Below are 45,526 nucleotides of genomic sequence, written 5' to 3'. Positions count from 1 at the left end.
ACAGGTGCTACTGGGGCTACTGGGCCTCAGGGCGTTCAAGGTAACACAGGTGCTACGGGCGCTACCGGACCTCAAGGAGCTCAAGGTAACACAGGTGCTACTGGGGCTACTGGGGCTACTGGGCCTCAGGGCGTTCAAGGTAACACAGGTGCTACGGGCGCTACCGGACCTCAAGGGGCTCAAGGTAACACAGGCGCTACTGGTCCCCAAGGTGTTCAAGGACCAACTGGTGCTACCGGTGCTACTGGTATAGGAGCTACCGGACCTACTGGACCTTCTGGTGGACCTACCGGACCTACTGGGCCAACTGGACCTAGCTTCCCTGTAGCAACAATTGTTGTAACAAACAATATTCAGCAAACAGTACTGCAATTTAATAACTTTATTTTTAGTACTGCAATTAACGTAAACAATATTATCTTCAACGGCACAGATACAGTTACTGTTATCAACGGTGGTATTTATGTAATTAGCGTATCTATTTCTACAACTGCACCGGGATGTGCTCCACTTGGAGTAGGAATTTCAATTAATGGAGCAGTTGCAACTGATAACTTCTCTTCAAATTTAATAGGCGACTCACTTTCATTTACTACAATCGAAACATTAGCAGCTGGTGCAAGAATTTCCGTCCAATCTACTCTTAACGAGATTACGATCCCTGCGACAGGAAATACTAACATCCGCCTTACTGTTTTTAGAATCGCTTAAATTTCACTATATATTGTTTATGACAAATAAAAAAAGAGCGAGAAACTGAACTGCACCCCAATCGTTAGACACCGTCTAACAATTGGAGGTGCAGTTTTTCTATGGTTAAATTTACAGCTGATGAAAAAATACACATCGTTCAACGTTATCTGAACGGAAATGAAAGTTATCGAGAAATTAGTAAAGCGATTGGTATAAGGGACACCGTAATTTTGAATTGGGTAAACCAATATAAACAAAATGGTGTGGAAGCTTTTCTAAAACGGTATACAAATTACACGCAACAATTTAAACTAGACGTACTAAATTTTATGATTGAAAACGGTACATCCTTATTTGAAACGGCAGCTATTTTTAATATTCCTGCCCCTTCAATCAAAAAAAGGGGCGTCCATCCATGAAAAAAGAGTCAAATAAACAATTAAAACAAGCACCAGTTGAAGGTTCAGTCGAAGCACTTGAAGCACGTATTCAACAGCTTGAAATGGAAAATGAGTACTTAAAAAAGTTGAATGCCTTAGTTCAAAACAAGGAAAAATCACGAAACAGAACACAGCGCAAGTAGTCTATGAATTAAGGCATAAATATTCGGTGAAGGCACTTGTAGAGCTAGCTAACATTCCACGAAGTACGTATTATGATTTAGTAAAGAAAATGAATCGCCCGGATTTAAATGCCGATTTGAAAGCCGAAATTAAAGCGATTTATGAGAAAAATGCAGGTCGTTATGGCTACCGTCGCATTCGTGATGAGTTAACGAATCGTGGTCAGAAAGTGAATCACGAGAAGGTTCAGCGCATTATGAAAGAGCTTGGATTAAAATGTGTTGTGCGTATGAAAAAATATAAGTCTTATAAGGGGAAAGTCGGTAAAACTGCACCTAATATTTTAGCGCGCAGCTTTCATGCAGATGCTCCGAACAAAAAATGGGTAACAGACATCACAGAGTTTAAATTGTTTGGAGAGAAACTTTATTTATCACCTGTATTAGACTTGTATAATAGTGAGATTATTACCTATACAATCGGCTCTAAACCGACGTATTCATTTGTTTCAGAAATGTTAGAGACAACATTAGAACGTTTACCTGAAGATCACCAACTATTGATGCATTCCGATCAAGGGTGGCATTATCAAATGAAACAATATGTCCGGACACTTGAATCAAGGGGGATTGTGCAGAGTATGTCTCGAAAAGGAAACTGTTATGACAATGCAGTAATGGAGAATTTCTTCGGGATCATGAAGTCGGAATTCCTCTACATAAACGAGTTTGAAAGTGTAGATCATTTTAAAATAGAATTAGAAAAATATATAGATTATTATAATACAAAACGGATAAAGGCAAAATTAAAAATGAGCCCAGTGCAATACCGGGCTCATTTGGATCAAGCTGCCTAATGAAATAACCGTGTCTAACTTTTAGGGGTCACTTCAGAAACTCGCTCTTTTTTTGCTATGTACGATACTTTATGACTATTCTAATTCAATTGAAACATTTTTTTGTGGTACAAATGTAGAAATTGCATGTTTATAAATAAGCTGTTGCTTACCTTCTGTTTCCAGTAGGACTGTAAAATTATCAAATCCTTTAATTAGCCCACGAAGCTGAAAACCATTTAATAAGTACAGCGTAACAAACGTATTTTCTTTACGGAGTTGATTTAAAAACTGATCTTGAATATTGATTGATTGCTTCATGTCGAATCCTCCTCTTTTTCTCTACTTACTATTATTCGACTTTAGTTGTAGCTTTCCTTCTATGTATCGTAAAATTTCTGACGTTTTTTCACCGTCTGTAACATCAAACCATGTGACATCCATCTTATTACGGAACCACGTTAATTGACGCTTTGCATAACGACGTGAATTCGTCTTTAATTGTGATACCGCTTCTTCTAAAGAGACATGATTCTCAAAATAATCATATATCTCTTTATATCCAATCGCTTGAATAGATTGACAATCTCTTATCCCTCTATTATACAGCTCTTCTACTTCCTCTAATAAACCTTGTTCCATCATTATATCAACTCGTAAGTTAATGCGATCGTATAGCATTTCTCGCTCCATTGTCAAGCCAATTAATGAAACATCATATAACAACTCATTTTCTTGCTTTTCAAGTTGATCACTCATTTTTTCACCCGTTGCGTGAAAAATTTCTAATGCACGAATGACACGGCGTACATTATTTGCATGAATACGCTTAGCGCTTTCTGGATCTACTTCTTGTAACTTTTCATGTACATATTCCACACCGTGCTCTAAAGCTAACTTTTCCATTTTCTCTCGGTATACTATATCACCAGCATCATCAGTAAACTGATAATCAAATAGAACAGACTGTATATACAGGCCCGTCCCACCAACAATAATCGGTAATTTACCACGCTCTGTGATTTCTTTAATATGCTTACGAACACGTTCCTGAAATTCTGCAACAGAAAATGAGTCTTCCGGATTTTTTATATCGACCATATAATGCGGAATTCCATCCATCTCTTCTTTTGTCACCTTTGCAGTTCCAATATCCATCGTGCGATAAATCTGCATGGAATCACCACTTATAATTTCACCATTCAACGCTTTGGCAAGATCAATACTTAACTTCGTTTTCCCAACAGCAGTTGGTCCAATGATGACAGCAACTTTTTCACGTTGCACTTCTCCCATATTATTCAACTCTCTTTATGTAATGTACTCCATCTATTGATTATATCCAATCTTACCAATTTTAACGGCATGATTGCAAGTTCTTTCATTACGGTACATGAAATTATACGAAAAAAAGAACATAGTTTGTCCAATTCCGCATATACATAATAAAAACGGCCTAAAGGGGATGAGTTGACTATGAAACAATCCACCATCAATTTTTCATCTTTAACAAAAGACCTCATTTTAGCTACTGCCACAAAAGAACAAAATTGTTCAAAAGAAGAATTATATTTTGCTCTAAATTGTTTATTACGTTCTTTTCACTCTACTCTCCAAGAAACAACGTTACATCCAGAAAGTAAAAATACCGAGTATATGCAAAATCAATTTTGCAGTGCATATAAAATTATTACAGGTAAAACAATTTATCCATTTCAATAACCATTCTTTGAGATAACAGTATCCTATCACAAAACGAGAAAAAAGCGATTGCTTACATATTTTCAAGCAATCGCTTTTTATATTAATGCCAATACACTATTCTATAACTTTCACTTTTACAGATTTACGTCCCCAGCTGTTAGCACTACCATCTGAGCCAACTAGAACATCAATACGATTTCCTTTAATCGCACCGCCAGTATCTCCAGCAATCGCTTCTCCATATCCTTCTACCCATACTTTTGATCCAAGCGGAATTACTTTCGGATCAACAGCAATTACTTTCATATTGGGATTTGCTGTTAAGTCGTGCCCCATTGCCGTTAATACACGACCACCATACGAACCATTCTCACCCGGATCCGCTGTATATGCCGTCGCTTCCACTGTAATTTCACGACCACCAGCAGGCGCACTTGTTTCAGTAGATTTCGCAACTGGTTTTGCAGCCGGCTTTTCTTTTACTACAGGTTTACTCGATTCTACATCCTTAATAGAATCGTTACTCTTGACAGACTCTTTACTCTTAACTGCTGTATTATTTTTAACCGGCGTATTTGTTCTAGCCGGCGCTTCTTCTTGAGTTACAACTTCTTTCTTTTCGATTACAGGTGCCGTTCCTGTTAGAAATGGCACGTGAACATATCCGACTTTTCCATTGTAGTCGAATTGTAACCATTCATTTTGAACTTGATTCGTCGTTTCAATCACATCGCCTTTATTAAGTTTACCAAGAACTTCAGAATCAGTATTCGCTCCAGCACGAACATTTAATACGCCAGCCGTTACATAATATGTGCTCTTTGTAAACTCAGCACTTACAAACGCTTCCTTACCGTTCAACTTAATTTTTGTCCATCCATTTTCTGTATTTATAACATCTAGTGTATTCCCGCTTAACACTTTACCTACAAGCTTTGACTCTACATTTGGGTTTTCTCTAACATTTAATACGTCTGTTGTTACAATTGTTTCCGCTTTAGCAGAACCCGCAAAAATCCCAAGACCAAAAACTGCTGCTGTTGCTATACCTAATAATTTTTTCATGAATAGCCTCCATTTGCTTTGTTTTCGTATTCTCATTATAGCAACAGATTTTTAGGATTTTTAGAAATCACACAATTACAAAGCATTCGTAATATACGATTAATGAGTTGTAACATAAATTTCCATATTAACAAAATGCATTTCTAATACAATCTCCAATGTTTTTCATATATTTTCCACATATGAGCACAAGAACTTTTTCCAGAAAAAATTACAGTATTACTTTTTTGTTACAAAAAATTCACATTTCATTACATCTTTTACCAAAAAACATCAATATTCAATTGTTAACCTACTTTTTTGTAATAAAAAGAGAGCAACTAATAAAAGCTGCTCTCTTTTCATTTGTTATTGAACTTTCTTTTTCCAAACACCTAGCATAATAGCCGAGACAATCGTTCCAATTAATATAGAGAAAATATATAGTAACGGTTTATTTACTAATGCTATTACAAACAATCCACCATGCGGTGCTGGTAATGTAATTTGGAATAACATAGATAACGCACCTGCAATACTTGAACCAACAACACAACTTACAATTACTCGAACCGGATCTGCAGCTGCAAATGGAATCGCACCTTCTGTGATGAACGATGCTCCCATAATATAATTTGTTAAACCAGATTTACGTTCCGCCTCTGTAAACTTCGTTTTGAAGAATGTAGTTGCGAACGCAATCGCAAGTGGTGGTACCATACCACCAGCCATAACTGCTGAATGGACTCCAAAGTTCTGTGCTTCTATTGCAGCAATACCAAACGTAAATGCCGCTTTATTAATTGGACCACCCATATCAATTGCCATCATACCACCTAAAATAAGACCTAGTAATATAGCATTCGTACCGTTCAAACCATTTAACCATCCTGTTAACATTTCATTTAATGCTACTACAGGCGGAATTACTACTTTTTGCATTACAACTCCTGTAATCAATAATCCAAAGACTGGATATAACAAAACGGGTTTAATTCCTTCTAATTGTACTGGTAGTCCTGAAAATACTCTTTTCAATCCTAAAACAACATATCCAGCTAAGAAACCAGCAATTAATCCACCTAAAAATCCCGCATTCGCATTCGCCGCTAAAAATCCACCGACAACACCGGGCATAAAACCAGGACGATCAGCAATAGAACTTGCAATAAATCCTGCTAAAATTGGTACAAGGAATAAAAACGCACCTGTTTTTCCTCCTCCAATTGACATGAACAATTCAGCTAAAGGACCTTCCGCCTTTATACCACCAAACGAAAACGCTAGTGCTATTAAAATCCCACCACCAACAACGAATGGAAGCATATTACTTACACCGCTCATTAAATGCTTATAAATTCCTAATCCTTTTTCTCTCTCAATACTTTCTGACTTCCCGTCCTCTTTTACACCTTTAAAGATTGGTGCATCTTGTTTGACAGCTCGTGTAAGCAGATTTTCCGTTTTTCTAATCCCATCAGCAACCGGCACTTGAATAACATGTTTACCAGCAAAACGATTCATTTCTACTTGTTTATCTGCCGCAACAATAATAGCTGTTGCACGCTCAATATCCTCTTTCGTTAAACCGTTTTTAATACCTGTTGATCCGTTTGTTTCAACTTTAATCGCTATTCCTAATTCTGCTGCTTTTGCCTTTAAGCTATCCGCCGCCATATATGTGTGAGCGATTCCAGTTGGACAAGCTGTAACAGCTAGTACGTACGGTTCATTTCCTTCTGGCTTTGCTACTTCAATCTCTTCTCCTTCTTTTTCATTCTCTTTTTCATCAAATAGACGAAGAAGCTCACTTTCATCCTTCGCTTCTAATAGTTGTTTGCGAAATCCTTCATCCATTAATAATGTCGATAGACGAGACAACGTTTCTAAATGAGTGTTATTCGCTCCTTCACTTGCAGCAATCATAAAGAATAAATGTGCAGACTGCCCGTCAAGCGATTCATAATTGATACCGCTTACACTTCTGCCGAAACAAATCGATGGTTGTTTAACAGCCTTTGTCTTCGCATGAGGTATTGCAATACCTTCCCCTATTCCAGTCGTACTTTGGGACTCCCGCTTTAAAATAGCTTCTTTAAATTCCGTTTTACTATTTAAACGATTTGCCCCGTTTAATTTCTCAACTAATTCATCTATGACAGCTTCTTTATTTGAAGCTGTCAAATTCATAATGACTGTATCCCTTTTTAATAGTTCTGTAATTTTCATATGTTGCTTCCCCCTATCGCTGAGTTACAATTACTTGCGACAATAATTCTTCTACTTTTTCCCTCGTACATAAATCAGCTGAAAACGCTGTTGCACTCCCTGTTGCAACGCCATATTGAAATGCCTTTTCAATATCTTTTGTCTGTTCATATTTACCTACAAAACCTGCAACAAGAGAATCTCCGGCCCCAACTGAATTAATTACAACACCATTTGGAACAGTTGCTTCATATATACCTTCTGCCGTAAATAATAAAGCTCCCTCTCCTGCCATCGATACGATAACGTGCTTTACACCTTGTTCAATTAATTTTCTTCCATACGGTAAAATGTCCTCTACTGTTGAAAGCTCCACTCCAAACAACTCACCAAGTTCGTGATGGTTTGGCTTTATTAAAAATGGCTTATTTTTAATTACATGTTGCAGTGCGCTTCCACTTGCATCTACTACTACACGAATACCTTTTTCAGCTCCAAACGCAGCAATTGATTCGTAAAAGGTACTTGGAATAGAGACTGGTACACTCCCAGCAAGTACAACACAATCTCCAGGTTGCATACTCTCAATTTTTTTCATTAACTGTTCGAACTGCTCTTTTGTTACAATAGGACCTTGTCCATTTAATTCTGTTTCTTCTTCCCCTTTTATTTTCACATTAATACGAGTATCTTCATCTACTTGGACGAAGTTTGTTGTTACACCTTCATCATGTAATACATCTTTAATAAATTGACCAGTAAATCCACCAGTAAATCCAAGTGCTATATTTTTAACACCTAAACGCTGCAGAACACGAGAAACATTAATTCCTTTTCCTCCAGGAAACTTCATATCTTTCTCTGCTCGATTTATTGTTCCTAACTCAAAAGAAGGAACTTGCACTACATAATCAATAGATGGGTTTAAAGTAACTGTATAGATCATTGTTTATCAGCCTCAATTACATTGGTTTGTTTTTTATATTTTTCTAAATCAATTTCTAAATAGTTTGTAATGATATTTGCATCTTCAACATTTGCAATTTTCGCAAACGCAACTTCTGAAAACTTACTTTCATCAATTAAGAAATATCCTTCGTTTGCTAATGTTAGTGCCATTTGTTTTAAGAGCGCTTCTTCTGGATCTGGCGTTGTAAAACCAAGCTGTTCATGTACACCATTTGCACCTAAAAAGCACTTATCAAAACGATACTTCTGCATACTTTCCTGTGCCATAGCACCGATTAAAGCTTTTGTCCTGCTCTTCATCATCCCGCCTAGTAAATACGCACGAATATTATTTTCAACTAAAGCTTCAATATGCATAAGTCCATTCGTAACGACAGTAACATCTTTATTTATTAAAAATGGAATCATTTCAAATGTTGTACTTCCTGCATCTAAATAAATACAGTCACCTTGTTCAACAACGCTAGCCGCATAATTAGCAATTTGTTGTTTTATTTGAATGTTTTTGGATGATTTTTCAACCATCGTTGGCTCTTGCCCTTTTCCCGTTAAAATAGAGGCTCCGCCATGAACTCTTTTTAATAATCTTTGTTTTTCTAACTGCGCTAAATCACGACGAATTGTTGATTCAGAACTTTCTGTTCTTTCAACCAATTGCTGTATTTTTACAACTTTTTGTTCTTTTACAAGTTGCAATATCATTTGATGACGTTCAGGAGTTAACATTTTATTCACCTCTTCTTTGATTACAGTATAATGAAAACGATCACAAAAATCAACCATAAACAATCATAAATAATCACAAACACCCACAAACGGTTATAAACAGCAAAAAAATAAACCTATTCGATAAAACAATCGAATAGGTTTATTTTTAAAATTCACTTATAAAGAAGCTTTATATATACTTAGAACATCATCTTTATTTAATTTTTTAAAGTTACCGAATTCACCATAAGCCATCGCTTTATTAGCCATTACATTAATTTCATTTTTTCCAATACCGTAATCAGCTAATGTTGCTGGCGCTTCAATTGAAGTCCAAAATTGACGCAGTGCCTCAATTCCTTCTAACGCCACTTCTTTATCTGTTTTACCATCTGTTTCTATATCAAATACACGAATAGCGAACTGTTTAAAGCGACTTACATTTTCATCTATAACATGCTTCATCCAGTTCGGGAATAAAATAGCAAGGCCTCCTCCATGTGGTATATCATGCACAGCTGAAACTGCATGCTCAATATTATGAGTTGCCCAGTCACCTCTTACTCCCATCGCTAAAATACCATTTAACGCCATCGTTCCGCAATATAAAATCGTTTCCCTGTGCTCATAATTTTCTAAATCACTTAAAAGCTTAGGTGCTGTTTCAATGACTGTTCTTAAAACAGATTCACAATAACGATCTTGTAGTTCTGTATTTGTTCCATGATGGAAATATTGTTCTAAGACGTGTGACATAATATCTACCATACCGTAAATTGTTTGATCTCTCGGTACAGATGCAGTATGAACTGGATCTAAAATTGAAAACTGCGGGAATGTAACTGGGCTCCCCCATCCATACTTTTCATTCGTTTCCCAATTTGTAATTACTGAGCCTGCATTCATTTCAGAACCTGTCGCCGCGAGAGTAAGTACAGTACCAAATGGTAACGCCTCACTAGCAAATGCTTTTTTCGTTACAATATCCCATACATCTCCATCATATTTGCTACCAGCAGCAATCGCTTTCGTACAGTCGATTACACTTCCTCCACCAACTGCTAAAATAAATTCGACTCCATTATCTTTACAAATTTGAATCCCTTTCTTTACAGTTGATACACGAGGGTTCGGTTCAACACCCGTCAACTCAAATACTTCTGCATTTATATCTTTCAAAATAGAAATTACATTATCATAAATACCATTTCTTTTAATGCTGCCTCCCCCAAATACGAGAAGAACTTTTTTACCGAATTGTGGAATTTCAACTTTTAACTGTTCTAATTGACCTTTACCAAAAATAAGTTTCGTTGGATTACGAAATACAAAATTTTGCATATTTCTTTACCATCCCTTCTATATGAAAAGCAACTATACTTTTGTATAACATATTTTTTTCATTTCACAAAAATATTTGCTTAACAAAAAAGCCCCAGCCTAAAGGCTGAGACTTTTTATTGATAATAAGGTGAGATCATTAAGTAAACAATAACACCAGATAAACTTACATATAACCAAATTGGCATCGTCCAGCGTACAATTTTACGGTGACGTGTTAATTGATTCGTAAAACCAAATACAAGCGAAAACAGTGCAAGTGGTACAATAATTGCTGCAAGGATAATATGTGTAATTAAAATGATGAAATACACATATTTAATAAACCCTTCTCCACCAAAGTGCGTTGCTGGCGCTAAGTAATGATACGATAAATACGAAACACAAAATAGCAATGTTGTTGTAAATGCTGCGAGGATGAAACCACGATGCATTTTTACATTCTTTTTAATAATAGAAAATAATGCTGCTAATAAGAATACGAACGTGAAGCTATTAAAAATTGCATTTAACATTGGTAAAATTGTTACATCAAAATGTAATTCTCCTTCATAGCCAACAGGTCCAAAGAACAAAAATAAAATAATCGCATTTACAATTACAGAAAGCGTTATCACAATAGGAGCATAGCTTTTCTGATTTGTTGATTGATCCACCAAAATGGTCACTCCCTCTTCCTTCAAGTATGTATACGTAACCTCACTATTTTAACATATTATTCACAGTGTAAATGTGACAATAGTTTGACACAGTAAGACCAGGCAAAGAAAAAAATCCTTCTTAATAAAACTTCTTAAGAAGGATTTTATCGCTTTATTATTTAAATAGCAATGCGATTAGTTTTTGTGGAAAAACGTATCGCTATATGCTTGAAAAATTTCAGATACTTGATATCCCATTAATGAAATTGCTGTTAATGAAAAGAAACCAATCATAAGAAATCGAAACCACATATAAATCTCCTCCTTGTATTTAGCTTAAAAAACACTAGCTGCCTTACAAGTCATGTGGCACTCTTCATCATCACTTTCCTTCTTCTTTACAATTGCTGTTATAAATCGAATCATAAAGAATATAACAAAAGGAAATTGTTCGTAATTCACCTTGGCATAGTTCAGCAACGGCTCGCGCTGCATATCGAACGGGGATGAGAAGGAGTAGAACATACCTTGCTCTTCCATATATACAATTACAATTCTCATACAAAATACTATTCCTAGAAACGAAACGATATCTTGCCATTCTGTCGTATATAGCAGGTTATACAGCTCTAATACGTACTCTTCCATCATCATCCCCCCTTCCTTTTTTACCATTCTGCTCGCCTTCGTATAAAAAGTCAAGAAAAAAGTTTATATTCACTATGACAATAGTAATTACTTGTTTCTATGATTATATATGATTCTTTTATAGCAATGATTGGGTGTAACTCTCTTCGAAAACAAGAAAATTAGAATCGAACAGATTCCTCACTCTTACTTTTAGGATTCAAAACTGTTCTATTTTTATTTCTATTAAAAATAAAATAAGAAAGTATGATAAGAACAGTAACAAACGTCGTTAAAAGTGCTTGCGAACGTAAAGAATCAATTGCGAGCATCGTGACTAAAACTGCTATAATAGCGGCAATTGTAACATACGTTACATACGGAAAAAGCCACATTTTCACTTTCAAATTTTTTTGTTCTACTTTACCCATTTTTTTACGCATCTTTAAATGCGAAACTGCAATAACGAGATAAACTAGTAATGCAATCCCGCCAGATGCATTCACTAAAAACAAAAAGACTTTATCTGGAGAAATGTAACTAAAAACAACTCCAATATAAGCAAAGAACGTTCCAAATAAAACCGCTCGAACAGGAACACCACTACTGTTCAATTTTAAAAATGATTTTGGAGCATCTCCTCTTTCTGCCATTGAAAAAAGCATTCTTGAGTTTGTATATAAACCCGAATTTAAGCAAGAAAGTACAGCTGTTAAAACGATAAAATTCATAATTTGTGCTGCTGCTGGAATTCCTATATGTTCAAGTACAGCTACAAATGGACTTTTTAGTATGTTTGCTGAATTCCATGGTAGTAGTGTAACAACTACTGCTATAGATCCAATGAAAAATACAAGAATACGCCAAATCACACTGTTTGTTGCTGTTTTTACTGCTTTTACAGGTTCTGCAGATTCACCAGCCGCTACTGCTACAATCTCTGATCCCATAAATGAAAATATAACAACAGTAATTCCAAGCAGTACCGAACTTATACCGTTTGGCATAAATCCACCCTGTCCAACTAAATTCGAAGTTCCTGGTGCTTCTGTTCCTGGAACAAATCCTAAAATAACAGCAAGACCTAGGCAAAGAAATAAAACAATACTTATTACTTTAATAAAAGAAAACCAATATTCAAACTCTCCAAATGATTTCACCGAAAAAACGTTCGTCAGCGTTAATAAAATTGTTAAGATTAAACTTAATAACCAGAGCGGTATTTGTGGAATCCAATATTGGATAATACCAGCACCTGCTGTGGCTTCTATTGCAATAACAATTACCCAGAAAAACCAGTATAACCAGCCTATTGTATAACCCGCCCATGGACCAATTGCTTCTCTTGCATACGTTGCAAATGAACCACTTGTCGGATTAACGGCTGCCATTTCCCCTAGCATTCTCATGACGAAAATGACTAGAAGTCCTGCTAATGCATATGAAAAGATAGAACCTGGTCCTGCCGAATGCACAACTGCACCACTTCCAACAAACAAACCAGCCCCTATTACGCCGCCAATCGAGATCATTGTAATGTGACGTATTTGGAGGTCTTTCTTAAGATTTTTATCCAACTCGTGTACATCCCCTTCCAAACTAAATTTTGAAATTTATGTAAGAGTACTATGCGAAAGACTTTGTCCTATACTTTAAAATATATCAAAATATTCTGAATTTAACAATTGCAATTCAACCTCCTTCAAAAATTATTACATTAGGTTTAATAATTTCCCATACACAATTGTTGAGAAAATTATAGTCCTCTTACAAAAGATTGAATTTTCAGATATTATTATATAAACAAGATTATACATCTAGACAACTTTTTGTATAGGAGTGTTGATATGTTAAACAAGTTCAAATTTTTTTGTTGTATTTTAGTAATTTTTTTACTGCTACCGCTTTCCCCTTTCCAAGCACAAGCAGCAAACAATTTAGGTTCAAAATTACTCGTTGGATACTGGCATAACTTCGATAACGGTACTGGAATTATAAAATTAAGAGACGTTTCACCAAAATGGGATGTAATAAATGTATCTTTCGGTGAAACTGGTGGTGATCGTTCCACTGTTGAATTTTCCCCTGTTTATGGTACAGACGCAGAATTTAAATCTGATATTTCTTATTTAAAAAGTAAAGGAAAAAAAGTAGTCCTTTCGATAGGCGGGCAAAATGGTGTCGTTTTACTTCCTGATAGCGCTTCTAAACAACGATTTATCAACTCTATACAATCTCTTATTGACAAGTATGGTTTTGACGGATTTGATATTGACCTTGAATCAGGTATTTACTTAAACGGAAATGACACTAATTTTAAAAACCCAACAACTCCTCAAATCGTGAATCTTATATCAGCTATTCGGGCAATCTCAGATCATTATGGACCAGATTTTCTATTAAGCATGGCTCCTGAAACGGCATATGTTCAGGGCGGTTATAGCGCATATGGAAGCATATGGGGGGCATATTTACCAATTATTTACGGAGTGAAAGACAAACTAACATACATTCACGTTCAACACTACAATGCTGGCAGCGGCATTGGGATGGACGGCAATAACTATAATCAAGGTACAGCAGACTACGAAGTCGCGATGGCAGATATGCTCTTACATGGTTTTCCTGTAGGTGGTAACCCAAATAACATTTTCCCTGCTCTTCGTTCAGATCAAGTCATGATTGGGCTTCCTGCAGCTCCAGCGGCCGCTCCAAGCGGTGGATATATTTCTCCAACTGAAATGAAAAAAGCTTTAGACTATCTTATTAAAGGAGTTCCTTTCGGCGGAAAGTATAAACTTTCTAATCAAAGTGGCTATCCTGCATTTCGCGGTTTAATGTCTTGGTCTATTAATTGGGATGCAAAAAACAACTTTGAATTCTCTAATAATTATAGAACATATTTTGATGCTCTTCCCTTGCAAAAATAATAAAGTAAAACTATATTTGTCCCTCATCAATCGGACGTTTACTGGCAATTAATACAGGATAAAAACAACAATAGATCCCTTTATAGGTCCTATTGTTGTTTTTTGTTTATGAAAATTACTTTATCGAATCTAAAGTTTTAAGAAACTCTTCTCCATTTCATAAATAACTATTTATGAAACTTTACAGTAACTTCCCATCGACCAACACCGCACGTTCCTCGGAATCATATTGTTAAATATTCTATTCTAGTCACTATTTTTCTTCAATACAAATACTGAAAGTTCAGGTGCACTCCAAAATCTAACTGGCATCCTAGTAGTCCCAATGCCACGATTTACATATAAACATAACGGCTTACTCTTTCCTTCTACTTCATACATACCTTCAACGTAGCTCTCAGCTAGTTTGGTAGTAATTAACGGACCTACAAAAGGAATTTGGACTTGTCCCCCGTGACTATGTCCTGACATTTGAAAATCAACTGGGTAACGATTTATTTTGGCTACAACATCTGGCTCATGTACTAATAACATGTTGAAATCATTTTGTTTTAAATTTTTTAAAGTTGAATCTATTTGCGGCTTCCCTAATAGAAAATCATCCAAACCTGATATTGTAATATATTTGCCGTTTTCCACTTTAATTTTCTGCACTTCATTTACTAATACAGAAAAACCAGCTTTCTCCATATATTTTTTGTAAAATAAACTACCACCCCCGCCCCTATCATGATTCCCAAATACAGCATATTTCCCTAGCGGTGCATAAATTTTCCCCAGTATGCGTTGCGCTTCTTCTCTTTCCGCGATATAAGATCCAAACTTATCTATTAAATCTCCCGTAAAAACTACTATATCTGGATGTAACCCATTCATTTTCTCTACTAAGTTATCTAATTGTTTCAATGAAAATTCTGGTCCTAAATGTACATCTGAAAATTGTACAATTTTTTTATTATTAAATTCTTTAGGGAGGTTAGAAGCTTTTACTTCATTCCATGTGACCGTTATTAATTTTCTTTCTATTTCTGTTGCATAGTAATATATGCTCACTGAAATCATTACTATACTTATTAAGCCAGTAATGATAATTTTTTTAAAGTTTGATATCTTTTGTTCTTTCCTCACACGATGAGTATTCATGTTTTCACCTCTACAAGTACTTTAAAGCATTATTGTTACATTAATGTGACAACATGAACAATGTTAGTTATATACAATTTATCCCACTCACTTTGACAAATTTATACAGAAGGAATAACATATTTTTATAATACATAGATTTTTTAAAAAGTTTTCATTTATTCCATCATAATATTACGGAGGGGTTATTCATGTCTGTATATACACCAGAAGAAATTACAGAGCTTGCTGCTAATTCCGGAAGGAAAAAGGCTAATTTATCATTACTTCCTATGCTAATTCTTGGTTTTTTTGGCGGTGCTTTTATAGCATTAGGGTATTTACTCGATATTCATGTTATTGGAACAATGCCAAAATCTTGGGGATCATTTACTAGTTTTTTAGGTGCATCTGTATTCCCGATTGGTCTTATACTCGTTATTCTGGCAGGCGGTGAATTAGTAACTGGTAACATGATGACAGTTTCAATGGCTTGGCTGCAGAGAAAAATCACCTTACTTCGCTTCATACGTAATTTAATTATTGTTACGGTTAGCAACTTCATAGGCGCTATATTCGTTGCTTATTTTTTCGGTCATATCGTTGGACTAACAGAGGGAGCTTTTTTAACGAAAACAGTTTCTATTGCTCAAGCAAAACTACAAGATACACCATTGCAAGCATTCATTTCTGCAATCGGATGTAATTGGCTCGTTTGTTTAGCTGTTTGGCTCAGTATGGGAAGTAAAGAATTTATCGGAAAGATTATCGGTATTTGGTTCCCAGTTATGACTTTTGTTGGGATTGGATTTCAACACGTTGTAGCCAACATGTTTGTTATCCCAGCTGCAATTTTTGCTGGGCATTTAACTTGGGTTGAATATTTTCCAAACTTCATTTTTGTTTTCTTTGGAAATTTAGTAGGAGGTATGTTATTTGTAGCACTGCCTTACTTCATATCTTATAATAAGAAACTACCTTCCCATCAAGAGAAGACTGAAATAAAGAACAAATCTCTGTCCGCTTAAATGGAATGTCTATAAAGTGTCCTAAAAAATATTACAAATTTCATTTTTTTTGCGAATATATGTACGTACACTTGTTCTCGAATGTTTTATACGTTATAATAACAACTTAAATAGCATTATTTACATATGAGGTGAAAAACATGAATAAAACAGAATTAATTAAAAACGTAGCACAAAATGCTGAGATTTCTCAAAAAGAAGCTACTGTAGTCGTACAAACTGTAGTAGAATCAATCACTAACACTTTAGCTGCTGGTGAAAAAGTACAACTTATCGGATTCGGTACATTCGAAGTACGCGAAAGAGCTGCTCGTACAGGCCGTAACCCACAAACTGGTGAAGAAATGCAAATCGCAGCTTCTAAAGTACCTGCTTTCAAAGCTGGTAAAGAACTAAAAGAAGCTGTAAAATAATGAAAAAATATCCTTCTCATTTATGAGAAGGATATTTTTTTCATAACATAATTAATAAAATTCTGGCCATTATGCTGTTTCTTTTGTTCTTTTATGCAAGCAAAGCCTTTACTTTCAAAAAAAGGTTTTGCTGTAATACTCGCCTCTGTATATATCTCCCCATGCCCCAAGCTCACTGCTTCTTTTTCTAACTTCTGTAGTATATATGAAGCTATTCCTTTCCCCTGATAATCTTTATGTGTAAACAACCGATCTACATAATGCTCATCATTATAATCCCCAAATCCCACTATCACACCATTATTATCCGCTACATAGCTAATATTCTTTTCTAAAGACTGTAACCAACTTTCTCTATCTAGTCGCTCTGGCGCCCATGCCTGTAGCTGTAACTCGTTATAATCTCTTGCGTTCACTGTATGAACTGTCTCATAAAACAATTGTAATACTTGATCTAAATCTTCTTTCTCGAATGTTCTAATTATAATATCTTTTAACATATACGAATCTCCTTACCAAACTACCTCTTAACTTTTTTACTGTATACGATTCAATAATTCTTCTTTATTATATCGTTTTAATTTCTATACGAACAAAAAAACAATACTTATTCAAAGTATTGTTTTTTTAATTATATCCAATTACTTAATGTAGCTGTTTAAGATTTTAATTTCACTCTTTGTAATCGTAATGCATTTAATACAACGGATACAGAACTAAATGCCATCGCTGCTCCAGCAACCCAAGGTGCTAAGAAACCTAGTGCTGCAATTGGAATTCCTAACGCGTTATAAGCTAATGCCCAGAATAAATTTTGTTTAATATTTCTTATCGTCATTTTACTCATAAAGATCGCATCAGCAATACTATTTAAGTCACCGCGGATTAACGTTATATCCGCTGCTTCCATCGCTACATCCGTTCCCGTTCCAATTGCCATACCAATGTTCGCTGTAGCAAGAGCAGGAGCATCATTAATTCCATCTCCAACCATCGCTACTTTCTTACCACTTGCTTGCAGTTTTTTCACTTCTTCTGCTTTTCCTTCTGGCAATACTTCTGCAATTACGTGATCAATACCAACTTGCTTTGCAATCGCCTGAGCAGTTTGTGCATTATCTCCTGTAATCATAACAACGTCTAGACCCATTTTCTTAAGTCTTGCAATAGCTGATTTTGAAGTATTTTTTACAGTATCTGCAACGGCAACTATTCCAGCATACTCCTTATCAATTGCAATGAGCATTGCTGTTTTTCCTTCTCGCTCTAGCTCTTCCATCGATTTAGAAACTTCTTCAATATCAATATTGAATTTCTTCATTAATCGGCGTGTGCCAATTAATAATTGTTTTCCTTCTACAACAGATTCAATTCCGAATCCAGGAATAGCTTCAAATATTTCCGAATTTGGTAGATCAATTCCCTTTTCTTTAATTCCTTCTACAATCGCTTCTGCAAGTGGATGTTCAGAATTTCTTTCTGCTGCCCCTACTAATCTAAGCAGTTCATTTTCATTGAATCCATCTGCTACAATTACATCTGTTAATGTTGGTTTTCCATTTGTCACTGTACCCGTTTTATCTAAAATAACCGTATCTAATCGGTGCGTTGCTTCTAAATGCTCTCCGCCTTTAAATAAAATACCATACTCAGCTGATCTACCTGATCCAGCCATAATAGATGTCGGTGTCGCAAGACCTAATGCACACGGACATGCAATAACAAGTACTGCTATCATTTTCTCAAGTGCTCCGCCAAAATCACCAGGTGTAACAAATATCATCCACACCGCAAATGTAATAATAGCAATCACAACTACAACAGGTACGAAAATACCTGAAATTTGATCAGCTACCCTTTGAATAGGAGCTTTTGAACCTTGCGCCTCTTCTACTACTTTAATGATTTGAGCTAATGCAGTATCTCTGCCTACTTTAGTTGCTTTCACTTTTAAAAATCCATTTTTATTTATTGTAGAACCGATTACTACATCCCCAATTGACTTATCAACTGGAATACTTTCACCCGTTAACATCGATTCATCAATCGCTGATTTTCCTTCTACAATCTCACCATCTACTGGTATTTTTTCACCAGGCTTTACATAGACGATATCACCAGCTACTACTTCTTCAATTAAAATTTTTATTTCTGTTCCATCTCGCACAACTGTAGCTGTCTTCGCTTGTAAACCCATCAATTTTTTAATTGCTTCTGATGAGCGCCCTTTTGCTTTCGCTTCAAATAATTTACCTAAAATAATTAATGTAATAAGTACCGCACTCGTTTCAAAATATAAATCTGTCATATGTTCCGAAGAACCAATAGATTGAATACTTAAATATACACTATAGAAATAAGCGGCCGACGTTCCAAGCGCCACGAGAACATCCATGTTAGCACTTTTATTACGTAACGCTTTATAAGCTCCAACATAAAACTGTCCACCAATGATAAATTGAACAGGAGTTGCAAGTGCTAGTTGCACCCAAGGGTTCATTAACATATCTGGTAAATAAATAAACGACGTAAATGAGAAATGACTAACCATTGCCCACAATAATGGGAATGATAAAATAAACGAAATGATAAATTTCTTCTTTTGTCGCTCAATTTCTTGTAATCGATGATCAGTTGATGCATCTTGTTCATCTGGTTTCACTTCTAATTTATATCCTAGCTTCGTAATCGCGCTCTTCATTTCATTTACATTAATTTCATCAGGATTAAAATCTACTGTAGCTGATTCTAAAGCGAAATTTACTGTCGCTTTGTTCACACCATCTAACTTATTTAAACGCTTTTCAACTCTATTTGCACATGCTGCGCATGTCATTCCTGAAACAGTAAATTCAGCTTTATCACTTACAATTCCATATCCTAACGATTCAACTTTTTCTTTAAATTGTTGTGGATTTGTTTTAGCTGGATCGTACATTATTTTTGTTTTTTCAAGCGCAAAATTTACATTTGCCTCATGAACACCTTCTACTTTTTTTAGACCTTTTTCAATTCTATTTGCACATGCCGCACATGTCATTCCTGATATTTGAAGATTGGCCTCTTTTTGTTCATTCATGTCTCTCACCTCTTCAACATACCCTTATGAGGTATATTTATTAGCAAAATAAATCGTACTTCGTTTAAAAGTACGATTTATTTCTATATCTACAAATAATTATTGAACATCGTATCCTTGATCTTCAATTACAGCGACGATATCTTTTAATGTTACGACTGATGAATCAATAGTAACTTCAACAGTTCCTTCTGCTAATTGAACTTTCACTTGTTCAACACCGTTTAGTTCTTTTACACTGCTTTCGATAGAATTTACACAATGTCCACAAGACATACCTTCAACTTGTAATGTTAACTGTTCCATTTAAAATCCTCCTCTTGTTTCTTCATTGTTTGTTAATTACAACTACATCTTACCATACCCCCCTAAGGTAATCAATGGTTTTATATCATGATTTTTCAATTATTTTCTAAAAGTTTATTTTACACACACTTTTTCACTACAATACACCTAAATCCAATATAAGGTTAAACAAAAAAACAAGCCAGTTACATACTAGCTTGTTTTTACGCTTTTGAAAAACGTTCAAATACTGTCATTAATTCTTCAATTGCTTCGTCACCATTTCCATTTTTAATAGCTCCTGAAACACAATGACTCGTATGATTTTTGAGAACGCCCATTCCTACTTTTTTCATCGCTGCATTAATCGCTGAAATTTGCACTAAAATATCAACACAATAACGATCATTTTCAATCATGTTTTGAATACCGCGGACCTGTCCTTCAATTCTCTTTAATCTATTTATAATCTGTTCTTTTTCTTTTTCTGATCTATGTGTTACTGCTTCATGCTCTTTATGATCCATATTATCACCTTCTTAAAGTTTCTCTTCATCCAATAAAACAATTGTTTTTACGAGTATACCAATTATAGCATTAAATATCTACGTATGATACCCCATAAGAGTATATTTACGCTTTATGATTATTCTTAACAACTCATTAGCTTCTTAGTCTCAATTATCAGTATACCCTTTCCTTTTTATCAAAAAATCATTATATCTCCCATCAAAATTCAATAAAGTGAAACAAGAATAAGCGGGGATTACACATCCCCGCTTATTCTTCGTCTACAAATATAAAAGCCTCAATCTTCACATATTTAAATTGAGACTTTTTTCTTCCTATATATGATTATTGCTGATCACATACTTTTGTATCGTTCACTACAGAAGTTCCTTCAACGGTTACCGTATGAAAACAGTCATTTACTCGAACTGTCACAACATTATCTTGCCGATCAATGATATGATATTCATTAAAATTTTTATTCAGAGCAGTGCGAATTTGTTCTCCTTCATAAATTGGGATGCCATGCGATAGAACCCAAATAAGTCCAGCGATAGCAAGAATAGTTTTCATACGATCTACCTCCTTGGGAATATAGTGAACTTTTAATCCATGCTTTTTCAGCTCTACGAATCATAGTTGGAATAAACCAGGCCTTTTTGGACATAAGTTCATTTCGTCTACTTTATGTTTATGCTAATTGTGACCGAATTGTGACAACTTTTTGTCTCTTTAGACGAAAAGTTGAAACAAAACTTTCAAAAAGGACAATTCTACATATGAAAAAAGGTTATGGAATGTTTCATCCATAACCTTTTTTCGGCCCTATTCTACAACTCATCCACCGTACTTCATTTGATTTTTGTAGACTTGTTTTATTTTTATTCATCAACATCAAAACAAAATCTTGAAAAAACCTCCCACACAAGTTCATTTCTACTACTTACCCCAGTCTTTTCAAAAATGGATTTTAGATGATCTTGTACCGTGTATATAGATATACAAAGTTCTTGGGCTAATTCTTTTGTCGACATACCTGTAAGAATTTTACGTATTACTTGCTTCTCGCGTGTTGTAAAGCTATAAGCTTCCATAATAAGCGGAAAGATTTCTTCTGGTCTTGCTCTTTCGAATAGAACAACATAACCACCCTGAAAACTACTTGTACGTTCTAACTTACTGGCCCGAATGATTAAAAAATGTCCATCGGCTAAAGGTAAACAAACTTTTTCTTCTCGATTCATACAACCTACATTATATTCGTTAGTCTTTACTTTTGAACAAACTGCACGTATTGGCCTTGGTATTTCTTTTATGTTTAACTGTTCATACTTTCTAAGGTTTGAAAGCCAATCACTGCCATCTTGATTCCAATATAATAAATTAAAATCCTCACTTACTATAATCGTGCCTGTCCCTATCACCTTCTCTTCTGAAAAGGGTATCGGAAATGCCTTTTTTAAAGCATCTCCAGCAATTGGGACTATCGTTGCTAAGTACTTACAATCATCGATATGAAAAGCAGGACTTGTACTCCCTCGAAATAAACTAAGATGCCCAAAACATTTCCCCTTACTCATACAAACGCCCCTTAATTCATCTTCAAAACTTGCTGGTTTTAAAATATTTCGGTATCTAGAGCTTTTCTTTTGCTCACCATTTGTCGCCACACTAAGAGAAGCAACATGAGGGGCGTGTTCTGTTAAATATTTAAATTTATTAAAATCATCTTCTAAAAATTCATTCATAAACAATTGCGGATGAATCTTTTCAACACTTGCATCCGTATATGCCCCAGTAGATAAAAAAGAGATTGGGTCTATAGTTGTAAAACAAGCGGCTTCAAAATCAATGACTTTACGTATCAAGTTGAGAAATGACTCTTGAAATGTCCTTATAGAACTTATACGATTCGCTACCATTGTAATTTCTTTCGTTGTTTTTTCATACATCCTCTTCCCCCCCAGATTTACGGGATTGTTCCCCTTCATAATTTCATTCCATAATAAACCTATAATACACATACTTAGGAGGTTAAAAATGAATTGGAATGATACTACCATAAATTCATATGAACAAAGAATTCCATATAAAATCCCAGGCTACTACACCCTATATGAAATGATGAATCATTTCTTGTTTACTACACTCTCTAAAGAAAATCTCAATCAAAGTTTACTAGTTATAGGTGCTGGTGGCGGACAAGAGATTCTCTCAATAGGTAAACAAAATAGTAGTTTATATTTTACAGGTGTTGATCCATCTAAAAGCATGCTACAGTTAGCTAAAAAAAGAATTGAAAACGAAGGCATACAAAATCATGTTCATCTTGTACATGGAACTATCCATACATTATTACCAAGTCAGTTATTTGACGCTGCCACCTGTATGCTTGTCCTGCACTTCATCCCAACTAACAAGGAGAAAAAAGAACTTATTAATGAAATTAGTAGTCACCTAAAACCTGGTACTCCATTCTTTCTCTCTTCAATAAATGGCGTACCCCACACAAGTATGTTTTCTGCACAATTACATGCTTGGCGCAACCACATGATGCAAAATCAAATTCCATTAGAAGATTGGGACCGATTTGAAAATTCTTTTGAAACAGAAATATTCCCTATTTCTGAAGCTAATTTACTAACTATTATGGAGGAATGTGGCTTTACTCAAATTACTCGCTTTTTCACTAGTTTTTTAATTGATGGATACGTTGCCTTTAAGCAATAAGGAAAAAAGGTAAGCAATTGCTTACCTTTTTCCATCTTCTATACGTAACTAATAAATCGTAATCCTTTACTTAAAGAAGTTGGCACAACAGATGCATGATTCTCCCCTTCAGCCTCATAGAACTTAAATCTAAACTGATCATGTTTTACTAGGAGAAGACGCTCTGATAATTCATTTGCACCTACAACCATATGCTCTCGCTCTAGTGACCCAACTGTAAGAAATACCCCTGTTTCAAACTTAGCATTGTTTAATTCATTTATAAGATTCTCTTCTTTTTCAAGCACAGATTGGTTATTCCACCAAATTGATGGACTACTAATAAAATAATTTTGAAAGGCATTTACGTTTGTAAATAGTATATGTAAAGCAAATAGGCCACCTAAAGAATGTCCAAATAACGTTTGCTTTCCTTTATCAATCTCAAAATTCTTTTCAATTTGCGGCTTCAATTCTTCTTCAATAAAAGTAAAGAAATTATATGCTCCTCCCGTTTTAGGCCACGGTTTACCGTCTGGTTTTAAAGGTGCATCGTTTGAAATTACGCTAGGCGTAAAATCATAGCATCTTTCTTCACCTGAAAATGCCCCTTCAATACAATAACCAATCCCTACTATAATGGCTGGTAAAACACCTGTTTTTTCCGCTCTAACCGATTGTATTTTAACCGCTTCATGGAATGTTTGAAAAAAAGCGTTGCCATCTAATACGTATATAACTGGATATCCTGACTCTGGCGCTGGCTGCTTCGGCTTTGAAATATGAATTTGGTATTCCTTTCCTTCTAATTTTGAATACATTTTCCACTGTTCTGTATGTGATGTTATAATCTGCTGTTTTTCAATAGTAGTAGTCACCCTATCTCCCCCTTTTTAACTCGTTACATATATTTCTACTTTTTCTTCTTGAGATACAACGCTATCATAACCGAAACAAACAGGAGCCCCGTTATACGGATCAATCATGACACGCGCATCAATATGAAATACTTCTTTTAATACTTCATTTGTAATGATTTCTTCTGGGCTACCAGTTGTAACGATTTCCCCTTCCTTCATTGCAATAATTTCATCTGAAAACCTTGCTGCATGGTTAATATCATGTAGTACCATTACAACCGTACAATTATGTTCTTTATTTAATTTCTCCACAATTTGTAATACATCTAATTGATGAGACATATCAAGGTATGTCGTTGGCTCATCTAATAGCAACACTTCCGTTTCTTGCGCTAAAGCCATCGCTAGCCATACCTTTTGTCGTTGACCACCTGATAAATTTGCAATTTGTCTCGTTCGAAATGCAGAAGTTTTCGTTATATCTAGTGCCCAGTCAATCATCTCTTTATCTTTTGAAGTTAACTTATTTACGTTATTTCGATGCGGATAGCGCCCATAAGAAATTAATTCTTCTACTTTAAGTTCTCCTGGTGCAATTGGAGTTTGCGGGAGTAAAGCTAACTGCTTGGCAATTTCTTTCGTTGGAATTGCATGTAAATCTTGACCTTGCAAATATACTTTTCCGCTTTTTTGTTTTAAAATTCTTCCCATCGTTTTTAACAATGTCGATTTACCGCAACCGTTTGGTCCTATAATCGTCGTTACTTTTCCTTCTTGTATTTCCACATTTAAGTCGCGAAACACTGTAAGCTTTTCATAACTCGTTTCTAAATTTTTTGCACTTAAAATACTCACTTTTATTCCTCCTCTTACGCTTTCGCCTTATAAAGTAAATATAAGAAATACGGTACACCGACAATAGAAATAACGATTCCAACTGGTAACTCTACAGGTGTGAAAACTGTTTTTGCAATAAAGTCTGAAGCGATTACAAGAAACATTCCTATTACTCCGCATGTAGGAATTATATATTTATGTTGAATACCGACAAGTCTTTTCGCTATATGCGGTGCCATTAAACCAATAAAACCGATACTCCCTGAAACAGCAACACATGCGCTCACAAGCCCGATACTACTTAACAGTAAAATAGATTTCTCTCTTTCTACTGAAACACCTAAACTTGTAATACTCGTTTCTTCCAATTGAAATAAATCTAATAAATAAGCTTTCTTTTGTATAAGTGGAATTAATATAATCAGCCACGGCAACATGGCCACAATATACTTCCAGTTCGCACTATATATACTCCCAGACACCCACACCGCAGCCATCTCAAAATCAGTTGACTTCATTTTGAGTGATAAATACATAGAAAAGGCTCCAAATCCTGAACCGATTGCAATCCCTGTTAATAACAGTCGTTGCGAATCTAACTTACCATTTTTCCAAGAAAACAAATAAATGATTAGCGCTGCACCTAATCCACCTATTAAGCCAAACATAGGCATCATCATAATAGAAACCCAATCTGTGCTCTTTAATTGCCCTTGAAAGAAAAACATAAAAATTACGATTGCTGTTCCTGCCCCGGCATTCACTCCTAAAATACCTGGGTCTGCCAACCCATTTCTCGTAATCCCTTGAATTACGGCACCCGCAACGCCAAGGCCTAATCCTACTAATCCAGCAATCACAATACGTGGCAGACGAAAATCAAAAATAACTAAATCATGTTCTGGTACTGGATCAATTCTAAAAAGGGTTTTAAACACATCTGTAATCGTAATGTCGAACGTACCATTCGTTAAACTAATATAAATAGCACAAAAAATTAAAAATATACTAATCCCCATCGTCATTCCAAAACGTTGACTTGAACTGTTAGGCATGTCTCTCTCCTCCTCTTGTACGAATTAAATAAAGGAAGAAAGGAATTCCAATTAAAGATGTAACAACTCCGATTGGCGTTTCAAATGGATAATTTACGAATCTACTTAAAACATCACATAATGCTAAGAAAACGCCACCAATAACGCCCGCACATGGCAAAATCCACTTATAATCTACTCCAATTATAAAGCGAGTAACGTGTGGAATAATTAAGCCCACAAAACCAATTTTCCCTACTAAAGCAACTGCTGTTCCTGTTAAAAAAATAACTGATAAAATGGCCATTGCTTTAACTAATTTTGTACGTTGTCCTAGATTAATAGAAACCTCTTCTCCTAAAGAAAGAATTGTAATAGATTTTGATATCAACAATGCTAAAACTATCCCAATTATCCCAAATGGTATCGTAATTTTAATTATATTAGGATCCACCTGATCTAATTTTGCATTAAACCAAAAACTAACATTTTGAGAAATTTGGAAATACGAAGCCATTGCAGCCGATACACTGCTTAAAAATGTTCCAATAACTGTTCCTATAATCGCTAACCTAACTGGTGATAAGCCATTTTGAAGGAGCGAACCAAAACCAAACACGATACCAGCTCCTAGTGCAGAACCAATCATTGAACATAAAACCATACCAATCGATGACATTCCCGGAAGAAAAATCATGCTAAGTGTAATAACAAAGGCAGCGCCATCCGTCACACCCATAATAGAAGGGGATGCAAGATAGTTTCTTGTCATCCCCTGCATAAGTGCTCCTGATATGGCTAGAAATGCTCCGACTAAAAGAGCTGCAACTACCCTTGGCAAACGTGAAGTAATAATAATATTATGATTTACATCGCTTGAATCAAAATGAAATAATGCGTTCCATACTGTTTCAGCATCAATACTTTTCGCCCCATACAAAATAGAAAGTATCACTGTAAATAAGATGAGTATGGGTGCTATACATAATATGGTTACTGGTACTGCATTTGTTTTCTGCATATCATTCAACGCACCTTACTTATTGGATTATTTAGATAAATTTTTCACTGCTTCTTTTAAGAATGCTGTTTTACTCCAAGCTGTACCACCTTGCGCCATTGGATCTACAACGTTTACAAATACTTTCTTTTCCTTCGCAGCGTTCATGCTTTGCCAAATTGGATTTTTTTCAATGTCTTCTAGCACTTTTGGTTTATTATTTTCGCTTGCCTCGTATTGTAAGAAGATATAATCAGGATTAACTTCAGCAAGTTTTTCTAAAGAAATCTTTTCCTGTGCTTTTACAGTTTTAAGTTGTTCTGGAGCAGTTAATCCAAGATCTTTATAAATGACAGGATTAAAGTATACTCCTTCTGGGTATAGGAATAGGTCGTTTGCTCTTAGTCTAATGACAAGTACCTTTTTATCTTTTAATTTATCTCCAAGTTTTGTTTTTGCTTTTGCAGCGTCCGCATTGTAATCTTTGATGATTTTTTCTGCCTTATCTTTTTTACCAGTTAGTTCTCCCATTAACTTTAAGTTATCTTCCCAATTTGTTGAAACGTGTGATACTGGGAATGTCGGAGCTACTTTCGTAAACTTTTCAGCTGTTTCTGCTGGGAATTTCGTACTTGATGTAATAACATCTGGTTTTAATTGAAGTAATGTTTCGAAATTCGGTTCCATCTTCTCACCGACAGATTTTGCACCTTCTAAATCTTTTTCAAGATACTTTGGTAATTTACCACCAACAGTAATGGCACCTACTGGCTTAATACCAAGTACTGCTGCATCTTCCATTGACTCTAAACTAGCTGTCGCAATTTTATCTACTTTTGCTGGCACTGTATATTCTTTACCTAAATATGTAATTTTTCGTTTTTCATCTTTTTTCGTTTCTGTAGCTTTTGTTTGTTGTTTTTGCTCACCTGAAGTTTTATCTGCACTATTACATGCCGCTAAACCTACACTTAAAACTGTAACCATCCCTAATGTAAATAACTTCTTATTCATCTTTATATATCTCCTCTCGAATTTTCAAACTATATTCTCAATAAAATTTAACTATATGAAGATTGTCCCATATATATATTTCATTAGATTAATAATTCTATCCAGAACTCATTCTCGTTCACTTCCCCTAGACTATAATTCTTTTACACCTTCATCCCTTGATAATCATTTTCACTGATAATGATTATCGTTACTAAGTATATATTTAATATGCAATTATTTCAAGAATGATTTGAAAAATTTTAACAAACTGAATTAAAAAGAAGTATCTCCTACTATCAGGAAGATACTTCTTTTTTTAGAAATTCATCTGTAATTCAACTGGACAATGGTCTGATCCCATTACTTCACTGTTAATTTTTGCATCGGTTATTTGGTCTTTCATTCTTTCCGAAACAACAAAATAATCTAAACGCCATCCGATATTTTTTGCTCTCGCTCCCATACGATACGACCACCAAGAGTATGCGCCTTCCTGATTAGGATAAAGGTAACGGTACGTATCAATAAACCCTTCTTCTAAAATACATGTAAACTTCTCTCGTTCCTCATCAGAAAATCCAGGATTTTTTCGGTTACTTTTTGGATTTTTTAAATCTATCTCTTTATGAGAAACGTTTAAATCTCCACAGAAAATAACTGGTTTCTTCTCATCTAATTGCTTGATATATCCCCTGAAATCATCTTCCCATTTCATTCTGTAATCTAATCGCTCTAATCCACGTTTGGAATTTGGTGTATATAACGTTATCATGTAAAAATCTTCAAATTCTAAAGTAATGACTCTTCCTTCTTGATCATGCTCTTCAATTCCTAAGCCGTATGTAACAGAAAGCGGTTCTTTTTTTGTAAAAATAGCCGTTCCCGAATACCCTTTTTTCACAGCGTAATTCCAGTATGTATAATATCCCTCTAGATTTAAATCAATTTGGCCACTTTGTAATTTAATCTCTTGTAGACAAAATATATCTGCATTGGATTCTTCGAGATATTCTAAAAATCCACCCTTTGCAATAACTGCACGTAAACCATTTACATTCCATGAAATTAACTTCACTTATAGTCCTCCTCTTGATGTTCACTTTCAAAGTTCATGCTATCACAAAATAGAAAAACAATCATATTTTCATCTTTGTAATCTTGCTCTTACATTTGTAAATACGTACATACGCACTTTATTCAGGTTATACTAATTTCAGAGGTGATGTTCTTTGCACAATGAAAGGATAACATTAACGAGTGAGTATTGGCATGCAATTATTCATAATGATTCTTCATATGATAACAAATTCTTTTATGCTGTGAAATCAACCGGGATTTTTTGCCGACCATCGTGTAAATCAAGAGTACCGAATAAAACCAATGTACGCATTTTTCTAAATGCAGAGCAAGCATTGTATGAAAGTTTTCGTCCATGCAAACGTTGTAAACCAAATGGTATCACTTTACCTAATGAAGAGTGGGTAAAACAAATTAAAGACTATATCGAAAAACATTATGATGAAGCATTAACTCTCGACATGCTTGCGGAAATGTGTCACGGTAGCCCTTTTCATTTACAACGTACTTTCAAAAGAATAACAGGGATAAGTCCTATAGAATATATACAACGATTCAGGATTGTTAAAGCGGCAGAATATCTTTCACATACAAATCAATCTATTAAAGAAATTGGTACTGCTATCGGGATAGAAAACCCAGAGTATTTCGCAACTTTATTTAAAAAGAAAACTGGATTTACTCCTACTGAATATCGAAAAAAGAACGAAAGAAAAGAGGGCTACAATAATGAATTCCTACAAAAATAAGTCTGTATATTGGACACTAATTATTCATAGAAATTGGCGATTTCATATCGCTGCAACTGAAAATGGACTATGTTTCATTGGATCACAAGACGAAAACTTTGAAGAACTAAATATATGGGCTAGAAAAAAGCTGCCACAACATATATTGACCCACAATCCAGATTATTTGCAAACATATACGAAAGAAGTTATCGAGTATTTAGAAAACAAGCGAGAAACTTTTACATTCCCTATTGATATATACGGGACTAAATTTCAATTATCTGTTTGGAATACGGTACGTGAAATTCCTTATGGGAAGACACATTCTTATACAGAAATTGCCGAAGAAATTCAAAAACCTACAGCTGTCCGTGCCGTTGCTTCTGCTATCGCTGCCAATCCACTACTTATTACGATTCCTTGCCATCGCGTTATTGGGAAGAATGGGAAACTAACTGGCTTTAGGGGTGGATTAGAAATGAAGCAAAAATTGCTTACATTAGAACAGTTGCAGGTGGAATTCATATGACAGCAGGATATAATAGCGCATTAACTGTAGCGGTTCCAAAAGAATTTTATTTCCAAGAAAACTTGCGCTATCTATCACGTTCTAACAATGAATGCATGTTTCACATTGAAGATAACAAAATTTATAAAGTGATCCCTGTTCAAGATGTAAATCCTTTAGTTGAAATTAGTTTGAATACTGATAGCAATATTCAAATACGTTTTTTAGGAGAATTATATACCCATGAAAATTGGGTAAACGACGCTGTAGTTGACTATGTACAAGAGTGGTTTGATTTAACTACGAATTTAGCCCCTTTTTATGAAAAAGCTAAACATGATCCACTCCTTCAAGGCCCAATTCAAAAATTTTATGGACTTCGAACTTTAGGTATTCCTGATTTATTTGAAGCACTTTCCTGGGGAATTATCGGTCAGCAAATTAACCTCACATATGCCTATACACTAAAGAGAAGACTAGTTGAGCAATTTGGAAGTTATATAGAATGGGACGATAGAAAACATTGGATATTCCCATCACCTGAAACAATTGCAAATCTACATGTAAACGATCTCCAAAAATTAAAAATGACGACTAGAAAATGTGAATATTTAATCGGTATTGCGAAGCTTATTACAGAAGGAAAACTGTCAAAAGAGGAGTTACTACAAACACAAAATATAAAAATTGCTGAAAAACAGTTAACTGCTATCCATGGTATCGGCCCATGGACTGCCAACTATGTTTTAATGCGCTGTTTACGATTTCCTTCAGCTTTTCCAATTGATGATGTTGGTCTGCATAATGCAATTAAATGTATAACAGGTTCCGAAAGTAAACCGACTAAAAATGAAATAAAAGATTTTGCGGCAAACTGGACAAATTGGGAATCTTATGCGACTTTTTATTTGTGGCGAGTACTATATTAAAAGAACCAAGTAGCACATTCGTACTACTTGGTTCTTTTTTAAGCTTGCTCCTCAAATCGTCTTGCAATTTCTACAATAACTTGCACTGCTTTTTCCATAGTATCTACCGAAACATACTCAAATTTACCGTGATAGTTTTCACCACCAGTGAAAATATTCGGCGTCGGTAATCCCATATATGATAATTGTGATCCATCTGTTCCTCCGCGAATCGGATGAATATTTGGTTCAATGTCTAAACTTTTCATTGCTTCATACGCAATATCAACAATTTCTCTTACCGGTTCAATTTTTTCAAGCATATTATAATATTGGTCATTCATCTCTAAAACGACTGCATCTTGTCCATACTTCTCTTGCATTTGCTTCACAATATTTTCAATGTTATGTTTACGCGCTTCAAAATTTTCACGATCAAAATCTCGAACAATATAATACGCTTTACTTTGCTCGACATCACCATTTAAAGAAAGTAAATGATAGAATCCTTCGTATCCTTCAGTATACTCTGGTGCATCTTCCACTGGTAAATGCCCGTTAAACTCCATAGCCAGTTTAGTTGCGTTACGCATTTTATTTTTCGCTGTTCCAGGATGTGTATTTGTTCCGTTAAACGTTAACTTAGCACCTGCCGCATTAAAGCTTTCATATTCTAAACCACCTAATGGACCTCCATCCATCGTATAAGCAAATGACGCGCCAAACGCTTCTACATCGAAATGCGCTGGTCCACGGCCGATTTCTTCATCAGGTGTAAACGCAACTCTAATTTTCCCATGTTTAATTTGCGGATTATGTATTAAATAATTCATTGCAACCATAATTTCTGTAAGACCAGCTTTATCATCTGCTCCTAGCAGCGTTGTACCATCAGTTGTAATAATCGTATGCCCTTTATAAGATGGTAATTCTGGGAACTGTTCCGGCGTTAACACAACATTCAGCTCTTCATTTAATGTAATCGCATTACCATCAAAGTTTTCATGAATTTGTGGTTTTACGTTTTTCCCCGTAAAGTCTGTCGCTGTATCTAAATGTGCTAAAAAGCCGATTACAGGAACATCCTTTTCCGTATTAGCAGGAAGTGTTGCCATTACATAGCCATTATCATCCATCGTTACTTCTGTTAACCCAATTTCTTTTAGCTCTTCCACTAATAACCTACCAAACTCAATTTGTCCTGGTGTTGTTGGCACTGTATGACTGTCTTCATTTGATTGCGTATCAATCTTTACATATCTCGTAAATCTTTCAATAAGCTCTTGTTTCAAATGTATTCACTCCCTTTTATATTTCTTTCTCTATTATAATCCTTGAGACGAAATATTTTAACTTTTTTGACTGTGAATACGTATATTTCATTTTAATATTTTTTTTAAAACTAAAAAGGTATAATATTTGTACATTAAAACCCTAACATGTAACATACATAATTATAAATATGGGAGGTATTAAAGATGAGGCTAACTCTCTTTCGCTATTTTCTTTTTTTCTTAGGTCTAATTTTCTTTGGGCTTGGAAATGCTCTTGCAGTCAAAGTTAAATTTCTCGGTTTGCACCCTTGGGAAGTTTTAAATATAGCTCTCTATCAAAGGTTTGGGTGGACCATTGGTACGTGGAGTGTCATATGTGGGTTATGTCTCGTTCTAATATCTTTACTAGTAGATCGAAAATATATAAATGTGGGTACATTTTTGAATACACTACTTATCGGTCCCATTATGGACTTTTTCTTACAATCAAATATGCTTCCAGACGCTAGTAGTTATTTATGGATTAACTTACTCATTTTATTTTCTGGTATTGCCATTACAGGTATTGGGGGAGGTATGTACGTTGCAGCCGGGATTGGCGCTGGACCTCGCGATGGATTCATGCTTACTATTTCCGACAAAACAGGACTTTCTATTAGCCATGCTAGAATCATAGTAGAATGTATTGTACTAGTTATTGGATTTATGCTAGGCGGTCCTATTTTCATCGTAACTTTTCTGTACACTTTTATTCAAAGTCCAATCTTTCAGCAATCATTTAAGATGTTTCAAACACTTTTACATACTTTACATAACAAAAAGAAAATTAGTGAACATATTTAAAGTACAGCTTACTACAAATATATTCACCCTATTTACGGCTCTCACCGTAAATAGGGTGTTTCTGTTTTTATCTCACAACTTAAGAATATATACTACTCATTCACAATAAAAGTATATATATCGTCATAAATACAGCCATTCACTTTAATCACATACTTCCCAGGTTTATTAAAACTAATTGTGTATTTATTTAGCTGAATTGCTTCTTTATCTCCAGAAAGAACATCTATACTTCTACCACTCAATACATAAAGCTCACTTTGATTCATCGTTACATCAATTGTATTGAAATTACCCTCTTTCACTTGTTGCGTTTCTGCAGCGCTTACATTTTGTTCTAAAAACAGTAATCCACTTAATCCAATTGTACCCGCTAAAGCTACTCCCACAAATTTTTGTATCTTTTTCATCACTATGACCTCCTTATATATTTAGTGCAAGGACAATATTCCCCCTTACACCACAAAGCCTATATGTAATGAAATGAAAAGTAAACGGGGACCATAAGACAAAATTCTACATCTTTTTCTCCAATTGAATATAAATCCAACGTTTGGAGTTTTGACACATTTAAAATTGTTTCCCTAAACCAATTTCCCCCTAATTTATTCAAATACTGAATAATTACTTATTGATTTAACATTCTAAAAATAGTTGATAAAGATGCTTTCTATTCAAATAAAAAAAATGTTGCTATAAAAGTAACTTTTACAACAAAATCCATGCAACTAATTTTATTCCGCTTTCCATAATCTTTCTACATTCATTAATTGTTCTTCTTTAAACTCCATCTTATATATATCCGGTTTTGACGTATTCATTAAAAATTCAAAACCATATTGTTTATCAAAATAGTTCATCATTAATGTCATGACAAGCCCGTGTGTACCAATTACAATTTTTCGTCCTTGAAAATCCATTAAGATTTCTTTTAATACTTTCACTACTCTTCTCTGGCAATCTGCATATGACTCTCCTTCCGTTCGTGCAAAGTCCGGATTAGAGAACATCTTCTGTACAAGTGGATACACCTCTTTGTCTGATATAACCTGATCCTCACTTGAAAACATACACTCTTTAAGATTTTCATATACTACTATTTCTTTTTCATGGAAATTAGCTGACTCCTCTATCGTTAACATAGCCCGATTATAGGGACTGGAAATAAAAGTATCAATCCTCTCCGCTTTTAATATGTCAGTTACTCTACGGGCATCCATATGTCCCTTCTCAGTTAACCCGCGCCTTCTTTCATTTTCTTCTAGTTTTGGTGATTCACCATGTCTAACCATATAGATATACGTATTCATAATTCCTCCTTGAAAATATTTATAAGTTAATACATCACGTTCATTTATCCCATCTCAACACTTAAGCGTAATCGTAATACTTAACATTCTTCTTTAAAATACTTTATAAAATGGGTTGATTTGTTCGTCTAATCCATTCTCCTACTAAACTCTCGAATAATTCAGGCTGTTCAATTTGTAAATTATGCCCTGCCATATCTAACACCGCTAATGTTGCTCTTGGATACTCTTCAATAATTCCTATAATATTTTGATAACCTACTGATATATCTTGTCTTCCAGTCAGTAAAAGAACGGGCTTTTCATATTTTTCACGCTGAAAATCCATAGTAAGAGGGTAATTCTTTTGCAATCTTTCAATAAATTCATAATTAGCAACATCTAACCCAGGCTTAATTTCCTCTTTAAATCGCGTATATGTATATTCATTTGCTATCACTGCTAACTCACAAAATTCTTCTCTTTCCGTGGAAGTGAGCGTCTTTAAAAAGTCCTCATCTTGTACAATTAACTGTTTATCTGGAAGTATCCTTTTTTCTGGCTCCGCTACAACAACAGGGCATACTAATAATAATCCATTCACTCTCTCAAACATCTTTGTAAGTATACCTCTGGCTAAATAGCCTCCATATGATTCTCCTACCAATAAAAATTTTTCAGTAGAAATGATTTCCTCAATAAATGTGATAAGCACTTCTACTATACGATCTGAACTATTTATCCAATCTGGAGCATTCGATTTTCCCATTCCAGGTAAATCAATATATATTCGCTTATAACCTTCATATTTCTGAAATACTGATTCCATACATTTCATCATTAATCTATGGTCAGGGGTGCAGCCATGTATGATAATGACCGGTTTACCCTCTCCCACAATTTCATAGTATATTTCTGCATCTTTAATTCGATATATCATAAGAAACCCTCCCTATTTAGTGGAAATACTATCCACTCTGTAAGAATACACTTTCTTATTTTATATCCTTTTAATATTTTTACAAATATCAATTTTCAGATTATAAAACCGAAAAGCTTCCCCTAATTTTATTACTTAGAAGGAAGCCAATAGTTTTTATCCTATCGAGACTTAAAACTCTATTCTTCTATTTTCATTAACACAATTCTCCAACCATCCGGATCTTCTATCGTTATGCCCTTATCTTTCCAATATGGATTTTCTGGTGCTACTTCATCATACCCCATTGCAAACAGCCTTTTACTCATTTTTTCTATTTCACTATCTTCTTGCATATAAAATACAAGTAAATTATCTTTCGTTGGAGCTGGGCAAGGGCTTCCTTCTTTATGTCTTGTAAATTCTAAATGATATTCTTCATCTGGTAGTCCAAACATGATCCCATCATAGCCTTCATGATCGTAAAATTCACCTATCCGCTTTAAACCTAATCCTGTTTCATAGAATGCTATAACCTCTTCAAACTTATCTGTTGGACGTGCTATTCGAAACTTCACCCAATTTTTCATGCTCTTCCTCCCATACTAAAATCGTAATGAATGGTCTCTTTATTATTGTATACACACAACATATTTCTGAAATCCTGCATTAGTATGAAAAGAAATAGATACAAAAGTATTACTTAATACTACATAACAAAAAAATCATCATCTTACATGCATTTTTGCATATTCACTTGCAAACTATTAAAAAACCATTAGAATTTACGGAATGACTAAATATACAAATTCTATATGAATCTCTCATACGTAAAAACTATACAGTGTAATATTTTTTTATTCTATAATTATTACACTCTTTAATTTCCTTCTCAAAAACATGATTTTTATAAGGAAATCTGATACAATCTTCAAGTAATATCCTTACGTATAGATATTATAAATTCTGTACATTTTTTAAGAAGGTGATCGTTTTGAAATTCAATAAAAATTTACACTTATGTATATTAACAACAACTTTAATTTGTTACTTTAGCTATTGTCTTATATATTTCTTTATATTCCCTAATCACTTTTCTGATTTCAATGTACGCTTCTCTTCACTCATAGTTGAAAGCATTACATTTATTTCATTACTATACTCTTTATATTCAAAGAAGGTCCGTGCAAATCTCTTTTGGATTTGTATTACAGTTGCAATGGGCAGTTTTTTATTCGGGAAAATGCTATTTACATTTCAACATGAATATTTTCAATTTCCAATTCATTATTTTACTATTTCTGACATGTTTTACATGATATTTCTATGCTTCTTTTTTATCGCTTTCAGCTATAAAATTTTAAAAGAATGTAATAAATGGGAAAAGGCTTTCTTTATTTGTGATATATGTATAGTGCTCACTTCCATACTAACATTAGAATGGTATTTATTTAATCAACCAGATTCAAGTATATTGACGCTTCCAATAGGAGAGATTTTCCTTTCATTTCTATATCCAATTGCAGATCTACTCTTTCTACTACTAGGTATTATTCTCTTTTTCCGCCCTACAGTTTTTAAATCAAAATGGAGAATGTATATCTTTATTTCTGTGTTAATAAGCTCTGCAGTTTTTAACTATATTTATTTTTACTTACATACTCTTTTATCGGCTGATGCGATGGCATTATTACGACTTTTATATAGAGTACCTTTATTACTTATCGCAATAGCTGGCTCTATCCCGAAATCTATTAATAAAAACACAAGTAATTTCACTATAAATCCTATACTAGGGGAAAAAGTTTTAGTCTTATTTCCTTATCTTGCTGTTGCAATCTTAATTGGATTTACACTTAAAGAACAAACATCATCATCAATCCTGATTACAGGAAATTGTATTACTTTTGTATTCGTACTCATTCGTCAATCCATTGTACATATGCAAAATAAAAAATTAACACAACGTTTACAACTATTTAATGCTCAACTAGAAGAAAAAGTTACTTTAAGGACTACTGATTTGGTCCAAAAATCAAAAGCTTTATCGCAAAAACAACAAACATTCAAATCATTGTATGAATATCATCCAGATCCTATTTTTACGATTGATTTAAACGGTACGTTCTTAAATGTAAATAAAGCAGGAAGTATTCTACTCGGAACCACAACTAGTGATTTACTTGGTGAGACTTGTCTTTCTATTATTTTAGATGAAGATAAGCATAAGCTTGTATCGGCATTAGAAAAAGTAAAAAAGCAAGAGCCTACTTCGTTACAACTACGTTCTCAGTATAAGAACGGTTTTACTTATTTTTTATACGTTACTATTGTTCCTATTATGATAGACGAACATATTTCCGGAAGTTATATTATGGTGAGAGATATTACATCCTCCAAAAAACAACAAGAAGAAATAAAATATTTAGCTTTCCATGACACTGTAACGAAAATTGGGAACCGTGCCTTTTTCCAAAAGAAATTAAAAAGAGTTATAAAAAATGCTAAAACAACAGAGAGTGAGTTTGCTTTATTATATTTAGATTTAGATCGTTTTAAAGCAATTAATGATACACTTGGACACTCGTCAGGGGATTACATATTAGAAGAATTAGCAAAGCGATTCCAATCATGTCTTCCATCACATACTCATTTGTCAAGAATCGGTGGTGATGAATTTACAATCATAATTGAAAACTATACTGACGAAGATTTCTTATTCCAATTATGTAACCAATTATTTGAATGCATGAAAAAACCGTTTGTCATACATGAGCATAAATTAACTTTATCACTTAGTATTGGCATCGCTATTTATCCACATTCTGGAATCGATACCGCTACACTTCTAAAAAACGCTAATATCGCAATGTATGATGCAAAAGCAAAAGAGCTTAACTCTGTCTCTATTTATGACGATGTAATCGCTAAAAAAATTGAAAGACGATTACGATTAGAAAAAGATTTACCAAACGCACTACAAAATGAAGAATTGTTCCTTTACTATCAACCTCAAGTTGATAGTAAATCTAATAAAATTATCGGTGCAGAAGCTTTAATTAGGTGGAATCATCCTGAATTAGGTATTATTTCTCCATACGAGTTTATTCCTATTGCAGAAGAAACACTACAAATTATTTCCATAGGTAAATGGACATTACAGCAGGCTTGCGAGCAAATGAAACGTTGGCACGCACTCGGATATTCGCATTTAAAAATAGGTGTAAATTTATCTGCTAAAGAATTTGAACAAGAGGATTTTGTAAAGTCTATTTCTTCTACTTTAGCAAATACAGGTTTACCAGCAAGTTCTCTCGATCTTGAATTAACAGAGCGAATTGCAATGATGGATGAGCGAGAAACATTGATAAAACTGCGTACACTAAAAAGTTTAGGGATTCACATTTCAATCGACGACTTTGGTACAGGTTATTCTTCGCTAGCCTACTTACCTTTATATCCAATTGATACGTTAAAAATCCCGAGAGAATTTATCACAATGTCTGAAACATGTGATGATGGAATGGAAATTATTAAGACGATCATCACATTAGCAAATACATTAGGAATGTCTGTCATTGCTGAAGGTGTAGAAACGAAAGAACACGTAAATTTCCTTCAAAAAAATAAATGTCAGTTTATTCAAGGTTATTATTACAGTAAACCTATTCCTATTCATACGTTTACTGAGCTATTAGAAAACGGCATTCACCCATAGTACAGAGCTAATCAGAATAAGTAATAATGAATTTGAACAAATATAGTAAAAAGGAAAGAAGATACCTTCTTTCCTTTTGTTTTTCTATTTACATTTCTATTACTTCACCACTTTATTTATTATATCTATTAATTGATGAATCCCCTCATCATTTGTTTTCTTATATCCATTCATGTTTTGAATATATCTCTCCTTATTTGTATACAACTTATTTACTGCATGTATAAATGTATTCGTACTTACTCTGTCTTGGAGTATAACTTCCGCATATCCTTGCCGTGAAAAATATTCAGCATTTAAAACTTGATCTCCCCTACTGGAACTGTTAGTTAACGGGATAAGCAACATCGGTTTCTTCAAAAATAATAATTCAGAAATAGCAGTAGAACCCGCTCTGGAAACTACAACACTTGCCATATTTAGTATATGCGGCAACTCGTCCCCTATATATTCAAATTGCATATACCCCTCTATACCAATAGATGAGTCTACCTTCCCTTTACCGCATATATGAATAATATTAAAGTTTAATATTATTGTATCTAAACTTTCCCTTACCATATCATTTATCCACTTAGCACCTTGACTCCCACCCATAATTAACAATACTGGTTTATCTTGCTGAAATTTACAATAGCTTCTTCCTCGTAATACGTTACCCCTCTCAATTTCTTCCCTTACAATTGGTCCTACATAAACCTTCTTCTCATTCCTTACATTTTCTCCTGTCTGAGGAAATGTTGTACATAGCTTTGTAGCAAAAGGTAATGCTATTTTATTGGCAAGTCCTAATGTACTATCTGGTTCACGTATAATTATAGGCACACGATTTAACCATGCCCCTATAGCTACAGGAACTGAAACAAATCCTCCTGCTGAAAAGATAACGTCAGGCTTTGTTTTCTTAATTAATTTATAACTTTGTAAACAACCACGTATAATTTTAAAAGGATCTTTAAAGTTCTCCCAATCCCAATATCTCCTAAGCTTGCCCGTTGAAACACTATTGTATTTAATATTTTGCACTAATGATTTTTCAATTCCATTTTTGGATCCAATATACTCGACTCTCCATCCTTGCTCTATAAATTTAGGGATTAATACAATATTAATCATAACGTGTCCGGCTGTACCGCCCCCAGTAAAAAGAATCGTTTTGCTCATAACTTATATCCACCTTTATATTTACCTTTTTAACTGTAAATAAACTTATTATTTTTTATATAAATCTTTAACTCTACCTCTATATCTTGTAAAAGATCTTTGATAAGTTCATAAAAATCATTTCCATACTCACTACACTCATATTGAGCAAAGACTTGGATTACATACCTAGTTTCCGTCTCTAATGCTGACTTTATTCGATTAACCTTTTTTTCTTCTACATACGCTCGATATTTATTTATTGCCTCATAAAGACGCAAAATATGCGCTTCTTCATCTCTCCAGTCCAGCGTATCAACAATTGAAAGAAATAGCGTATTTTGATTATCTATTACTTCATAACCATTCATATATTTCTTACACCCTTTTTTGTTCTTCATTGCATGCAGATGTCACTACACTTTGCATATTCAAGTACATCTTTTAATGATTGATGAAATTGAATTTCTGGGATCCAACCTAACCTTTTTATTTCTCCTATTGCTAAACTCTCATTTGAGTCGCTCTCACTTTTCTCTGTTTCTTCTATGAAAAAATTTAGCTGTGTTAATTCTTTATATTGTTCTAGTACATCTAATAAAGATCGTTTTACTCCTGATCCGATATTATATTGTTTTCCATTTATTCCATCTTGTAATAACACATGGTACGCTTTAACCGCATCACGTACATCTAGAAAATCCCTACTATCTTTCAAACTGTTTACTTCAATAATGGCTTTACTTCTACCTGATTCTATATCTATCATTTTCTTTGCGAGAATCGAACAAATGCCATTCGATACCCCTGGACCAATTAAGTTTGAAGGCTTTGCAATGATAATATTTGAATCCATTAACTCGCCCCAAGCCTCTGCAATAATGACTTGCATCGTTTTACTTAAACTATATGGATTTGAAATTTTCATTTCGTTCATACTATCTGCTTGCAAAGCAGATCCTATAACTAATGTTCTACAATGCGGGGCTTCTTGCTTAATTGCTTCTAATAAATATAACGTCCCTATTACATTAATCTCTACATATTCAAGAGCAGCTGTCCAAGACTCTATGACCGAATTCCTTCCTGCTAAATGCAATACATAGTCTGGCTTTATTTGTTTTATTACCTGCATTACTTCGCTCTTATTAGTTAAATCACAAGTAATACCATTTCTAACTTTTTCTCTATGTGTACGATTTTGAAACATAGGAATTACATGAAAGCCCTGCTCTAAAAAATATTGGCAAGCATGACGTCCTGTGAAACCATTTGCACCAGTTATTAAAAGGCTCGCATTTTTTTTCATCGTAAAAACCCTCCTTTTAATAACATTTGTTTCACCTCATGTTTTGCAAGTAAGTCTTGTTGAGAACTAAAACTCTTTACATCCACAAGCGGATAGCTAGCATAATATTCTTGAAGCCCTTCTATAGGAATAGTCGGTAGTACTACAAAATAATTTTGATCAAAACTTATACTTGTTTTACTCTCTACCTCAGATAAAAGCATTTCACTTAATTTTTCACCCGGTCTTATCCCTACCTCTTTTACCTTAACGTTTTCTTTTTCCGAATCTTCAATTAATACTTCTGCTAAATCTGTTATTTTACATGCCGGCATTTTCATAACAAAGATTTCCCCGCCTCTACCTTGATATACGGCTTTAAATAACAATCCAACAGCATCTTCAACTGTTAAGAAAAATCTAGTCATATTCGCATCGGTAATCCCTACTTGTGAAGATCTTTTAATTTGTTGTTTAAAAAGCGGTACTACACTTCCACTCGTCCCTAAAACATTTCCACCACGAACACAAATGAATTTTGTTTTCTTCGTTTGCACATTCGCATGAACCATTAACTTTTCACCAATTGCTTTTGTCATCCCATACGTATTTGATGGATCGGCTGCTTTATCCGTTGAAACATATATAACTTTCTCCACTTGCATCTGTATAGATGCTTCAATTACATTTTGCGTACCATGTATATTGGTTTTTATAGCTTCATAAGGATAATACTCACATACTGGAACGTGTTTTAAAGCTGCAAGATGGAAAACATAATGTACGCCTTGGCATGCATAGACTAGTTGATCCTTGTCACGAATATCTCCAATAATAAATTTTAATCTATCATCATTTATAAACTGTTGCTGCATTTCAAACTGAACCGTTTCATTTCTTGAAAAAATCCTAATTTCTTTCGGTGATTTTTCTAATAGTTGTTTTATAAGTTCATGTCCCCACGAACCTGTACCACCAGTAATTAAAATTATTTTATTTAGCATTCCTTTTCCTCCTACAAAACACTTCAATTAAAATTGTATTTATTGAATTATTTTCAATTGATTCAAATCATAATCGTCGTTTGTTACATTTAATTGACAAAATAAAAAAACAGAAACTATTAAACATAGTTTCTGTTTTTCATTTCACCTTACAACAGCAAAATTTTTTATACTGTTTGCATGATAACTACATTCCTTGTAAAAAAACACCGCTCATTTATTTCTTATACTCGTAATAAAATAAATAGAATGATTCATAGCCAATAATCATGTTTAAATTTATAAAAAAAGGGAGGTAACGGAATGTACCGAAGCAATTCAAATCATACATATAACGGACTTTCCAAAGTACTGCCTCTCTCCCTATTCGATGTAAAGAATGAATTAAAACAAAAAAGCAAGATCATGCCTTCTGGCACGATTTATAAATTAACGACAGAAGAGCAACTCATCATCAACAAAATAAAAATACAAACAGAACGGCTAAATAAAAATAATGTTACAAGAACACGCGCATACTACCAATTTTACATTCAATATCCAGAAATACATTGGGCACTACTTGGGCATATGGTATCACGTAACGGCGGTTGGAATATGACTGATTTAAAGGGTGATTTATATACGAGAATTTTATCAGAGAAAGATCAACTCATATTTTTTTCTTTTTTAGAAAGAGGGAATTGGCTCATTTTCCAAGATGTATATCCTCAATTTTTGCTTTACGAACAAAGTGTAAAAAGATCACAAAAGCTATTTCACCTTCTCCCTCACCTAAACGTTTCTACATTTATGGAAACGATGTGGAACGATTTTTGGAAAACAGGTAATAAAAAAACATTAGCGATTGCAACTATTATTAATGAACAAAACTACTTAGAAAAAAGAGTGATTCAAAATGTACACTTTCAAAAGACTGTACTAAATAGTATTGGATTTAAACTCTTTGATTTTTTTCAGTTTAATCATATCCTTTTCCCATTCTACGAAAATGATAAGAGACAAAAAGTATTACTATTTGGGGATACAATGAAGCATTTTACTTCCTTACATGAACGAATCTTAATCGGAAAAAGGTTGTATTCATTATTATTTCGGGATACACATGTTTTATCTCAAATAATTAGCTGGGCTCAACACCATCCACATACAGGATCAAGGAAAGATTACTGGCCTCATTTATTTTCAAGTGTAAATGAATCTTTTTCCCGTGAGTTTTATAAGCGCCGAATAAAGAAATGCCAGTTACGTAGCAGCGCTTATCGTATATACAGCCCTGAACTCATCTATGCATGGCGAGATATGAAACATGAAGAAGGTGACAGCGAAGATTGGTTTACGGACTGGCAAGTTGTAAATTACTTAGTTGATAAGGAGGAAAATATACATGGACAAATTACAGAAGACTACTGTAAAACACTCGAAAAAATTGAACTCGCAATTCTCGCAAAGAAAAACGTCCTCCTTCGAGAAGAAGAATGATTTTCTAGCATTAATAGTTACAATCTTTCTCTCTTCTATTATTGGAACTTGCTTAGATGCTTTTTTTGTTCATAAACAAATATATTCCTTTCCGGTTAGGCCCTTCTCATCCACATTTTCGGTTAATATAGCTTTCACATTATTCGTACTGCCGATTTTAACCGTTATCTTTATACACATTTCAAAAAAATTATCTAAAGTTTCTAGAATTCTATTTATTATTTCAATAGGTATTTGTGCCAGTATTTTTGAACAAATTGCTGAAAGTTTAGGTTTATTTGTACATAGTACAAATTGGAACCATACATATTCTTTATTTGGTTATATGATTTTTCATTCTTTTATTTGGAACGTATATAACTGGATAAAAAAATAAAGAGGCCATTATAGGTCTCTTCTTAAGCATACTCTTCCGTTACTGCTAATGGTGCCAGAGTTTGAAGGCTTTTAGAGCGTAAACGATAGGCAACGACTTTCTTCTTATATTGCTTAATAACATCAACATGTTCCTCGTAGCTATATAGAGAAAATCTCATCTCTTTATTCCCTTTCTTCGTATCAATGACTATTGGTATCCCTTCTCCGTGTGGCGGGAAATAATGTTTATCTAAAAATAAAGCCTCATTAAATTCATGAAGAACTTGTAGTTTCATTTCTCCTTCTATATTCTTTCCATCTATCGATATAGAGGTATTCTCCTCCTCAAGCTTTTGATGCAATTCAAATTTACTAATAATTGATTCTACAACAGAAGTAGGCATACTAGAAACTAATACTTTAATAGCTCCAAAAATAAATAATGTAACCATAAACCATGTTGTCATTTTTATCATCTCCATTACATTTAAAAAATAATTTTCGTTCCATATGGTAGTAATATACTAATGAGTATTCCTGTTACAATCATCGTTACCGAACCGATTGTAGCTTCTTTCTCGCCTTCCTTCACTAAACGACTCACCCCGATAATATGTGATGCACAGCCCATTCCAACTCCTTTTCCAATCGTACTTGTTATACGGAAAAACTTCAGTACTGTAGGTCCGATAATAGCACCTGTTATTCCTGCAACAACTACAAAACTAGAAGTCATAGATGGAATACCTCCAATTTGATCCGCTAATGAAAGAGCAATAGGCATCGTTGCTAATTGTGGTAGAGTAGTTAATATAAGTTCCTTATCTATATTTAAAATTCCACCAATCA

47 protein-coding genes and 1 pseudogene (1 of these 48 running past the window's edge) are annotated in these 45,526 nt (G+C 34.2%); 14 read left to right on the top strand and 34 right to left on the bottom strand.

Translation table 11 applies throughout. The annotated features are described in order from the left end of the window. Both COK05_RS20865 and COK05_RS20855 read left to right on the top strand, forming a co-directional pair. Positions 1-711 (top strand): Gly-Xaa-Xaa repeat protein (locus tag COK05_RS20865; protein ID WP_141539191.1); only part of this gene is annotated, 711 nt, incomplete at its 5' end. Between the two features lie 101 nt (positions 712-812). Further along, positions 813-2,112: pseudogene (locus COK05_RS20855) on the top strand (IS3 family transposase). 75 nt (positions 2,113-2,187) lie between these two features. On the opposite strand, the gene hfq reads toward COK05_RS20855, so the two are convergent. Further along, positions 2,188-2,412 (bottom strand): RNA chaperone Hfq, encoded by a 225-nt coding sequence (gene hfq, locus COK05_RS20850; protein ID WP_000813896.1) that lies wholly within the window; start codon positions 2,410-2,412, stop codon positions 2,188-2,190. Positions 2,413-2,433: 21 nt separating this feature from the next. After that, positions 2,434-3,387, bottom strand: a complete 954-nt coding sequence (gene miaA / locus COK05_RS20845) for a tRNA (adenosine(37)-N6)-dimethylallyltransferase MiaA (RefSeq protein ID WP_098614077.1) — start codon at positions 3,385-3,387, stop codon at positions 2,434-2,436. A gap of 180 nt (positions 3,388-3,567) precedes the next feature. On the opposite strand from miaA, the gene COK05_RS20840 reads away from it, so the two are divergent. Continuing rightward, positions 3,568-3,813, top strand: coding sequence for a hypothetical protein (locus tag COK05_RS20840; protein ID WP_098614076.1), 246 nt, complete (start codon positions 3,568-3,570; stop codon positions 3,811-3,813). Between the two features lie 96 nt (positions 3,814-3,909). On the opposite strand, the gene entD is transcribed toward COK05_RS20840, so the two are convergent. The 8 genes from entD to gabP all read right to left on the bottom strand — a co-directional run bounded on the left by entD (position 3,910) and on the right by gabP (position 12,910). Next, positions 3,910-4,860, bottom strand: coding sequence for a cell wall-binding protein EntD (gene entD, locus COK05_RS20835; protein WP_098614075.1), 951 nt, complete (start codon positions 4,858-4,860; stop codon positions 3,910-3,912). Positions 4,861-5,208: 348 nt separating this feature from the next. Continuing rightward, positions 5,209-7,068 (bottom strand): PTS fructose transporter subunit IIABC, encoded by a 1,860-nt coding sequence (locus tag COK05_RS20825; RefSeq protein WP_098614074.1) that lies wholly within the window; start codon positions 7,066-7,068, stop codon positions 5,209-5,211. A gap of 13 nt (positions 7,069-7,081) precedes the next feature. Then, the gene (gene pfkB, locus COK05_RS20820; RefSeq protein WP_098614073.1) at positions 7,082-7,993 is read right to left on the bottom strand and encodes a 1-phosphofructokinase; all 912 of its coding nucleotides are present in this window, start codon (positions 7,991-7,993) and stop codon (positions 7,082-7,084) included. Further along, the gene (locus COK05_RS20815; protein ID WP_098614072.1) at positions 7,990-8,742 is read right to left on the bottom strand and encodes a DeoR/GlpR family DNA-binding transcription regulator; all 753 of its coding nucleotides are present in this window, start codon (positions 8,740-8,742) and stop codon (positions 7,990-7,992) included. The genes pfkB and COK05_RS20815 overlap by 4 nt, the downstream gene beginning before the upstream one ends. Before the next feature lie 159 nt (positions 8,743-8,901). After that, positions 8,902-10,065, bottom strand: a complete 1,164-nt coding sequence (locus COK05_RS20810; RefSeq protein ID WP_098614071.1) for an iron-containing alcohol dehydrogenase — start codon at positions 10,063-10,065, stop codon at positions 8,902-8,904. A 116-nt stretch (positions 10,066-10,181) separates the two neighbouring features. Next, positions 10,182-10,724 carry a DUF420 domain-containing protein gene (locus COK05_RS20805; RefSeq protein ID WP_098614070.1) on the bottom strand — a complete coding sequence of 181 codons (543 nt, stop codon included), beginning with the start codon at positions 10,722-10,724 and terminating at the stop codon, positions 10,182-10,184. Between the two features lie 318 nt (positions 10,725-11,042). Beyond that, positions 11,043-11,381 carry a hypothetical protein gene (locus tag COK05_RS20795; protein ID WP_141539190.1) on the bottom strand — a complete coding sequence of 113 codons (339 nt, stop codon included), beginning with the start codon at positions 11,379-11,381 and terminating at the stop codon, positions 11,043-11,045. 134 nt (positions 11,382-11,515) lie between these two features. After that, a complete protein-coding gene (gene gabP, locus COK05_RS20790) occupies positions 11,516-12,910 on the bottom strand; it encodes a GABA permease (RefSeq protein WP_098614067.1) in 1,395 nt (464 codons plus the stop codon). A 270-nt stretch (positions 12,911-13,180) separates the two neighbouring features. Between gabP and COK05_RS20785 the strand changes: the two genes are divergently transcribed. Then, a complete protein-coding gene (locus COK05_RS20785; RefSeq protein WP_098614066.1) occupies positions 13,181-14,263 on the top strand; it encodes a chitinase in 1,083 nt (360 codons plus the stop codon). A gap of 246 nt (positions 14,264-14,509) precedes the next feature. On the opposite strand, the gene COK05_RS20780 is transcribed toward COK05_RS20785, so the two are convergent. Beyond that, positions 14,510-15,406 (bottom strand): metallophosphoesterase, encoded by an 897-nt coding sequence (locus COK05_RS20780; RefSeq protein WP_098614065.1) that lies wholly within the window; start codon positions 15,404-15,406, stop codon positions 14,510-14,512. A 191-nt stretch (positions 15,407-15,597) separates the two neighbouring features. On the opposite strand from COK05_RS20780, the gene COK05_RS20775 reads away from it, so the two are divergent. Next, positions 15,598-16,413 carry a formate/nitrite transporter family protein gene (locus COK05_RS20775; RefSeq protein WP_098614064.1) on the top strand — a complete coding sequence of 272 codons (816 nt, stop codon included), beginning with the start codon at positions 15,598-15,600 and terminating at the stop codon, positions 16,411-16,413. 140 nt (positions 16,414-16,553) lie between these two features. Beyond that, positions 16,554-16,826 (top strand): HU family DNA-binding protein, encoded by a 273-nt coding sequence (locus COK05_RS20770; protein WP_001043904.1) that lies wholly within the window; start codon positions 16,554-16,556, stop codon positions 16,824-16,826. A 20-nt stretch (positions 16,827-16,846) separates the two neighbouring features. On the opposite strand, the gene COK05_RS20765 is transcribed toward COK05_RS20770, so the two are convergent. From COK05_RS20765 to COK05_RS20740, 6 genes are all read right to left on the bottom strand, one after another. After that, entirely contained in the window at positions 16,847-17,326 is a 480-nt protein-coding gene (locus tag COK05_RS20765; protein ID WP_098614063.1) for a GNAT family N-acetyltransferase, read from the bottom strand. 158 nt (positions 17,327-17,484) lie between these two features. After that, entirely contained in the window at positions 17,485-19,905 is a 2,421-nt protein-coding gene (locus tag COK05_RS20760) for a heavy metal translocating P-type ATPase (RefSeq protein WP_098614062.1), read from the bottom strand. A gap of 99 nt (positions 19,906-20,004) precedes the next feature. Beyond that, complete coding sequence (copZ, locus tag COK05_RS20755; protein ID WP_000436980.1) at positions 20,005-20,211, bottom strand: copper chaperone CopZ; 207 nt, start codon at positions 20,209-20,211, stop codon at positions 20,005-20,007. 203 nt (positions 20,212-20,414) lie between these two features. After that, entirely contained in the window at positions 20,415-20,717 is a 303-nt protein-coding gene (locus COK05_RS20750) for a metal-sensing transcriptional repressor (RefSeq protein WP_000349637.1), read from the bottom strand. Positions 20,718-21,045: 328 nt separating this feature from the next. Next, positions 21,046-21,273, bottom strand: a complete 228-nt coding sequence (locus COK05_RS20745; protein WP_098614061.1) for a hypothetical protein — start codon at positions 21,271-21,273, stop codon at positions 21,046-21,048. A gap of 308 nt (positions 21,274-21,581) precedes the next feature. After that, the gene (locus COK05_RS20740) at positions 21,582-22,652 is read right to left on the bottom strand and encodes a helix-turn-helix transcriptional regulator (RefSeq protein ID WP_098614060.1); all 1,071 of its coding nucleotides are present in this window, start codon (positions 22,650-22,652) and stop codon (positions 21,582-21,584) included. 88 nt (positions 22,653-22,740) lie between these two features. Here COK05_RS20740 and COK05_RS20735 point away from each other — a divergent pair, with 88 nt between their 5' ends. Further along, a complete protein-coding gene (locus COK05_RS20735) occupies positions 22,741-23,430 on the top strand; it encodes a class I SAM-dependent methyltransferase (RefSeq protein ID WP_098614059.1) in 690 nt (229 codons plus the stop codon). 38 nt (positions 23,431-23,468) lie between these two features. Here the strand turns inward: COK05_RS20735 and COK05_RS20730 are convergent, their stop codons facing one another. From COK05_RS20730 to COK05_RS20705, 6 genes are all read right to left on the bottom strand, one after another. Then, on the bottom strand, positions 23,469-24,287 hold the full coding sequence (locus COK05_RS20730) for an alpha/beta hydrolase (protein ID WP_098614058.1): 819 nt from the start codon (positions 24,285-24,287) through the stop codon (positions 23,469-23,471). Between the two features lie 15 nt (positions 24,288-24,302). Continuing rightward, a complete protein-coding gene (locus COK05_RS20725) occupies positions 24,303-25,124 on the bottom strand; it encodes an ABC transporter ATP-binding protein (protein ID WP_098614057.1) in 822 nt (273 codons plus the stop codon). Between the two features lie 14 nt (positions 25,125-25,138). After that, a complete protein-coding gene (locus tag COK05_RS20720; RefSeq protein WP_098614056.1) occupies positions 25,139-26,161 on the bottom strand; it encodes a FecCD family ABC transporter permease in 1,023 nt (340 codons plus the stop codon). After that, a complete protein-coding gene (locus COK05_RS20715) occupies positions 26,154-27,161 on the bottom strand; it encodes a FecCD family ABC transporter permease (RefSeq protein ID WP_098614055.1) in 1,008 nt (335 codons plus the stop codon). Before COK05_RS20715 ends, COK05_RS20720 begins: the two co-directional genes overlap by 8 nt. Positions 27,162-27,188: 27 nt before the next feature. Beyond that, complete coding sequence (locus COK05_RS20710) at positions 27,189-28,154, bottom strand: iron-hydroxamate ABC transporter substrate-binding protein (protein ID WP_098614054.1); 966 nt, start codon at positions 28,152-28,154, stop codon at positions 27,189-27,191. A gap of 298 nt (positions 28,155-28,452) precedes the next feature. Next, complete coding sequence (locus COK05_RS20705; protein ID WP_098614053.1) at positions 28,453-29,211, bottom strand: exodeoxyribonuclease III; 759 nt, start codon at positions 29,209-29,211, stop codon at positions 28,453-28,455. 154 nt (positions 29,212-29,365) lie between these two features. Here COK05_RS20705 and COK05_RS20700 point away from each other — a divergent pair, with 154 nt between their 5' ends. The 3 genes from COK05_RS20700 to COK05_RS20690 are packed head-to-tail and all read left to right on the top strand — an operon-like array spanning position 29,366 to position 31,381. Continuing rightward, a complete protein-coding gene (locus COK05_RS20700; protein WP_098614052.1) occupies positions 29,366-29,962 on the top strand; it encodes a bifunctional transcriptional activator/DNA repair enzyme AdaA in 597 nt (198 codons plus the stop codon). Then, positions 29,943-30,473 (top strand): methylated-DNA--[protein]-cysteine S-methyltransferase, encoded by a 531-nt coding sequence (locus tag COK05_RS20695; protein ID WP_098614051.1) that lies wholly within the window; start codon positions 29,943-29,945, stop codon positions 30,471-30,473. The genes COK05_RS20700 and COK05_RS20695 overlap by 20 nt, the downstream gene beginning before the upstream one ends. Then, on the top strand, positions 30,470-31,381 hold the full coding sequence (locus tag COK05_RS20690) for a DNA-3-methyladenine glycosylase family protein (RefSeq protein ID WP_098614050.1): 912 nt from the start codon (positions 30,470-30,472) through the stop codon (positions 31,379-31,381). Before COK05_RS20695 ends, COK05_RS20690 begins: the two co-directional genes overlap by 4 nt. Before the next feature lie 38 nt (positions 31,382-31,419). Here COK05_RS20690 and pepT read toward each other — a convergent pair whose 3' ends face one another. Continuing rightward, positions 31,420-32,652, bottom strand: coding sequence for a peptidase T (pepT, locus tag COK05_RS20685; protein WP_098614049.1), 1,233 nt, complete (start codon positions 32,650-32,652; stop codon positions 31,420-31,422). Between the two features lie 186 nt (positions 32,653-32,838). Between pepT and COK05_RS20680 the strand changes: the two genes are divergently transcribed. After that, complete coding sequence (locus COK05_RS20680) at positions 32,839-33,477, top strand: YczE/YyaS/YitT family protein (protein ID WP_098614048.1); 639 nt, start codon at positions 32,839-32,841, stop codon at positions 33,475-33,477. A gap of 92 nt (positions 33,478-33,569) precedes the next feature. Here COK05_RS20680 and COK05_RS20675 read toward each other — a convergent pair whose 3' ends face one another. The 4 genes from COK05_RS20675 to COK05_RS20660 form a co-directional block, all read right to left on the bottom strand. Next, positions 33,570-33,887, bottom strand: coding sequence for a hypothetical protein (locus COK05_RS20675; protein WP_098614047.1), 318 nt, complete (start codon positions 33,885-33,887; stop codon positions 33,570-33,572). A gap of 324 nt (positions 33,888-34,211) precedes the next feature. After that, positions 34,212-34,787, bottom strand: coding sequence for a histidine phosphatase family protein (locus COK05_RS20670; RefSeq protein WP_098614046.1), 576 nt, complete (start codon positions 34,785-34,787; stop codon positions 34,212-34,214). Between the two features lie 103 nt (positions 34,788-34,890). Beyond that, the gene (locus COK05_RS20665) at positions 34,891-35,706 is read right to left on the bottom strand and encodes an alpha/beta fold hydrolase (RefSeq protein WP_098614045.1); all 816 of its coding nucleotides are present in this window, start codon (positions 35,704-35,706) and stop codon (positions 34,891-34,893) included. 179 nt (positions 35,707-35,885) lie between these two features. Then, positions 35,886-36,275: a VOC family protein gene (locus COK05_RS20660; protein ID WP_098614044.1), complete on the bottom strand. Its 390-nt coding sequence runs from the start codon at positions 36,273-36,275 to the stop codon at positions 35,886-35,888. Between the two features lie 404 nt (positions 36,276-36,679). Between COK05_RS20660 and COK05_RS20655 the strand changes: the two genes are divergently transcribed. Further along, a complete protein-coding gene (locus COK05_RS20655) occupies positions 36,680-39,403 on the top strand; it encodes a GGDEF domain-containing phosphodiesterase (protein WP_141539189.1) in 2,724 nt (907 codons plus the stop codon). Between the two features lie 99 nt (positions 39,404-39,502). Here COK05_RS20655 and COK05_RS20650 read toward each other — a convergent pair whose 3' ends face one another. From COK05_RS20650 to COK05_RS20635, 4 genes are read right to left on the bottom strand one after another with little or no spacing between them, the layout of a single operon-like run. Continuing rightward, the gene (locus COK05_RS20650) at positions 39,503-40,567 is read right to left on the bottom strand and encodes an undecaprenyldiphospho-muramoylpentapeptide beta-N-acetylglucosaminyltransferase (RefSeq protein ID WP_098614042.1); all 1,065 of its coding nucleotides are present in this window, start codon (positions 40,565-40,567) and stop codon (positions 39,503-39,505) included. 29 nt (positions 40,568-40,596) lie between these two features. Further along, the gene (locus tag COK05_RS20645; RefSeq protein ID WP_098614041.1) at positions 40,597-40,947 is read right to left on the bottom strand and encodes a DUF6572 domain-containing protein; all 351 of its coding nucleotides are present in this window, start codon (positions 40,945-40,947) and stop codon (positions 40,597-40,599) included. Then, positions 40,944-41,855, bottom strand: a complete 912-nt coding sequence (locus COK05_RS20640) for an NAD-dependent epimerase/dehydratase family protein (protein WP_098614040.1) — start codon at positions 41,853-41,855, stop codon at positions 40,944-40,946. Before COK05_RS20640 ends, COK05_RS20645 begins: the two co-directional genes overlap by 4 nt. Beyond that, on the bottom strand, positions 41,852-42,838 hold the full coding sequence (locus tag COK05_RS20635; RefSeq protein ID WP_098614039.1) for a UDP-N-acetylglucosamine 4,6-dehydratase family protein: 987 nt from the start codon (positions 42,836-42,838) through the stop codon (positions 41,852-41,854). Before COK05_RS20635 ends, COK05_RS20640 begins: the two co-directional genes overlap by 4 nt. 303 nt (positions 42,839-43,141) lie before the next feature. Here COK05_RS20635 and COK05_RS20630 point away from each other — a divergent pair, with 303 nt between their 5' ends. Both COK05_RS20630 and COK05_RS20625 read left to right on the top strand, forming a co-directional pair. After that, complete coding sequence (locus tag COK05_RS20630; RefSeq protein WP_098614038.1) at positions 43,142-44,320, top strand: DUF2515 domain-containing protein; 1,179 nt, start codon at positions 43,142-43,144, stop codon at positions 44,318-44,320. After that, positions 44,226-44,696 carry a CBO0543 family protein gene (locus COK05_RS20625; RefSeq protein WP_098614037.1) on the top strand — a complete coding sequence of 157 codons (471 nt, stop codon included), beginning with the start codon at positions 44,226-44,228 and terminating at the stop codon, positions 44,694-44,696. Before COK05_RS20630 ends, COK05_RS20625 begins: the two co-directional genes overlap by 95 nt. Positions 44,697-44,718: 22 nt before the next feature. On the opposite strand, the gene COK05_RS20620 is transcribed toward COK05_RS20625, so the two are convergent. Continuing rightward, positions 44,719-45,144 (bottom strand): YfmQ family protein, encoded by a 426-nt coding sequence (locus COK05_RS20620; protein WP_098614036.1) that lies wholly within the window; start codon positions 45,142-45,144, stop codon positions 44,719-44,721. A 20-nt stretch (positions 45,145-45,164) separates the two neighbouring features. Continuing rightward, positions 45,165-45,526, bottom strand: the 3' portion of a protein-coding gene (locus tag COK05_RS20615) for an LrgB family protein (protein ID WP_098614035.1). 310 nt of this gene lie beyond the right edge of the window; only the last 362 of its 672 coding nucleotides appear in the window; its start codon lies off the right edge, out of view; its stop codon occupies positions 45,165-45,167.

It is taken from the genome of Bacillus cereus, from assembly GCF_002567495.1.
Taxonomy (GTDB): Bacteria; Bacillota; Bacilli; order Bacillales; family Bacillaceae_G; genus Bacillus_A; species Bacillus_A cereus_AQ.
This window is presented reverse-complemented; position numbering and strand designations above follow the sequence as displayed.

What these genes read in the sequence shown, in the direction of transcription:
- hfq (WP_000813896.1), bottom strand. Translation starts at nt 2,412, where the DNA reads ATGAAGCAATCAATCAATATTCAAGATCAGTTTTTAAATCAACTCCGT.
- miaA (WP_098614077.1), bottom strand. Translation starts at nt 3,387, where the DNA reads ATGGGAGAAGTGCAACGTGAAAAAGTTGCTGTCATCATTGGACCAACT.
- COK05_RS20840 (WP_098614076.1), top strand. Translation starts at nt 3,568, where the DNA reads ATGAAACAATCCACCATCAATTTTTCATCTTTAACAAAAGACCTCATT.
- entD (WP_098614075.1), bottom strand. Translation starts at nt 4,860, where the DNA reads ATGAAAAAATTATTAGGTATAGCAACAGCAGCAGTTTTTGGTCTTGGG.
- COK05_RS20825 (WP_098614074.1), bottom strand. Translation starts at nt 7,068, where the DNA reads ATGAAAATTACAGAACTATTAAAAAGGGATACAGTCATTATGAATTTG.
- pfkB (WP_098614073.1), bottom strand. Translation starts at nt 7,993, where the DNA reads ATGATCTATACAGTTACTTTAAACCCATCTATTGATTATGTAGTGCAA.
- COK05_RS20815 (WP_098614072.1), bottom strand. Translation starts at nt 8,742, where the DNA reads ATGTTAACTCCTGAACGTCATCAAATGATATTGCAACTTGTAAAAGAA.
- COK05_RS20810 (WP_098614071.1), bottom strand. Translation starts at nt 10,065, where the DNA reads ATGCAAAATTTTGTATTTCGTAATCCAACGAAACTTATTTTTGGTAAA.
- COK05_RS20795 (WP_141539190.1), bottom strand. Translation starts at nt 11,381, where the DNA reads ATGGTAAAAAAGGAAGGGGGGATGATGATGGAAGAGTACGTATTAGAG.
- COK05_RS20785 (WP_098614066.1), top strand. Translation starts at nt 13,181, where the DNA reads ATGTTAAACAAGTTCAAATTTTTTTGTTGTATTTTAGTAATTTTTTTA.
- COK05_RS20780 (WP_098614065.1), bottom strand. Translation starts at nt 15,406, where the DNA reads ATGAATACTCATCGTGTGAGGAAAGAACAAAAGATATCAAACTTTAAA.
- COK05_RS20775 (WP_098614064.1), top strand. Translation starts at nt 15,598, where the DNA reads ATGTCTGTATATACACCAGAAGAAATTACAGAGCTTGCTGCTAATTCC.
- COK05_RS20770 (WP_001043904.1), top strand. Translation starts at nt 16,554, where the DNA reads ATGAATAAAACAGAATTAATTAAAAACGTAGCACAAAATGCTGAGATT.
- COK05_RS20765 (WP_098614063.1), bottom strand. Translation starts at nt 17,326, where the DNA reads ATGTTAAAAGATATTATAATTAGAACATTCGAGAAAGAAGATTTAGAT.
- COK05_RS20760 (WP_098614062.1), bottom strand. Translation starts at nt 19,905, where the DNA reads ATGAATGAACAAAAAGAGGCCAATCTTCAAATATCAGGAATGACATGT.
- copZ (WP_000436980.1), bottom strand. Translation starts at nt 20,211, where the DNA reads ATGGAACAGTTAACATTACAAGTTGAAGGTATGTCTTGTGGACATTGT.
- COK05_RS20750 (WP_000349637.1), bottom strand. Translation starts at nt 20,717, where the DNA reads ATGGATCATAAAGAGCATGAAGCAGTAACACATAGATCAGAAAAAGAA.
- COK05_RS20745 (WP_098614061.1), bottom strand. Translation starts at nt 21,273, where the DNA reads ATGAAAACTATTCTTGCTATCGCTGGACTTATTTGGGTTCTATCGCAT.
- COK05_RS20740 (WP_098614060.1), bottom strand. Translation starts at nt 22,652, where the DNA reads ATGTATGAAAAAACAACGAAAGAAATTACAATGGTAGCGAATCGTATA.
- COK05_RS20735 (WP_098614059.1), top strand. Translation starts at nt 22,741, where the DNA reads ATGAATTGGAATGATACTACCATAAATTCATATGAACAAAGAATTCCA.
- COK05_RS20720 (WP_098614056.1), bottom strand. Translation starts at nt 26,161, where the DNA reads ATGCCTAACAGTTCAAGTCAACGTTTTGGAATGACGATGGGGATTAGT.
- COK05_RS20715 (WP_098614055.1), bottom strand. Translation starts at nt 27,161, where the DNA reads ATGCAGAAAACAAATGCAGTACCAGTAACCATATTATGTATAGCACCC.
- COK05_RS20710 (WP_098614054.1), bottom strand. Translation starts at nt 28,154, where the DNA reads ATGAATAAGAAGTTATTTACATTAGGGATGGTTACAGTTTTAAGTGTA.
- COK05_RS20695 (WP_098614051.1), top strand. Translation starts at nt 29,943, where the DNA reads ATGAATTCCTACAAAAATAAGTCTGTATATTGGACACTAATTATTCAT.
- COK05_RS20690 (WP_098614050.1), top strand. Translation starts at nt 30,470, where the DNA reads ATGACAGCAGGATATAATAGCGCATTAACTGTAGCGGTTCCAAAAGAA.
- COK05_RS20680 (WP_098614048.1), top strand. Translation starts at nt 32,839, where the DNA reads ATGAGGCTAACTCTCTTTCGCTATTTTCTTTTTTTCTTAGGTCTAATT.
- COK05_RS20675 (WP_098614047.1), bottom strand. Translation starts at nt 33,887, where the DNA reads ATGAAAAAGATACAAAAATTTGTGGGAGTAGCTTTAGCGGGTACAATT.
- COK05_RS20670 (WP_098614046.1), bottom strand. Translation starts at nt 34,787, where the DNA reads ATGAATACGTATATCTATATGGTTAGACATGGTGAATCACCAAAACTA.
- COK05_RS20665 (WP_098614045.1), bottom strand. Translation starts at nt 35,706, where the DNA reads ATGATATATCGAATTAAAGATGCAGAAATATACTATGAAATTGTGGGA.
- COK05_RS20660 (WP_098614044.1), bottom strand. Translation starts at nt 36,275, where the DNA reads ATGAAAAATTGGGTGAAGTTTCGAATAGCACGTCCAACAGATAAGTTT.
- COK05_RS20650 (WP_098614042.1), bottom strand. Translation starts at nt 40,567, where the DNA reads ATGAGCAAAACGATTCTTTTTACTGGGGGCGGTACAGCCGGACACGTT.
- COK05_RS20645 (WP_098614041.1), bottom strand. Translation starts at nt 40,947, where the DNA reads ATGAAGAACAAAAAAGGGTGTAAGAAATATATGAATGGTTATGAAGTA.
- COK05_RS20640 (WP_098614040.1), bottom strand. Translation starts at nt 41,855, where the DNA reads ATGAAAAAAAATGCGAGCCTTTTAATAACTGGTGCAAATGGTTTCACA.
- COK05_RS20635 (WP_098614039.1), bottom strand. Translation starts at nt 42,838, where the DNA reads ATGCTAAATAAAATAATTTTAATTACTGGTGGTACAGGTTCGTGGGGA.
- COK05_RS20630 (WP_098614038.1), top strand. Translation starts at nt 43,142, where the DNA reads ATGTACCGAAGCAATTCAAATCATACATATAACGGACTTTCCAAAGTA.
- COK05_RS20625 (WP_098614037.1), top strand. Translation starts at nt 44,226, where the DNA reads ATGGACAAATTACAGAAGACTACTGTAAAACACTCGAAAAAATTGAAC.
- COK05_RS20620 (WP_098614036.1), bottom strand. Translation starts at nt 45,144, where the DNA reads ATGACAACATGGTTTATGGTTACATTATTTATTTTTGGAGCTATTAAA.